We start from the raw sequence: 55,489 nt of genomic DNA on the forward strand, positions 1-55,489 counted from the left end.
CAGCGGCAGCGCGGGCTGGCTTCAGGAAGTCGCGCGGGTCGAACTTCGATGGGTTCTCGAACATGTACTTGCGCACGGCGGCGGTCATGGCCAGGCGGATATCGGTATCGATATTGATCTTGCGCACGCCGTGACGGATGCCTTCCTGGATTTCTTCCACAGGCACGCCGTAGGTTTCCTTCATATCGCCGCCGAATTCGCGGATGATGGCCAGCAGTTCCTGCGGCACGGAGGAGGAACCGTGCATCACCAGGTGGGTGTTAGGGATGCGGGCGTGGATTTCCTTGATGCGGTCGATCGCCAGGATGTCGCCGGTTGGCTTGCGGGTGAACTTGTAGGCGCCGTGCGAGGTGCCGATCGCGATCGCCAGCGCGTCGCACTGGGTCTTCTGCACGAAGTCGGCGGCTTGCGCCACGTCGGTCAGCAGCTGTTCGCGGGTCATGGTGCCTTCCGCGCCGTGGCCGTCTTCCTTGTCGCCCTTCATGGTTTCCAGGGAACCGAGCACGCCCAGTTCCGCTTCCACGGTCACGCCGATGGAGTGGGAGAACTTCACCACTTCGCGCGACACGTCGACGTTGTACTCGTAAGAAGCAACGGACTTGCCGTCCGCCATCAGGGAACCATCCATCATCACGGAGGAGAAGCCGGACTTGATCGCAGCCATGCAGACTGCCGGCGACTGGCCGTGGTCCTGGTGCATGACGACCGGGATGTGCGGGTAGGCTTCGATCGCGGCGTCGATCAGGTGGCGCAGGAACGCCTCGCCGGCGTATTTACGGGCGCCGGCGGAAGCCTGCATGATCACCGGCGCATTGACGGCGTCGGCGGCAGCCATGATGGCCTGCACTTGTTCCAGGTTGTTGACGTTGAAAGCCGGGATGCCGTAGCCGTGTTCGGCAGCGTGGTCCAGTAGTTGGCGCATCGATACGAGGGACATGGTATTACTCCAAACAATAAAGAAATCGTTAGCGTTTATCGTGCCGAGTCGGCGCGGTGAGTGAACTCACCGACTTTCACGATACGCAATGCGTTCGTGCCGCCCACCTTGCCCATCGGCGCACCCCAGGTAACCACAATCATATCGCCCTTCTGGGCAATACCCTGTTTCACGAGGAGGTCTTCCGCGGCGCGCAGCACGACATCGGTCGGCGCATCCTGCATCAGCTGGTAGGTGCACACATTGCGGTACAACGCCAGCTTGCGCTGGGTGGTGGTGCTCGGCGTGAGCGCAATAATCGGGGTGTCGATGTTGTGGCGGCTCATCCACAGTGCGGTCGAGCCGGACTCGGTCAGGGCCACAATCGCCTTCACGCGCAGGTGGTGCGCGGTGAACAGGGCGCCATAGGCGATCGACTGGTCGATGCGGGTGAAGCGGGCGTTCAGGAAATCCGCATCGAGCTTGTTGTATTCGGACTGCTCGGCCTCGGTGCAGATGGCCGCCATCATTTCCACCGTTTCCACCGGGTATTTGCCGGACGCGGTCTCGGCCGAGGTCATCACGGCATCGGTGCCGTCCAGCACGGCATTGGCCACGTCGGACACTTCGGCCCGGGTCGGCACCGCGTTGAAGATCATCGACTCCATCATCTGGGTCGCGGTGATCGCAATCTTGTTCGATTCGCGCGCCAGGCGGATCATGCGTTTTTGCAGCGCCGGCACGGCGGCATTGCCGACCTCGACAGCCAGATCGCCGCGCGCCACCATGATGCCGTCGGAGGCGTTCAGGATCTCCTGCAGGGCGGGAATGGCTTCCGCGCGCTCGATCTTGGCGATCATCAGCGGCTTGAAGCCGAAAGGCTCGCCGGCGATATTGGCCAGCTGGCGCGCCATTTCCATATCGGTGGCGTTTTTCGGGAAGGAAATCGCCAGGTAATCGGCCTGGAACGACATCGCCGTCTTGATGTCTTCCATATCCTTGGCCGTCAGGGCCGGCGCGGTCAGGCCGCCGCCCTGGCGGTTGATGCCCTTGTTATTCGACAACTCGCCGCCGATCTTCACGGTGGTGTAGATCTCGCTGCCGGCGATCTTGTCCACGGTCAGCACGATCAGGCCATCGTTGAGCAGCAGCACATCGCCGGCCCTCACATCGGTCGGCAGGCTCTTGTAATCGAGGCCCACGCGCTCCTGGTTGCCCAGCTCGCCGTTCTCGCCCCACTTGGCATCGAGGATGAACTTGTCGCCCTTGGCCAGCTCGATCTTGTTGTTCTCGAACTTGCCGATACGGATCTTCGGCCCCTGCATGTCGGCCATGATCGCCACTTCCTTGCCGCATTCCGCCGCCGCCTTCCGCACCAGGGCAGCGCGGTCGATATGATCCTGCGCCTTGCCATGGGAGAAATTCAGGCGGACCACGTCCACGCCTGCCTTGATCATCTGGATCAGAATATTCAGGTCGGTCGACGCCGGGCCGATAGTTGCAACGATCTTGGTGCCACGTGCCATGAAGGTTCCTTCGGGTGAGCTTAAGAAAGTTCAAAAGGCGCCTTGCGGGCGCCTTTTACCGTGTTACTGCGCGCGTTGCGCCAGGATTTCCACTGCCGGCAGGGTCTTCCCTTCGAGGAATTCCAGGAAGGCGCCGCCGCCGGTGGAGATATAGCCGATCTTGTCGGTGATCTGGTACTTGGCGATGGCCGCCAGGGTGTCGCCGCCGCCGGCGATCGAGAAGCCCTTGGAGTTGGCGATGGCCAGGGCCAGGGTCTTGGTGCCTTCGCCGAACTGGTCGAACTCGAACACGCCGACCGGGCCGTTCCAGACGATGGTGCCGGCTTCGGCGATCTGGGCCGCCAGCTTGGCGGAAGTCTTGGGACCGATGTCCAGGATCATATCGTCGTCGGCCACGTCGGCCACCGCCTTCACGGTGGCGGCGGCAGTTGGCGCAAACTCCTTGGCGCACACCACATCTTCCGGAATCGGCACGGTGGCGCCGCGGGCGGCCATGAGGTCGATGATGGCCTTGGCTTCGGCAACGAGGTCGGCCTCCGCCAGCGACTTGCCGATCTTCAGGCCGGCAGCCAGCATGAAGGTATTGGCGATACCGCCGCCGACGATCAGGTTATCGACCTTGTCGGCCAGCGATTTCAGGATCGACAGCTTGGTCGACACTTTGGAACCGGCCACGATGGCCAGCAGCGGACGGGCCGGCGCGCCCAGGGCCTTGCCCAGCGCATCGAGTTCAGCGGCCAGCAGCGGCCCGGCGCAAGCGACCGGCGCAAACTTGGCGATACCATGGGTGGTCGCCTCGGCGCGGTGGGCGGTGCCAAAGGCATCGTTCACGTACACATCGCACAGCTTGGCCATCTTCTGGGCCAGCTCATCGGAATTCTTTTTCTCGCCCTTATTGACGCGGCAGTTTTCCAGCAGCACCACCTGGCCGGCCGCCACATCCACGCCGTCCACCCAGTCCTGCTGCAGCGCGACCGGCTGGCCCAGCAGCTCGGCCATGCGCGTGGCGATCGGCGCCAGGCTGTCTTCCGCCTTGAACTCGCCCTCGGTCGGACGGCCCAGGTGGGACGTCACCATGACTTTGGCGCCCGCCTGCAGAGCCATCCTGATCGCCGGAATCGAAGCGCGAATGCGAGTATCTTCGGTGATATTGCCCGCATCGTCTTGCGGCACGTTCAGATCTGCACGGATAAATACGCGCTTACCTTGCAGCGCATTGCGCGCTACCAGGTCTTCCAGGCGGTTGAATTTCAGCATGGTTACTCAGGGGTCACTGTTGGAAAGAGCGCTATTTTACCTTAAGCCGGTGGCGCTTAGCCGCTTGTTAAGCCCGGGCGAAGCCGATATTTAATTATCGGATTGACCATATTTCTCGCGGATCGCGCGGGAAGTCCCATCCTGCTCCATCGACGCCAAGGCATCGGCCAAGCGAGCCACCAGCTGCGGATCGCAGGAAAGCGAGCAAGCCAGGTAATTGTAGGTCGGCCCGAGCGGCGGACTGACGAACGTCTTGACCTTGGGCTCCGCCGCCAGCAACAGCTCGCTCCCCTCGGCAATCGGCCCATACCAGGCATCGATGCGATGCTGCCACAGCATCTTGGGCGGGGTTTGCGCCTGGTTCAACTCACGGATCTGCCCGTCGCTGAAGCCCTCCTGGCGCAGGATATGCAGCCCGGCGGTGCCGCGCGACACCCCGATGGCGCGGAAGCTGGCGCGCGCCTCGCCAAAATTGCGGACAAATTTATCCAAGGAAAAGAAAGCGCGATTGACCTTGATCAGCGGCGCGATCCAGGTATACAACGGTTCGCGCGCCGGCACGCGGGCCAAGGGGATGATCAGCAGGTTGCGCGAGGCGGGATGGGCCACGGTCGCCAGCGCGCGATTGCTGGGCACGACCTCCAGCTTGACCTCATACCCCGCGCGTTTCAGCCCCTCCAGCGCGATATCACCGGCCACGCCCTTGCGATCCGGCTCATTGACGGTCAGCGGCGGCACCTCCATCAAATACAGGACCACGCTCTCCGCCCGGCAGCCAACGGCAGCTCCCCCCAGCAGCAGCGCCAGCAGCACCTTGCCCATCATCGCCTCCCGGATTTCCTTTCATTGTAGTGCGGAAATTCGGGGTCAGGTCTGTCATTCGGACACCGACACCACACCTTTGACCTAAATCAAACGGTCAGCGCGCAATTGTGCTGGGGCCCGCCCCAGGACTGCGCGCACGCAGCGCGCCATATGGCTGGGATGCGCGAAGCCCGCTTCCAGCGCGATTTCTGTATTGCTGAGCTGCCCCGCCAGCAGCAATTGGCGGGCGCGCTCGACGCGGCGGCCAAGCACGAAGCGGTGCACCGGCATGCCCACCGCATGGCGGAACAGCGCCTTGAAGTGGGAAACGCTGAAACCCGCCACCGCCGCCAGCTCGGCCAGCGTGAGATCCCGGTCGAGATTGGCCTCGACGTAATCCTGCACCGCACGCAGCCGCCAGACCGGCAAGGCACGCACCGGCCCAGCCACGGGCAAGCGGTCAGGCCACGTTTGCAGCGCCAGCAAACGGGCCGCCAAGGCGCTGGCCAGGCTGTCGGCAAAGAGACGTCCGCTGGGGTGGCCATCCTGCTCCTCCGCCTGCATCATCCAGCCAATGCGCTCGACCTGCGGATCGCGGATGTGGATGGCGGGCACCAGGCCGGCCTCCAGCCGCATATGCCCGGCCGCCTCCTGCATGAGGGCGGGATTCAGGCGCAGCAGCAAAGAGGTGGCGGGAGCTTGCAAGGTCCAACGCGTACTGGAACCTGCAGGCACCACGCAGAATTGTCCATGCAGCCGCGTCCCCTGCCGCTCATGGCGGCCGGCCCGGTAACTGACCGGCACGGGGCTCCCCAGATGCAGGCACAACACGTGCCGCCCGTCCACCGGGGAATCAAAGCGTCCAACGGGCACGGGCGAAGTCAGGACATCCAGCAGCGGCGCCTCGTCCCGCGCTGGGTAACACGAAGGTCTGGTTGTCATTGGCGGTCTCTTGCACGCAAGCCGCTTCCGCTTGGGCTCGCAGGAAATGGGAGAGTGCGCCAATTCCCACGCCAGCGCAATCGAAAAATCAGCCGATTCTGCTCGGCGCCGGCCGATCATGCGCGCGGCATATTGCCGGCGCCACTAGCATGGCCCCACCACATCGCCACCGCATGGAGACTGCCTTGAAACGCCGAAAATTCCTCACCCTATCGGGCGCCGCGCTTGCCGCGGGCGCTGCACCTTGCCTTTCCATCGCCGCGCCCGCAGCGCCTTCCAGCGAAGTCGCCAGATTCCGTACAGCGCGGCGCTATGCGGAGCTGCCGCAGGGACGAATCGCCTATGCGGAACGCGGCGCCGGCCCGTCGGCGGCGCTGTTCCTGCACGGTGCCCCGCTCAACAGCCTCCAATGGCGCGGTGCGCTTGAACGGCTGGCGCCCTATCGCCGCTGTATTGCGCCGGACTTCATGGGACTGGGCTACTCGGAAGTCCCGGTCGGGCAAGCGCTGGCGGCAAGCGATCAAACCGCAATGCTGGCCGCCCTGCTCGACCGACTTGGCGTGGGTGCGGTGGACATCATCGCCAGCGACAGCGGCGGCGCCGTCGCCCAGCTATTCCTGCTGCGCTATCCCCAGCGCGTACGCAGCATGATGCTGAGCAACTGCGACATCGAGCCGCACAGCCCGCCCGCCGAAATCGCCCCCGTGCTGGAAATGGCGCGCAAGGGCACGCTGGCCGACAACACGGCCAAGTGGCTGGCCGACACAGCCATGGCGCGCGCCACATTCGGCGCCGCGGTCTTCCACAATCCGGCGCAGCTGACCGATGAGATCATCGAATACTATGCGGCGCCCCTGGTCGGTTCACCGCTGCGGCGCGCGCAGTACCATGCTTTCCACAATGCGCTGTCGCCGAACCCGCTGGCCGGTATTGAGGCCCGGCTGCGGCAATCGACGGTACCGGTGCGTATGGTCTGGGGCGCCAGCGACACCATTTTCACGCTGGCCGATGCGCGCTACCTGGATCGGTTGTTCCCAGGTTCGCAAGGCATTCGCGCCATCCCGGAAGGCAAGCTGTTCTTCCAGGAGGAATTCCCCGACGTCATTGCGGAAGAAGCCCGCAAACTCTGGCGGGTTTAGTGCCGGATTTCGAGGTTGTGGCCGTCGGGGTCTTCGAAGTAGCACGCCAGCGCCAGCCCGCGCGCGCCGTACTGGGGCTGGGGCTGGCTGCCGGCGCGGTCCATATGGTTGCCGCCGAAGGGGATGCGGCGTGCGCGCAGCTGCGCCATCACGCGCTCGAAATGTTCAGGGTCGACGCGAAAGGCTAAATGCAGGTGGGTGTTAGGCGGCTCGGCCAGCAGGTCCAGGGTGAAGCCTTCGTTCACACGCACCACCTCGAATGGCCCCGCCCTGCCCTCGTGCTTAAAGCCAAGCACGTCTTCATAGAAACGAATCGAGTGCGCCGGATCGCTCACCCGCAAGATCATGTGGTCAATTTCCGCCATAAACCCTCCTGAGATTTCACTCATTATCATTGAGATAGATCAAAGGTGTGGGCGAGCTGTCCAAATGACAGACCTGACCCCGAATTTTATTGGATGAGTAAGCGCAGGGCGGTGAGGCAGGCCATGCCGAACAGGATGGTTTCGAGCATGCTGCGGCGGGCGAGGTAGTAGGCGATCGCGGCTATGCCGGCGATCAGCTTGTAGTTGTGGATGCTGAATTCGACCGTGCCTTGCGGGTCAAGCAGCAAGTCGGGGCCGATGATGGCGGCCAGTGCGCACGCCGGGGCGTAGCGCAGCATTTCCTGGATGCGGGTCGGGATCGAGACGTGCTCGCCGATGACCCAGAACGAGGAGCGGGTGACCGCAGTGGCCACGCCCAGGGCGAGGATGGTGATCCAGATTTCAAGGTCAGACATTGGCGGCCTTTCGTCGTTCGATTTGCCCTTCCACCAGCATGGCGGTGAACATGCCGATAATGACGGCGGCCAGCAGGCCGAGTTTGTACGGCAGCGCGTGCGCCAATACGGCGGTGACGCCGGCCACCAGGGCGCCGGCCAGCGCGGGACGGGTGGCGACCATCGGTACGGTGATGCAGACGATGGCCAGCGTGCCGGCAAAGCCCAGGCCCCATTCGGCCGGGACGGCGCTGCCAAGGAAGATGCCGGCGATGGAGCCGGCTTGCCAGGCCAACCAGTTCGGGTAGACCAGGCCGCGCAGGTAGGAGACTTTGCCCACTTCCGGTGTTTCGCTGGGGAAGCGCTGCAGGAACAGGGCTGTGGTGAGGTCGCCGGAGCCGTAGCCAAGCAGGAAGCGGCGTACCAGCGGCAGCTTGGCGAAGTGCGGCGCCATCAGGGCGGAGAAGATCACGAAGCGCAGGTTGACCACGACGGCGGTCAGGAAGATCACCCAGACCGGGGCGGCGGCCGCGATCAGGGGCAGCGAGGCCAGTTGGGCCGAGCCGGCGAAGACGACCAGGGTCATGCCCAGCGCCTGCATCACGGTGAGCCCCGATTTGACCATGGCCACGCCCACGACCAGGCCCCAGGCGCCAATGCCGAACAGGGGCGGGATGCTGTCCTTCAGGCCGGCGCGCCAGGAGGGTTCGTGATGGGCTGCCACATCGGGCTGGCTATCGGGATACGTCATGTTGTGTGCTTGCCACGGCTGTGCAGGCTGCCGCTTGGGAAAGGCGACATTCTACCGGCGAATGCTTTTCGTTGCCGGGATGGATTAAAATCTTGATTTTTGATCTCGCGGAGTGTTATAAAATGAGCAACACCACCCAGCCAGTCGAACTCGATGGCAAAGACCTGCCGGCCTACTGCCCGAATCCGGCCATGCCGCTGTGGTCTTCCCACCCGCGCGTGTTCCTGGACTTTAAGCATGGCGAAGCGAAGTGCCCGTACTGCGGCACCCAGTACCAGCTGAAGCCTGGCGCCGACGCCGGCCACCACTAATCACATTCCCCGGAGCCCGGATGGCAGCGCGTAAACACCAGAATGGCAGTGCGGCGGAAGTCGAAGCGGCCTTTTACGATGCCTTGAACCGGGCCGACCTGGAAACGCTGATGGCCTTGTGGGCCGACGACGAGGAAATCGTCTGCGTCCATCCCGGCGGGCCGCGCCTGATCGGGCACAGCGCCATCCGCGAATCCTGGAGTGCATTGCTGGAACATGGCGGGTTGCAAATCCGCCCGTCGCAGCTGCACGAAACACACAACCTGATGAGTTCGGTGCATACTGTCATTGAAGGCATCACTGCCGCCAGCGGCGACGCGGCGCACCTGATTGCGACCAATGTGTACGTTAAAACACCGAAGGGTTGGCGCATTGTGTTGCATCATGTGTCTGTAGCGCCGGGACCCGTTCCCGTCGATCCGCGCGCTCAAATACTGCATTAGACAACAGGATCGGCCCGCTGGGACGATCCCAGCCGCGCCATGAACTACATCGCCCCTTTCTGGCTGCCCAGCGGCCACTTACAGACCATTTATCCAGCGACCTGCATCGCCAGGCCCGCGGTCCGTTTCCGCCGTGAACGCTGGCATTCGCCGGATGCGGACTTCATCGATGTCGATTTTGTCGACGGCCAGCCGGGCCAGCCATTCGTGGTCTTGTTCCACGGCCTGGAAGGGTCTTCCGACAGCCATTATGCGCGCGCCCTGATGGCGGAAATCACGCGCCGCGGCTGGTCGGGCGCGGTGCCGCATTTCCGCGGCTGCTCGGGCGAGCCGAACCTGGCGCCGCGCTTCTACCATTCCGGCGATTCCGGTGAACTGGACTGGATCATCCGCCGCCTGCGTCCCTATGCCAGCGGCAAGTTCTACGCCTGCGGCGTGTCACTGGGCGGCAATGCGCTGCTGCGCTGGTTGGGCGAGTCGCAGCACCAGGCCGCGTTTGTCGACGCGGCTTGCGCGGTGTCGGCGCCGCTCGACCTGGCGCAGGGCGGCAACGCCCTGTCGCGCGGCCTGAGCCGCTTGTACACGCGCATGTTCCTGCAGACGCTGAAGCCGAAGTGCGTGGCCAAGCTGCGCCAGTTTCCCGGCCTGTTCGACCTGGATGCGCTGATGGCGGCGCAGGACTTGCACGCCTTCGATAATGTGGTGACGGCGCCCCTGCATGGCTACCGCGATGCCGACGATTACTGGGACCGCGCCAGCGCCAAGCATGTGCTGACCGATATCACGGTGCCGACCCTGGTGCTGAATGCCCAGAACGATCCTTTCATGCCGGGCCGGTTCCTGCCGCGCCAGGCGTCGCGCCAGGTGCTACTCGATTATCCGGCGGAAGGCGGCCATGTCGGCTTTGCCACCGGTCGCCTGCCCGGCAGCCTGGACTGGTTGCCGCTGCGCATGCTGAACTTCCTGACCGCCACCGAAATGGCGGAGGCTTGAGCGATGGATGACATCGTCAAACAGGCAATGGCCAAATGGCCCAACGTGCCCCACTGCTACGGCTGGCTGGCGCTCGATGCGCGCGGCAATTGGCGCATGCGCGACGAACGCGCCCAGCATTTCAATCAGGCCGGCGACAAGCTGACCAATCCTGCCCTGGTCGGCTTCATCACGCGCAATTACCAGAGCGATGAGGAGGGCCGCTGGTTTTTCCAGAACGGGCCGCAGCGCGTCTACTTGAACCTGGAAACCACGCCTTTCATCGCGCGCACCGATCCGCTCCATGGCTTCGTGTTGCACACGGGGGCGCCGCTGGGTGAAGTCGATGCGGCTTGGCTGACCGAGGCCGGCGAACTACTGCTGCGCAGCGGCGAGGTGCTGGCCCAGCTCGACGACCGCGATTTCGCGCAGTTGCTGCCGCAGCTGGAGTTGAATGGCTCGCCGGTGGGCGATAATGCCCTGCTGGCATGGCTGGATGCCGCAGCAAGCGATCCGGCCGGCCTGTCGCCGCTGACGTTACGCATCGGCGAACGCGCCGTTCCGCTGGCGGCGATGGCGCGCGACAGCGTACCGGCAGCCTTCCGCTTTCAGCGCTCACCCCAACCCTGAGTCGGAGCAACCCGGGCCTGGCCCCGGCGGCGCCGGTTCTCACTCCTTCTTCTTCTCGCCCATCTGCTCGCGGCGCTTGGCCTGCAGTTCGCGCTCGCGGGCGTCGATCACCGATTGGTCGTAGTAGGTTGCATCGGGCGCCTTGCGCGCCAGCGCCAGCTGGTCCAGCGCCGCCAGCGTGCCGCCCAGCAGCACGTAGGATTCGGCCAGCGAGATATGCTGCAGGGCGATCTTGCCCTGCTTGGCGTAAGCCTGCGCCATGTAGTCGTGCAGCTCCGGTTCGCGGCGGTACATCTGCAGCTGGTCGCGCAGGAAGCGCGACGCTTCCTCGTACTTGCCGCCCTTGATCAGGGCGTCGGCGTACTGCCACACCAGGCCGCGCGACAAGGGGAAACGCCCTTGCGCCTGCCTGGCCTCCTCGATGGCGGCGGCGATCACTTCCGGCTTGTTCTCCTGCGCCAGCTTGATTTCCAGCGACATGTAAGCCAGCGCGGAATCGGTGGTGCCGCGCGGCAGGGGCGTACTGAAGGCGCCGGCGACCGGCGGCTTGTCGATCGTTGCGCGCGCCTTGTCCAGCCACTCCTGCGCGGCGGCGAATTCGGAGCGCTTCAGCGACACCATGGCCAGGCCGTATTGGCCGGCGGCGACGTTCTGGCGGCCGGGCTGCTGGATCTGGTTCCTGAATACCGCTTCCGTGTCGGACAGGCCTTTGCTGCTCTCGTCCTGCAGCACGCGGGCGCGGGCGCGCACCAGGTGGAAGTCCATGCCATCCACGCGCTGGTGGTAAATCTGCTCGCGGATGCGGGCCTGGATATCGGCGATACGCTCCGTCGTGAGCGGGTGGGACATCAGCCATGGCGGCGCCAGATCGCTGTACAGACGCGTGCTGTTCTGCATGCGCTGGAAGAACGCCACCATGCCGCTCGAATCGTAACCCGCCGCGTTCATGATCTGGAAGCCGATGCGGTCCGCCTCGCGTTCCGCATCGCGGCCAAAATTCAGCTGGCGCTGTATCGCGAGGCCCTGGCCGCCCATGAATACGCCCATTGCCGCGTCGGGATTGGATTTGGCGGCCAGCGCCGCCAGCAGCATCGCCGCCAGTGGAATCAGGGAATCGGTCTTTTGCGCGCCGATCTGGCGCGCAATATGGCGCTGCGCGACGTGGCCGATCTCGTGCGACAGCACGGACGCGAGCTCCGATTCGGTCTGCGCCGCCAACAGCAGCGCCGAATGCACGCCGATATAGCCTCCCGGCAAAGCGAACGCATTCAGGTTCTTGTCGCGGATCGCGAAGAAGTAATAGTCAAGGTTCGCGTCGCCGCGCGCGCCCGGACGGGCATCGACCAGCTTGGTGCCGAAACTATTCAGGTAGTCGATGATGGGAGGATCATCCAGGTAATCGCGCTCGAAGCGCAAGCTCTGCATGATTTCTTCACCCAGACGCTTTTCCATCACCGGCGACAAATCCTCGCGCGAGGCATCGCCCAGCATCGGCAGGTCGGGCTGCTGCTGCGCCTGTCCTACCGGCGAAGCAGCAGCCAGCAGGCCGGAAACCAGTGCCGCCATCAATGGGCGGCGAAAATGTAGTGCATTCACAGTGCTATCATACCCGTTCAACAAGAGACTACGCGATGACCGAACACCTTACTCATTTTGATGCCGCCGGACAGGCCCATATGGTCGATGTCGGCGCCAAAGCCGACACCCACCGCATTGCCGTTGCCAGCGGCAGCATTCGCATGAAGGCGGAAACGCTGGCGCTCATTCTATCGGGAAGCGCCAAGAAGGGCGACGTGCTCGGCATCGCACGCATCGCCGCCATCATGGCATCCAAGCGCACGGCCGACCTGGTGCCGCTGTGCCACCCGCTGGCCCTGACCCGTGTCGCCGTGGACTTTACCACCGATGAAGCCGACAACGCTATTCATTGCCGCGCCCAAGTGGAAACTTACGGCAAGACCGGGGTGGAAATGGAAGCGCTGACTGCCGTGCAGGTTGGCCTCTTGACCGTGTACGACATGTGCAAGGCGGTCGATCGCGGCATGGTGATGACCGATATCCGCGTCACCGAAAAAGCGGGCGGCAAGTCGGGCGACTGGAAAGCCTGATGCGCAGGCGCGCTGCCATCGCCGCATGCCTCGCCCTGCTTGCAGCGTGCGACAGCGGCGGTGGCGGCCGCGCCATGTCGAAAGTTGCGAACACCGAGTGGCACCGCAAGGACCTCGATGCCCACCTGTCGCGCTGGCTGGCCGTGGCGCCCACGCCTTCCGGCATGCTGCGAGGGCAGTTCGACCGCAACTGGCAGCCGGCGGACAGTTCCGCCGTCGAACTGACCCTGCACAGCCGCCTGGTCTACACCATGCTGGTCGGCTATGAGGCGACCCACGATCCACGCTATCTGGAGGCGGCAAAGCGCGGCGCCGATTTCCTGCTCGGCCCCTTCCACGATACGTTGAACGGCGGCTTTTACCAGGTGGTCGACGCGACCGGCAAAGTCGTCAGCCCTGCCAAGAATACCTACGGCCACGCGTTCGCGCTACTGGCGCTGGCACATGCGGCGCGCGTGACGGGCGAGGCGACGTACCGGGACGCGGCCCTGGCGGCCTGGCAGGACATCCGTCTCAAACTGCGCGAGCCGGGCGGCGGCCTGCGCGGCGCAGCGGCGCGCGATTTTGCGCCGGCGATGGAGAAAAGGCATAGCCAGAATCCCCTCATGCATATGTTTGAAGCCTTGCTGGCGCTGATCGATGCCACCGGCGACCAGCAGGTGGTGGCCGACGCGCGCGCCCTGGGCGACTTCGTGCTGAACCAGTTGATGGTTGGCCTGCCGGACGGCGGCACCTACATTCCCGAGTGGTATGACGCGCAGTGGAAACCGCTGCGGGATGACGACGGCTTTACCGACCTGGGACACCAGTTCGAATGGAGCCATTTGCTGCGCAGTGCGGAGCTACGCGGCCTGCCACCCACCTATGCCGCCGTGGCAGACCGCTTGCTCAAATTTGCGGTCGCGCATGGCTACGACGAGCAGGACGGCGGCATCTTCAACCGCATGTCGCCGGGCGGCCAGGTCGACCACGGCAAGTTCTGGTGGCAGCAGGCCGAAGGCATGAAGGCTTTCCTGGCGGTGGCGGAGCGGCCGGATATGGCGCGGCGCTACCAGGAAACCCTGGAGCTGGTCGACAGGGAGATCATCGACCGCGACAACGGCGGCTGGCGCTTCGGCGCGAAGCAGACGTGCAGCGGGGGCGGCTGCAGCAAGCAGCAACCCGACCCCTACCACATGGTCGGCCTGGACTGGACGGTCGTATCGGCAAAACCTTAGCTGCTACGCAAGCTTATCGTACAATGAATAATTGCTCACAATAGACAATCACGACGATGGCGGGCGAAAACAAATTGCAGGAATATGCGTTTGAACAGATGAACCTGCAGGTCGGTGGGCGCATCCAGCTGATCACCCATCGCACCCTACGGCCCTTGCAGCACTTCTCCACCGTGATCGGCTGGGTGAAGGACGAGTATATGATCGTCAAGATCCCCATGGAGACCAGCGGGCCGATCTCACTCACCGAGGGCGACAAGCTCACCGTGCGCGTCTTCTCGGGGGTAAACGTCTGCTCCTTCTCAACCGTCGTGCAACGCGTCTTCCTGCGGCCGCTGATGTATGCCCATGTGAGCTTCCCCAACGATATCCAGGGCACCAGCTTGCGCGCGGCCATGCGGGTCAAAGTCGAAATTCCGGCCAAGTTGGTGCGCGACGATGGCAGCCACGCTTCGGTCTTCCTGGTCAATCTGAGCGTTTCGGGCGCACTGATCGAATCGGCCCAGCCCTTGAGCCGCGAGGGCGAGACGGTGCAACTGGACTTCACTTTGCTGGCGCCGCCGGACGACCGGCAAGTGCGCATCAATACGCCGGTGCTGGTACGCAATGCGACCGTGGCGCAGTCGCAGAAGATCGAAGGCAAAGAAGTGTTCAGCTACGGCGTGCAGTTCACCAACCTGGATCCGGCGCACTTCACCTTGCTGCAGAACCTGACGTACGAGGCCATGCTGGCCGACCGGCAAAAAATCGTCTGAGCAAATAAAAACCGGGCCGCAGCCCGGTTTCTTTTTCAACTGCCAGAGCTATCAGGTACCGACGCTGTTCTTCTGCAGCGCGGACTTGACGGCGGTGTTGGTGACGGCCGAAGCGTCGATCTTCCAGGTCATGGCGGTGCCGTTCGCAGGCAGGGTCGGGGTGATGACCACGTTCTTGCCGGACACGCCGGTTGCTACGTCGGCAGCATAAGTCATCGTAATGATACCGGCACCGGTCACGGTCACAGCCGACACTTCCTTAGTCGGGGTGAAGGTGGTTGGGATGCCGCTGGTGGCGTTGGCGGTATTGCAGTTGGAGACGTCGCCGCCGGCTTCCTGAGCGCAAACAGCCACGGCAGTCTTGATGGAGTCAACGGCGGTCAGACCGGCAACAGCCTTGGTCTTGGCTGTGTAGTCGGAGTAAGCAGGGATTGCCACTGCTGCCAGAATACCGATGATCGCGACAACAATCATCAGTTCGATCAGGGTAAAGCCGGATTGGGCTTGCTTCTTCATCATTTTCAGGCTGTTCATGGTCGCTTCCTCTCAATTGGGTTCGGCACAAGCGTGCGTACCAGAGGTATTGCAATCACCATGCCAGCAGTTCTGGGCGCTATTTCGGGCAGTTTTACACCGATGAGTTGACAGTCTTTGTCGGCATCCGTGAAATTTTTGTCAGCCAGGCGGCATCAATGACAAATTCCGTCAAAAACTAACGAAAAGTAACAATGGTGTCGATACCCAGATTTTCGGCATGTAGTGGTAAACGAAAAAACCGGGCCGAAGCCCGGTTCTTTTCAAGCAGGGGACCCTAAGAATTAGGTACCTACGCTATTTTTCTGCAGTGCGGACTTGACGGCAGTGTTGGTGACGGCGGAAGCGTCGATCTTCCAGGTCATGGCGGTGCCGTTGGTTGGCAGGGTTGGGGTGATAACCACGTTCTTGCCGGACACGCCGGTTGCTACGTCAGCAGCGTAGGTCAGGGTGATGATGCCGGCGCCGGTCACGGTCACAGCCGACACTTCCTTAGTCGGAGTGAAGGTGGTTGGGATGCCGCTGGTGGCGTTGGCGGTATTGCAGTTGGAGACGTCGCCGCCAGCTTCCTGGGCGCAAACAGCCACGGCAGTCTTGATGGAGTCAACGGCGGTCAGACCGGCAACAGCCTTGGTCTTAGCAGTGTAGTCGGAGTAAGCAGGGATTGCCACTGCGGCCAGAATACCGATGATCGCAACAACGATCATCAGTTCGATCAGGGTGAAGCCGGCTTGTGCTTGCTTCTTCATCATTTTCAAGCTTTTCATAGTCTCTTCCTCTTTAAATGTTTCGGCACAAACGTGCGTACCAAGCGTACAGCAATTCCTATGCCAGCTGCTTCCCTCCTGAATTGCAGAGCGCTACGCCATTGAGTTGACAGACTTTGTCGGCATCTGCGAATTTTTGTCAGCTGCCCCCTTTTCTAATGACAAATCCCGTCAGGAAACCCGCAAAAAGTGGCGATATGCCAACGGCGATCGTGTCACTGGGCATTGGTAAACGAAAAAACCGGGCCGACGCCCGGTTTTTTTCAAGCATGAGACCTAAGAATTAGGTACCTACGCTATTTTTCTGCAGTGCGGACTTGACAGCAGTGTTGGAGACGGCGGAAGCGTCGATCTTCCAGGTCATGGCGGTGCCGTTGGTTGGCAGGGTTGGGGTGATAACGACTTTCTTGCCAGACACGCCAGTTGCTACGTCAGCAGCGTAGGTCAGGGTGATGATGCCGGCGCCGGTCACGGTCACGGCCGACACTTCTTTGGTCGCGGTGAAGGTGGTTGGGATGCCGCTGGTGCTGTTGGCGGTGTTGCAGTTGGAAACGTCGCCGCCAGCTTCCTGGGCGCAAACAGCCACGGCAGTCTTGATGGAGTCAACAGCGGTCAGACCGGCAACAGCCTTGGTCTTGGCGGTGTAGTCCGAATAGGCAGGGATGGCGACTGCGGCCAGGATACCGATGATCGCAACAACGATCATCAGTTCGATCAGGGTGAAACCGGCTTGGGCTTGCTTCTTCATCATTTTCAGGCTTTTCATACTCGTCTTCTCTTAAGTGAATTCTGCACGAACGTGCGTGACTCCCTTATTGCAATCCGCATGCCAGCTGCTTTTGCCCTGTTTTCGCGAGTTTTGCGCCGATGTATTGACAGTCTTTGTCAATATCCGTGATTTTTTTGTCAGTTGCCCGCGCCGCTGACAAATTCCGTCAGTAAATTTGCAACATATTTATCAACATCGAAAATGCCCATGCCTGGGCGACAAGAAAACCGAGCCGCAGCCCGGTTTTCGGTTCAGCAATCAACCGATCAGGTGCCGACGCTATTCTTCTGCAGTGCAGACACGACCGCGGTATTCGTGACGGCCGAGGCGTCGATCTTCCAGGTCATGGCGGTGCCGTTGGTTGGCAGGGTTGGGGTGATGACCACGTTTTTGCCAGAGACACCGGTTGCTACGTCGGCAGCATAAGTCATCGTGATGATACCGGCACCGGTCACGGTCACAGCCGACACTTCCTTAGTCGGGGTGAAGGTGGTTGGGATGCCGCTGGTGGCGTTGGCGGTATTGCAGTTGGAAACGTCACCGCCAGCTTCCTGGGCGCAAACAGCGACGGCAGTCTTGATGGAGTCAACCGCGGTCAGGCCGGCAACAGCCTTGGTCTTGGCGGTGTAGTCGGAATAAGCGGGAATGGCGACTGCGGCCAGGATACCGATAATCGCGACAACGATCATCAGTTCAATCAGGGTGAAGCCGGCATGGGCATGTTTTTTAATCGTTTTCAGGCTTTTCATGGGTCTCTTCCTCAAGTTAAATACGGCACAGATGCGCCTACTTTCCATAGAGCAATTCATATGCCAGCCATCTTTTGCCCTACTTTTAGTCAAAAACTCCCCATTTCCTGCCACTTCTCGTCAATGTTGCCCAAAAAATTGTCAGCACCGGGATATTTGGTGACAATTTTCGTCATAAAAATCACACAATGTAACAATACACGGGCGTTCGCGAACCATGGTCTATTAGATTTGCGATGCCTCAAGCGGGCGTAAGAGGCTCATTTGGCAGGCATCAGGAAACAAAAAACCGGGCCGCGCCCGGTTTTTTTGTTCAACCATGAGTCCGATCAGGTGCCGATGCTGTTTTTCTGCAGCGCGGACTGGACGGCGGTGTTGGTGACGGCCGACGCGTCGATCTTCCAGGTCATGGCGGTGCCGTTGGTCGGCAGGGTCGGGGTCATAACTACGTTTTTGCCGGAGACGCCGGTAGCGACGTCAGCAGCGTAGGTCAGGGTGATGATGCCAGCGCCGGTCACGGTCACGGCGGACACTTCTTTGGTTGGGGTGAAGGTAGTTGGAATGCCGCTGGTGGCATTGGCGGTGTTGCAGTTGGATACATCGCCGCCAGCCTCCTGGGCGCAAACTCCGACGGCGGTCTTGATGGAATCAACGGCGGTCAGCCCGGCAACGGCCTTGGTCTTGGCGGTGTAATCCGAATAAGCAGGAATGGCAACTGCGGCCAGGATACCGATGATTGCGACAACGATCATCAGCTCAATCAGGGTGAAGCCGGCTTGAGCTTGCTTCTTCATCATTTTCAGGCTGTTCATGGTCTCGTCCTCTCAAGTGAATTACGCAGCAAGCCTGCGCACTTGATCTGGTGCAATCCCCATGCCAGCCTATTTCGCCCCAGATACGGGCAGATCGGCGCAGATTTGCTGACACTCCTTGTCAGAGCTTGAAAAAACTTGTCAGCAGCGGCCCGCCCCTGACAAATTCTGTCGAGAATGCACAAAAAAAACCGGGCCGAAGCCCGGTTTTTTCAAGCATGGGACCTAAGAATTAGGTACCTACGCTATTTTTCTGCAGAGCGGACTTGACGGCAGTGTTGGAGACGGCGGAAGCGTCGATCTTCCAGGTCATTGCGGTGCCGTTGGTTGGCAGGGTTGGGGTGATCACCACGTTCTTGCCAGACACACCGGTTGCTACGTCAGCAGCGTAGGTCAGGGTGATGATGCCGGCGCCGGTCACGGTCACGGTCGACACTTCTTTGGTCGGGGTGAAGGTGGTTGGGATGCCGCTGTTGGCGTTGGCGGTGTTGCAGTTGGAAACGTCGCCGCCAGCTTCTTGGGCGCAAACAGCCACGGCAGTCTTGATGGAGTCAACAGCGGTCAGACCGGCAACAGCCTTGGTCTTAGCGGTGTAGTCGGAGTAAGCAGGGATTGCCACTGCTGCCAGAATACCGATGATCGCAACAACGATCATCAGTTCGATCAGGGTGAAGCCGGCTTGTGCTTGTGCTTTGATAGATTTCATCGATTTCATTTCAATAGATTCCGAAACAGGGTTTTTAAAGTAACGCTATATCCATAGAGCAATCAGCATGCCAGCTTAATAGTTGAGCAAAAAGCGGAAATTTGCCTGAAAAATAAGCAAAATTACACAAGAAGATGACAATTTCTGTACGGAAAAGGACAAATTTTGTCAGCACCGTAGGCCGGCGCTGACAAAGAATGTCAGGCCGTGGCGCGGAACGCCATGACGATACCGCTCAAGTCGAGGATATCGCCGGCTTTCAGGGGCTGGGGCTGGCGCGGCAAGGGTTCGCCATTCAAGAGTGGAGCTTTGTCGCCTTCCACGTGGGCGGCGGAATAGCCATCGATGGCGCGGGCAATCACCACCACTTGAACGCCGGGGCGGCCAAGACTGGTGACGGCCTTGGTCAGGCTCAGGGTTTTGCCGGCATTCGTACCATTCAATACTTCGATATGGCAAAGCGGCAGCTCAGCCATGACCGTGGCCGGCGACGGTGGCACCGGCATGGCCGGGATGGTGGCTGCGGCGGCGGCCAACGGGCGGATGCCATCGGAAACGAATTCAAGGTGGTACTTCGCCATCTTGATCACGTCCTTGTTCTGCAGGAAGTGCTTGCCGATGCGGTGGCCGTTGACAAAAGTACCATTCGTGCTCTGGAGGTCTTCAAGAAAGGAGTCGTCCAGGATGGTGGTGACGATGGCGTGCTCGCCGCTCACGGCAGCGTGATTCAGAACAATGTCGTTATGCTTGTGGCGGCCAACCGTCATGCGCTCCTTGGTGAGCTGCACGGTTTGCTCAATTACACCTTCCCGCATTACGAGTAGTTTTGCCAAATCGATATCCTCCTGGGTAAACGCAAACGGGGAGCCGAAGCTCCCCGTTATCATACAGCTACTATTACAGCATTGCCTTCAACAGACGAGCCATTTCGGATGGATTCTTGGTAACTTTAATACCGCAAGCTTCCATGATTTCCAGTTTGGCTTGTGCGGTGTCGGCGCCGCCGGAGATCAGCGCGCCGGCGTGGCCCATACGCTTGCCTGGAGGAGCAGTGACACCGGCGATGAAGCCGACTACCGGCTTCTTCATATTGTCCTTGATCCAACGGGCTGCATTGGCTTCGTCCGGACCACCGATTTCGCCGATCATGATCACCGCGTCGGTGTCAGGATCGTCGTTGAACATGCGCATCACGTCGATGTGCTTCAGGCCGTTGATCGGGTCGCCGCCGATACCGACAGCGGAAGACTGGCCCAGGCCCAGTGCGGTCAGCTGGCCGACTGCTTCATAGGTCAGGGTGCCGGAGCGGGAAACCACGCCGATACGACCCTTCTTGTGGATGTGGCCAGGCATGATGCCGATCTTGATTTCGTCCGGGGTGATCAGACCTGGGCAGTTAGGGCCCAGCAGCAGGGTTTTGGAGCCGGCCTTGGCCATGCGGTCCTTGACTTCCATCATGTCGCGCACTGGGATGCCTTCGGTGATGCAGATGGCCAGATCCAGTTCAGCTTCCACGGCTTCCCAGATCGCGGCGGCGGCACCTGCGGGTGGCACGTAGATCACGGAAACGGTCGCGCCGGTTTCCGATGCGGCTTCCTTGACGGTTGCGTAGATCGGGATGCCTTCGAAATCTTCGCCGGCTTTCTTCGGGTTCACGCCAGCCACGAAGGCTTCGCGGCCGTTCGCGTAGTCGCGGCACATGCGGGTGTGGAACTGGCCGGTCTTGCCGGTGATGCCCTGGGTGATGACTTTGGTGTCTTTATTGATCAGGATAGACATAGTGATTCCTTAATTATTTACCTGCAGCGGCGGCAACGACGGCCTTGGCTGCATCTTCCATGGTGTCGGCGGCGATGATCGGCAGGCCGGAGTCCGCCAGCATCTTCTTGCCCAGGTCTTCGTTGGTGCCCTTCATGCGGACCACCAGCGGTACTTGCAGGGACACGGCCTTGGAAGCGGTGATCACGCCTTCGGCGATCACGTCGCAGCGCATGATGCCGCCGAAGATGTTCACCAGGATCGCTTTCAGGTCCGGGTTCTTCAGCATGATCTTGAACGCTTCGGTCACTTTCTCGGCCGTTGCGCCACCGCCCACGTCCAGGAAGTTGGCAGGCTCGCCGCCGAACAGCTTGATGGTGTCCATGGTGGCCATGGCCAGGCCGGCGCCGTTCACCAGGCAGCCGATGTTGCCGTCCAGGGAGATGTAGGCCAGGTCGAATTTCGATGCTTCGACTTCAGCTGGATCTTCTTCGTCCAGGTCGCGGTATGCCACGATTTCCGGGCGACGGAACAGGGCGTTGGCGTCGAAGTTGAACTTGGCGTCCAGGGCGATGATCTTGCCGGAGCCGGTCACGATCAGCGGGTTGATTTCGGCCAGGGAAGCGTCGGTTTCCCAGTAGGCTTTGTACAGGCCTTGCAGGTTGGCCACCGCGTCGGCGATCGAACCTTCCGGCACGCCGATCTTGCGGGCCACGTCGGCGGCGTCAGCGTCGGTCAGGCCGGTGGCTGGATCGATCACGACGTTGTGAATCAGTTCAGGGTGCTTTTCAGCGACTTCTTCGATGTCCATGCCGCCTTCGGAGGAAGCCATCAGGACAACGCGCTGGGTCACGCGGTCGGTCACCAGGGAAACGTAGAGTTCCTTCTTGATGTCGGCGCCTTCTTCGATCATCAGGCGGCGCACTTTCTGGCCTTCAGGGCCGGTCTGGTGGGTCACCAGCTGCATGCCCATGATCTGGTCGGCGTATTCCTTCACCTGTTCCAGCGACTTGGCAACTTTCACGCCGCCGCCTTTACCACGGCCACCAGCATGGATCTGTGCCTTCACGACCCAGACTGGGCCGCCCAGGGTTTCAGCAGCTTTGACTGCGTCTTCCACGGACATGCACGGAATGCCGCGCGGTACGGTCACTCCGAATTTTCGGAGGATTTCTTTGCCTTGATACTCATGGATTTTCATGCTGGCTTTCCCTTCTTTCGAATCATTTGAATAGTAGTATTTTGTACAGCACCTAAGCTGCTTCCGTCTTGCTGACGACCCAGCGCGGGTAGAACTCGGCAACTGCCCCGCCATCGGTCCTGAGGGCGTGGCACTTATCAAGTTGGAACGGTTTTTCTGTCGCGGTGCTGGAGCGCTCGTTGACCGGCCAGACATCGTTGGCAAAGGCTTGCACGGCTGCCGTCGGCAGCACCTGGGCCAATTCTGTCAGGTGGGTACAGCCTTGCACACCGGCCAGCCTGTCCTTGAGCGCCTGGCGGAACCCCTGCAGCAGGTTCAGGCCGATCAAGGCTTTGTAGGCCGGGCCGATCGTGTCGCAATGGCCAGGATAAGGAACGGCGTCCGAACACGCTTCGGCATCGACGATGGTCAGCTGCTTATCGACGGTCACGCGCAGCCACAGGTCGTGCAGGGCTTGATTTGCCTTGCGCGGGCCGGATGCCAGCATGGTGTCGAAGGATTTGATGTCCGTGATATGGGCGTCAAGATCCCACAGGCCATCCTCGCGCGCGAACGCCTGGATGTCTATGGCGCGCGTATGCCGCAGCGCGCGTCGGGAGACTGGATTTGACAGGGACATAAGACCGATGCCACTCAAAAGTGGCCAAAATTATAAGCAGCTAATCAGTACGCCGCAGCTTCTACGGACAACCACCGCACCCGCGGTGCTGCATAAAACTGCAAAAGTGTAGCACACTGCGCATGGCCTGAGAAATTGACGCTCAGCGAAGCGTTTCGTAGTCGGCCTTTTCCATCAGGTCGACCTGGACTTCGCGCCGGCCTTCGCGGAACTGCGGCGAGGCGACACTGCGCTGCGGCTCGCGGCCCTCCCAGGCCACGCCGCCCACGTCCAGCATGGTTGCAAACATGCTGCTGTGGCTGATCTTGCGCTGGCGGTAGGCCGGGTTCATCCAGATGATCAGCGGCACGTGGATGTCGGCAATGGTCGGTGGCCGGAGACTGTTCATTGCACAGTTCAGCGATGACGCTGGCGAGGAAGCGGTCAGCTTCCACCACCGTATTGTCTAAGAATTGATGGTTGCCGCCTTGTCGCTCGCACGCGGCGTCTCAATGCCGAGGTCAAGCATGGTCGGCGTGAAGACGCGGGGCGCCGCCTCATAACGATCTTCATACGGAATATGGCTGCCATGCATATGCAACACGGCAAATTGGCGCGGCCCGCCCCGATGCACACAGGAGCTGAACATGGGCAGCAAGCTGGCATCGGTGCGCATATGGAAGTCCTGCGCATCCACGCCATACTCCAGCACGTCCGCGCTGCGGCCTATTCAATCAGCGGCGGCAGCACAACAAACGGCGCGGCCAGTCATCAACGAGAAGGCGGCAACCGCAAAAGCGGCGCCGGAGCCCCTAAAGCTGGTCGGTACAGAGCGCGGTTAGGCTAGGCAGCCGGAGCCACAGGGTCAGGATTAATGCTTTAATACGGGCGCCGCGCATTTAACGCATTTTCCCAAAACGAACCATTACAGCGTGAGCGTGACGAACGCTTAAAAGTCCTCGTCCGGCATGCTGCCTTTCATGGCGGCGCGGATGGCCTTCTGGGAGAAACCGCGCGACATCAGGAAACGCAGTTGTTTCTGGCGGCCTTCGGGGTCGTCGGCCACGGCGCCGAATTTGCGGCGCCAAACCTCGCAGCACCGCTCGACTTCGTCTTCCTTCAAGCCCTCTTTGACTTCTGCCAGCATCTCGCCGCCGATGCCGTGGTGCTGCAATTCGGCCACGATGCGGCTGTTGCCGTAACGGGCGGCCCGGCGGTGCACCAGGTTTTCGGAGAAGCGCTCTTCCGAGAGCCACTTGTTCTGTTCGAGGAAATTCAGGAGGGCGTCGATGTCGTCGCCCTCTTCCGCGTGGCGTTGCAGCTTGCGGGCCAGTTCGAGGCGGCTGTGCTCGCGCTGGCTTAACAAGCGCAGGGCGCGGGCTTTGAGGGTGGGTTTGGGGAGGGGCATGGCATTTCTAAAACCGCCAGACCGGTGTCAGACCCGCAGGGTCAGACACCTGAGACGCAGCGGCCACGGGCCAGGGTTCAGTCGACCGCTTTGAGTTTCGGCGCCGGTGCTTCGACGCCGTCGTCGGCCACAGCCGGCAGCTCGCGCACGCCCAGTGCCGCACGCACCTTGTTCTCGATTTCGCGCGCCAGAGCTGGGCGCTCTTTCAGGAAGGTGCGGGCGTTGTCCTTGCCCTGGCCGATACGCTCGCCGCCATAGCTGTACCAGGAGCCCGACTTCTCGACGATCTTGGCTTCCACGCCCAGGTCGATGATCTCGCCTTCGCGCGAAGTGCCTTCTCCATACAGGATGTCGAAGTGGGCTTCCTTGAATGGCGGCGCAATCTTGTTCTTGACGACCTTGACCTTGGTTTCGTTGCCGATCACTTCGTCGCCCGACTTGATCGAGCCGGTGCGGCGGATGTCCAGGCGCACGGAGGCGTAAAATTTCAGCGCATTGCCGCCGGTGGTGGTTTCCGGCGAGCCGAACATCACGCCGATCTTCATACGGATCTGGTTAATGAAGATCACCAGGGTGTTGGTGCGGTTGATGGTGCCGGTCAGCTTGCGCAGCGCCTGGGACATCAGGCGCGCCTGCAGGCCTGGCAGGGAATCGCCCATATCGCCTTCGATTTCCGCTTTCGGGGTCAGCGCGGCGACCGAGTCGACCACGATCAGGTCGACGGAACCGGAGCGCACCAGCGCGTCGCAGATTTCCAGGGCCTGTTCGCCGGTGTCCGGCTGGGAGATCAGCAGCTCGTGCAGGTTGACGCCCAATTTCTGCGCGTAGGTGACGTCCAGCGCGTGTTCCGCGTCGATGAAGGCGCAGGTGCCGCCCAGCTTCTGCATTTCAGCGATCGCTTGCAGGGTCAGGGTGGTTTTACCGGACGACTCAGGACCGTAGATTTCCACCACGCGGCCGCGTGGCAGGCCGCCGACGCCCAGCGCGATATCCAGGCCCAGGGAGCCGGTGGAGACAGTCTGCACTTCCTCGATCGGGGCCGATGCGTCCATGCGCATCACGGAGCCTTTGCCAAACTGCTTTTCAATCTGGGCCAGTGCGGCCGCCAGGGCCTTGGCTTTTTCCGATGCAGGTACTACGCCTTTTTTGTCGTCCATGATGTTCTTTCGCGCTAGATAAATTGGGTCACTACGTTGCGTACAGGTGATACTGTATAAAAAACCAGTGCTTTTGACAAGCCCCTTTTTGCAAACTTTGCGAAATATCAAATAGCTAGAGTACAGTAACCGTATGCGTATCCTTTTAGCCGAAGATGACAGCGTCCTCGCGGACGGCCTGACGCGCTCCCTGCGCCAGTCCGGCTATGCGATCGATTGCGTAAACAACGGGCAGGAGGCCGACACCGCCCTGTCGACCCAGGAATTCGACCTGCTGATCCTGGATCTGGGCCTGCCCAAGCTGTCCGGCCTGGAAGTGCTGCGCCGCCTGCGCGCCCGCAACTCCCTGCTGCCGGTGCTGATCCTGACGGCCGCCGATTCGGTGGAACAGCGGGTCAACGGCCTCGACCTGGGCGCCGACGATTACATGGCCAAGCCTTTCGCCCTGTCGGAACTGGAAGCGCGGGTGCGCGCCCTGACCCGGCGCGGCCAGGGCGGCGGCGCCACCGTGGTCAGGCACGGCCCCCTCAGCTACGACCAGGTCGGCCGCAGCGCCTATATCAATGAGCAGATGCTGGACCTGTCGGCGCGCGAACTGGGCCTGCTGGAAATCCTGCTGGCCCGCACCGGCCGCCTGGTATCGAAGGAACAGCTGGTCGACCACCTGTGCGAATGGGGCGAGGAGGTCAGCAACAACGCCATCGAGGTGTATGTGCACCGCCTGCGCAAGAAGATTGAAGTGGGCGGCATCCGCATCGCCACCGTGCGCGGCCTGGGCTACTGCCTGGAAAAATTCAACCCGCCCCAGGCTCCGGCTTCCAAGTGAACGGCGAGCCCCAAGCCGCCGCATGGGAGCATGCTCCGGCCGCCGAAGAAAACGAGATCCAGCACTCGCTGTTCGGCGAGATCCTGGACTGGATGCTGGCCCCCCTGCTGCTGCTCTGGCCCATGAGCATCGCCATCACCTACCTGGTCGCCAAATCCATCGCCAACCAGCCCTTCGACCACGCGCTGGAAGACACTGTCACAGTGCTGGCGCAGCAGGTGCGCGAAGTGGACGGCGCCATCGCCAGCCTGCCCGGCGCGGCGCGCGACATCCTGCGCGCCGACGACGTCGACAATATCTTCTACCAGGTCGCCAGCCCGTCCGGCGCCCATGTGGACGGCGACCGCGACCTGCCGGCGCCGCCGAAGCAGGACCCGGAGCAGCAGGATATCCGCGCCGGCACGGTCCTGTTCCGCAGCGCCACCTTGCACGGCACGCCGATCCGCATCGCCTGGACCTTTGTCAACCTGGAGGAAGACAAGGCGCTGCCGCAGCGCCTGGCCCTGGTGCAGGTGGGCGAGACGCTGGAAAAGCGCGCCAAGCTGGCCAATGAAATCATCAAGGGCGTGATCCTGCCGCAATTCATCATCCTGCCCATCGTGCTGGCCCTGGTGTGGTTCGCCCTGTCGCGCGGCCTGCTGCCGCTGCGCGAGCTGCAGGAGCGCATCCGCGCCCGCCCGTCCGACGACCTGAGCCCGATCCCGCCGCGCCAGGTGCCGGAGGAAATCACGCCGCTGGTCAAATCGCTCAATGACATGCTGGAACGCCTCAAGCTGTCGATCGATATGCAAAAGCGCTTCATCGCCGATGCGGCGCACCAGATGAAAACTCCGCTGGCGGGCATGCGCACCCAGTCGGAGCTGGCGCTGCGCCAGACCGACCAGGCCGAGGTGCACCGCTCGCTGGAGCAGCTGGCCAAGTCCTCGGAAGCTGCCACGCGCCTGGTCAACCAGCTGCTGGCCCTGGCGCGCGCGGAAAACCAGCCGCAGGCCGGCGCCGCCATGCAGGCCCTCGAACTGGGCGAGCTGGCGCGCGGCACGGTGCACGACTGGGTGCAGGCATCGTTCAGCGCCGGCATCGACCTGGGCTACGAGCCGGCCGCGCTGGATGTGCCGATCGCCGGCAACGCGGTGATGCTGCGTGAAATGCTGTCCAACCTGATCGACAACGCGCTGCGCTACACGCCGCGTGGCAGCGCCGTCACGGTCAGAGTGCGCAGCACCCAGGAGCAGGCCTTGCTCGAGGTGGAGGACAACGGCCCGGGCATCCCGGCGGCCGAGCGCGGCCACGTGTTCGAGCGCTTCTACCGCATCCTGGGCAGCAACGCCGAGGGTTCGGGCCTGGGCCTGGCCATCGTGCGCGAAGTGGCGCAGCAGCACGGCGCGGAAACTGACCTGTTCGCCAACCCGCGCGCCACCGATCCGAAACATCCGGGCTGCCTGTTCCGCGTCAGCTTCCCGCTGCGCGCGCCCGAGCAACCCGCTGGCGATGAGGTACCGCATTTTGGATAAGCTCGAGCGCCATTGGCGCCGCGTGCGCCGCATGACCGGCTGGCTACTGGCGGCCTGGCTGCTGTCGACTTTCTGCATCGTCTTCTTCGCCCGCGAGCTGAACGGGCTGACCATCTTCGGCTGGCCGCTCTCCTTCTATCTGGCGGCGCAGGGCGCTTCGCTGACCTACCTGGCCATCATCGGCTTCTACGCCTGGCGCATGCGTGCGCTGGAGCGGCGCTACCACGCCGAGGGGGAAGCGTGAGGTCGCCCTTCTTCCGCAAGCTGCAGCACTATTACACGATTTTCACCGGCTGCTTCGCCCTATTCCTGCTGGCGCTGGCGATGCTGGAAAAGGAAGGCATGCCGCGCCTGTGGATCGGCTACCTGTTCATGTTCGCCACGGTCGTCCTGTATGCGGCGATCGGCGTGATCAGCCGCACCTCGAACGTGGCGGAATACTATGTCGCGGGGCGGCGCGTGCCTTCGCTGTTCAATGGCATGGCGACGGCGGCCGACTGGATTTCCGCCGCCAGCTTCATTTCGCTGGCGGGCGGCCTGTACCTGCACGGCTTCGACGGTCTGGCCTACATCATGGGCTGGACCGGCGGCTACTGCCTGGTGGCGCTGCTGATCGGGCCCTACCTGCGCAGGTTCGGCCAGTACACCATCCCCGACTTTCTCGCCGCGCGCTATGGCGGCGGCGTCGACGGGCGCGCGGTACGGCTGATGGCCGTCAGCGCCACCATCATCGTTTCCTTCACCTATGTGGTGGCGCAGATCTACGCGGTCGGGCTGATCGCCTCGCGCTTCACGGGCGTCGATTTCTCGGTCGGCATCTTCCTCGGCCTGGCCTCGATCCTGGTGTGCTCCTTCCTGGGCGGCATGCGGGCGATCACCTGGACCCAGGTGGCGCAGTACATCATCATCCTGGTGGCCTTCCTGATGCCGGCCATGTGGCTGGCGGTCAAACACGGCGGCAATCCGGTGCCGCAGGTGGCCTACGGCAAGCTGCTGCCCAAGCTCAGCGCGCGCGAAGCGCAGCTGGCGCAGGACCCGCAAGAGGCCGAGGTGCGCAATATCTTTCTGCAGCGCGCCGGGGACTTCGGCGTGCGCCTGCGCGGCCTGCCCGCCTCCTGGGATGCGGGACGGCAGGAAGCGCAGCACAAGCTGGACATGGTCAAGCAAGGTAGCGGCTCGCTGCTGGAGATCCGCGCCGCCGAACGGGCGCTGGCCGATTATCCGAAGACGCTGGAAGACGCGGCAAGCTTGTGGGCCGCGCAGCGCGACGCCAACCTGGCGCGCGGGCGCGCGCTGGTCAAGCATGCCGAGCCCTTCCCCGGCGAGAGCCGCGCGCAGTCGGACCAGAAGCGCAATAACTTCATGGCGCTGGTGTTCTGCCTGATGATGGGCACGGCGGCCCTGCCGCACATCCTGATGCGCTCCTACACCACGCCCTCGGTGCAGGAAACGCGGGTATCGGTGTTCTGGACGCTGTTCTTCATCCTGCTGGTCTACCTGACCATTCCCGCCCTGGCGGTGCTGGTCAAATACGATATCTACAGCGCGCTGGTCGGCAGCGACTTCGCGCACCTGCCGACCTGGGTGTCCTACTGGGCCAATGTGGACAAAGCCAATCCGCTGCTGTCGATCAGCGACATCAACGGCGACGGCATCGTGCAGCTGTCCGAAATCATGATCGACGGCGACGTGCTGGTGCTGGCCACGCCGGAGATTGCCGGCCTGCCGTATGTGGTCTCGGGCCTGGTGGCGGCGGGCGGCCTGGCCGCGGCCTTATCCACCGCCGACGGCCTGCTGCTGGCGATTTCCAACGCCCTCTCGCACGATGTGTATTACAAGATCGTCGACCCGCAGGCCTCGACCCAGAAGCGGGTGACGATTTCCAAGCTGCTGCTGCTGGCGGTAGCCTTCATCGCGGCCTACGCCGCCTCGACCAAACCGGGCGACATCCTGTCGCTGGTGGGCGCAGCCTTCTCGCTGGCGGCATCGACGCTGTTTCCGGCACTGGTGGCGGGAGTGTTCTGGCAGCGCGCCAACCACCAGGGCGCCATGGCCGGCATGGTGGCCGGCTTCTTCACCTGCCTGTATTACATGCTGCATGCTAACCCCGTGCTGGGCGGAACCCTCGGCGGGCAATGGTTCGGCATCGCCGCCAATTCCGCCGGCGTGTTCGGCGTGCCGGCCGGCCTGGCCGCGCTGGTGGCCGCCAGCCTGCTGACGCCCGCGCCGGATGCCCGGACGTTGTCGCTGGTACGCCACATCCGCACGCCGGAATAGCGCTTGTTACTTTTGGTGATTCTATTAAGGTTGCTGGTAAAGTAACATGCTGCCCATGAAAATTCTCACCTTGACCCTCGCGATCTCGCTGGGGCTGGCCGCTGCGCCGGCCGCCTTGGCCGTCGCAGCCCCGCCGCCAGCGGAAGCCTTCTTCGAAAACCCTGTGTTCAGCGGCGCCGTCATCGCCCCCGACGGCAAGCACCTGGCCGCCAAGATCGGCGCCAAGGGCAAGCGCAATATGCTGGCCGTGGTCGACCTGACCACGCAGAAAACCCAGGTGGTGGCGCATTTCAGCGACACCGATATCCGCAACGTGCAATGGGTGAACGAACAACGGCTGATGTTCGATACCCAGGATACCCAGACGGCGCAGGGCGACATCCGGTTCGCGCCGGGGCTATATGCCGTGGACCGTGACGGCGGCCGCTTCAAACAGCTCGCCTCGCGCCGCGGCCAGGGTGTGAAACAAAGTTCCGTGCAGCGCGACATGCTGCCGCTGAACACGGCCATGCTGCGCCAGGCCGGCGCCCAGGATTCGGACTGGGTATATGTCGAAGACTTATCAGTCGACAACTGGGGGATTGCCGGGGACTCCCGGCTGCTACGTCTGAACACCGTCACCGGCAAGACACAGTCGATTGAACGCCCGGGCGACGTCCAGTCCTGGCTGCTGGACCAGGAGGGACGGCCACGCCTGGCCTACAGCCTGGCCAAGGGCGAAGTCAGCATCAAAGTGCGCGACGATGAGAACACGCCCTGGCGCAGGCTGACCACCTTCAAGGCTCTGGGGCTCGCCCCCGACGCCATCTCGCCGCTGGCATTTGGCACCGGCAACACGCTCTACGTCAAAGCGCTGCGCGGGGCCGACAACACGTCGGTCTTCCGCCTCGACCTGGCAAGCGGCAAGATGGATGAAAAGCCCCTGATCACGCTGGATGGCTACGACTTCAGGGGCCGGCTGGTGATCCAGGGCGGCAAGCTGGTGGGCGTGCATTATCTGCAAGACGGCGAAGGATCGCAATGGTTCGATCCAGCCCTGCAGGCGCTGCAGGCGGACATCGACAAGCTGCTGCCACAGACCGTGAACATGCTCGATCTGCCGGCCGGCCTGCAAGCGCAGAATGTGCTGGTGCGGGCCTATTCGGACGTACGTCCATCCAGCTACTACGTCTATGATCGTGCGGCAAAGAGCTTGAACAAGGTGGGCGACACCTATCCCGCCATCGACTCCAGCCAGATGGGCCACCAGGAGCAGGTGCGCATCAAGGCGCGCGACGGCATGGAAGTGCCTGCCATGTTGACCCTGCCCGCGCAGAAGGATGCGAAAAAACTGCCGATGGTGGTGTTGGTGCACGGTGGCCCGTACCTGCGCGGCACGAGCTGGGGCTGGAAGCCCGATGTGCAGTTCCTCGCTTCGCGCGGCTACGCGGTGCTGGAACCGGAATTCCGCGGCAGTACCGGTTATGGCGAGAAGCTCTTCGTCTCGGGCTGGAAGCAGTGGGGCCTGAAAATGCAGGACGATATCGCCGATGCCACCAAGTGGGCCGTGGCACAGGGCTACGCCGATCCGCAGCGCATCTGCATCGCCGGCGCCAGCTATGGCGGCTATGCAACGCTAATGGGCCTGGTCAATGATCCGGGGCTGTACCGCTGCGGCGTCGAATGGGCCGGGGTCACCGACCTCAAGCTGCTTGTCACAGGCCACACGATGTACCGCGACGACGCCAGCGAAGAATCGCGCAAGTACGGCATCCCTGAACTGATCGGCGATCCGGAAAAGGATGCGGAACGCTTCCAAGCCACCTCGCCGATCCAGCAGGCGCACCGCATTACGCAGCCGCTGCTGATGGCCCATGGCGGTGCCGACCTGCGCGTGCCGCTGGTGCACGGCCTGCAACTGCGCGATGCGGTCCAGCGCAACAACAAGCAGGTGGAATGGATCGAGTACGAAAAAGAAGGCCACGGCTGGTACCTGCCGGCCAACCGCATCGACTTCTGGACCCGGGTCGAAGCTTTCCTGAATCGAAATATAGGCGCGCAAGCACAATGATTCGCTATTTCCTCTTAAGCCTGGCCGCCGTGAGTGGCCTGGCTTGTGCCGCGCCACCCGCGGTGCAAAGCTTTTTCGAAGATTCGCAATTCAAGGACGCCAAGCTCTCGCCCAGCGGCCGCTATGTGGCGCTGCGCGTTGGCGACAGCAAGCAGCGCGACCAATTGATGGTCTTCGCCACCGACACCCTGGAACCGGTGGGCGGCGCCCGCATGTCCCAGCTGGACGTCGGCGATATCCGCTGGGTCAACGACCAGCGCCTGGTGTTCAATGTGGTGGACCGGCGGGAAACGCCCGGCAACATCAACTACGCCCCCGGACTGTATGCCGTCAATCGCGACGGCAAGGGCATGCGCCAGCTGGTCAACCACGAGGCGACGGAAAAGGATACGACCGGCACCCAGATCCACACGCGCATCGAACCCTGGAACACCTTCCTGCTGGACGATGCCGGGGCACAGGACTCCGACTACATCTATCTGCAGCGCCCGGTCCGCGACAAGCTGTCGACCTTCGTCATCGATCACACGGAGCTGGTCAAGCTGAATACATCGACCGGACTATCCAGCATGGTCGCGCGCCCAGTGGCGCCGCAGGCCTGGCTGCTCGATAGCAAGGGCGAGCCGGCCATCATGATTTCCGAAAAGGACGGCCGGAACACGGTGCACTACCGCGCCGCGGCCGGCAGCGAATGGCGCGCCCTGGCCTCCTTCGACACCTTCGGCAAGGGCGGCGGTTTTGAGCCGGTCGGCTTCTCGGACGACCAACACCTGCTGGTGCGGACCAGCATCAAGAACGATAAGGTGGCGCTGCATGTCCTCGACCTCGCCACCGGCAAGATCGATCCGCAGCCGCTGATCGCCCTGTCCGGCTTCGATTTCAGCGGCAAGCTGGTGTACATCAACAAGCATCTGGCTGGCGTGCACTACCTGGCCGACGCGCGCGCCAGCGTGTGGTTCGACGAAGGCATGAAGGCGGCGCAAGCCGACGTCGACAAGCAGATGGGCGGCCTGATCAATATCATTACGCCGCCGGCGCTGCCGGATACGCCATGGATGCTGGTGGCCAGCTATTCCGACCGCCAGCCGCAATTCTATTCGCTCTACAACAGCAAGAGCCATGAGCTTAAAGGCATCGGCAGCAACCATCCCGGCATCCGGGCGGCGGAAATGGGGCAGCAGGACCTCGTCAAGCTCAAGGCGCGCGACGGCATGGAAATACCGGCCTGGCTGACGCTGCCACCCAAGGGCGGCAAGAAGCTGCCGCTGGTGGTGCTGGTGCATGGCGGGCCCTATGTGCGCGGCACCGAATGGGGCTGGGAGGCCGACAGCCAGTTCCTCGCCTCGCGTGGCTACGCCGTGGTCCAGCCGGAATTCCGCGGCACCACCGGCTATGGCATGCATCACTTCACCGCAGGCTGGAAACAGTGGGGCTTGAAAATGCAGGACGATATCGCCGACAGCGTGAAATGGGCGGTGGCGCAAGGCTATGCCGATCCAAACCGCGTGTGCATCATGGGCGGCAGCTATGGCGGCTACGCCACCCTGATGGGACTGGTCAAGGACGGCGACCTCTACCGCTGCGGCATCGCCTATGCAGCGGTCAGCGACATCCCGCTCCTGCTTGACGACGGTAACTGGATGCTGTCCGACATGGGCGACAGTTACAAGAAGTATGGCGCGCCGAAGCTGGTCGGCGACGTGCAGCGGGACGCCGCGCAGCTGGAAGCCACCTCGCCGCTGAAGCAGGCCGCGCGCATCAAGCGCCCGCTGCTGCTGGCCCACGGCAGCGACGACCGCCGCGTGCCGCGCGTGCATTTCACCAAGATGCGCAGCGCCCTGGAAGCCAATAAGGCCGATGCGGAATTCGTCGAATACACCGGCGAAGGCCATGGCTGGAGCACGGTTGAAAACCGCGTCGACTTCTGGACCCGGGTCGAGAAATTCCTCGACAAGCATATCGGCGCGGGGGCCAAAACGGAGTAAGCTGGCGGCTCGTCCATCACTTCGCCGAAGGAGGAGCACCATGTCGTCTGGCAAGATCCTGGTTGCACAAGGGGGCGGGCCAACCGCCGTGATCAACCAGTCGCTGGCAGGCGTGGTGCTGGAGGCGCGCCGCTTCCGCAATGTGACGCGCATCTACGGCGCGCTGCACGGCGTGCGCGGCATCATCAACGAGGAATTCGTCGACCTGACGCAGGAGACCAGCCACAACCTGGAGCTGGTCGCCGCCACCCCCTCCTCCGCCCTCGGTTCCACGCGCGACAAGCCGGACCTGAAATACTGCGAAGAGATCTTCAAGGTGCTCAAGGTGCACGAAATCGAGCATTTCTTTTACATCGGCGGCAACGATTCCTCCGACACGGTGCGCATCGTGGCCGAACAGGCCAAAGCAGCGGGCTACCCGCTGCGCGCCATCCATATCCCCAAGACCATCGACAACGACCTGGTCGGCAACGACCATACGCCGGGCTTCCCGTCGGCGGCGCGCTTCGTGGCGCAAGCCTTCGCCGGCGCCAACCTGGATAACGCCTCCCTGCCGGGTGTGTACGTGGGCGTGGTGATGGGCCGGCACGCCGGCTTCCTGACCGCCGCCGCCGCCTTGGGCAAGAAATTCCCGGACGACGGGCCGCACCTGATCTACCTGCCGGAACGCGTGTTTTCGATCGATCAATTCCTGGCCGATGTGAAGGAAACCTATGCGCGCTATGGGCGCTGCGTGGTGGCGGTGTCGGAAGGGATCCACGACGCATCGGGCGAGCCGATCGCCACCTTGCTGGCCAAGGAGGTGGAGCGCGATGCGCACGGCAATGTGCAGCTGTCCGGCACCGGCGCGCTGGCCGACCTGTTATGCGATGAAATCAAGGAAAAACTGGGCATCAAACGCGTGCGCGGCGACACCTTTGGCTACTTGCAGCGCTCCTTCATCGGCTGCGTCTCGGACGTGGACCAGCGCGAAGCACGCGAAGTCGGCGAGAAGGCGGTGCAGTTTGCCATGTGGGGCGAGCGCAACGGCTCCGTGGCGATCAAGCGCACCGGCTTCTATTCGGTCGACTACGAACTGCTGCCGCTGGAAGCGGTGGCCGGCAAGACCCGCGTCATGGACGATGCCTTCATCGACGAGAAGGGCACCGGGGTGACGGATGCCTTCCGCATGTACCTGCGGCCCCTGCTCGGCTCGGGTATGCCGGACGCCTATCGCCTGCGCCCGGCGCCGGTGGCAAAGATCCTGAAAGCCTGAATCCGGCCCAGCTTAGAGGCTGTTTCAAAATGGGCGTGGCTAGGCGCAGCGACGAAGGCAGTGCGCCTGCACGGCAAGGAGCTGCAACAACGCCATGGCCATTTTGAAACGGCCTCTTAGCGGGCTTCAGCGCCCAGTTGCAGCAAGGCCTTGGCCAGTTCCTCGTTCTGGGCCTTGCGGGCAGTCTGGTACGGCGTCGCGACGCCGGCATTGCCGTTGGCATCGGCGCCATGCTGGACCGCGAACGTGGTAAATTCGACCGTCTGCTGGACGCAGTCTTGCCATACCGCCTCCAGGCGCTCTGCAGCGATGCTCTTTCGCATGGCATCCACGTCGCAACGCGCGGCCACGCTGGCCAGCATGCCGCGCTGCCGCCAGATACCGCCGTTCGGGTTCGCTCCCAGCAGGATCGCGCGCTGGGCTGCCGCGAATTCGCCGGCATTGACCAGGCTGTTCAACAGAGGGGCTTCATGCGGCTTATGCTGATCCAGCTTGGCGCCGTTCTTGACCAGCATTGACAGCAACTCGTTGACGGCCTCGCAGCGCGCGCAGTTGCCGAAATCGACGGCATCCGCTTTGGCACCGCGCTCGATCGCGAAACCGGCTAGCGCCAGCTTGCGGTCCTGGTAATTCTGTGGCGCTTCCACGCCGTAGCTTTGGGTGGAGACTGCCTTTTGCAGCGCCACCGTGCCCGCTTCGCCGGACATGTCCATGCCTTCCACCAGGTGCTTGACCATATCGAGGCGGGCCGCCCGCTTCTCCGGTTTCACTTCGCGCATGTACTCGTCGGCGCAGTAGGACAGATAGCCCAACTTGTCCTTCTCGGACAGGTCCCCACGCTTTTTCAGCCAATGCTTGAAGTCGTCCAGGTCGCCATCCCGTATCGCATCCCACAGATGCTCGTCGGCCGAACGGGGCGTCAGGACGTGGGCAATGCCGGCCACCAGGGCGATCGGGACACAGATCAGGATGGCGGGGCCCTTGCATAAGTCACCATCGTTGGAAGCGTGGGCGGGCACCGGCAAGGCCAGGGCAAGGCCAAGGGCGGCGATAAGGGGGCGGTATTTGGACAAACGCATGCGACCTGTGATGAAGAAACGGACAATCACCGGGATTATACGTTCGGGCCCCGGCCTGCCTACAAAACGCCGGGCAGTTGTGCGGCCAGAAAATCGGACAGTGCCCGTACCTTGCGCTGCAGATGGCGCTTGTCCGGGTAGACGATATAGACCAGGCGCGGCTGCAGCTGCCAGGCCGGCAGCACGCGCTCAAGCGCGCCCTGCTCCAGCATGGGCCGGGCGATGAAGGAGGGCAGCGAACCGATACCCTGCCCGGCCGCCAGCATCTGGCCCAGCATCAGGCTATTGTCCAACCACATACGCACCGGCGGCTCGATCTCGCATGCGCCGCCCGCGCCTTCCAGGCGCCACAGGCCGGGATGCTCGGCCAGCCGGAACGCCAGGGCCCGATGCGCCAGCAGATCGGCCGGCGCTTGCGGGGCGCCAAGCCGGCGCAGGTAGGTGGGCGAGGCGCACAGCCACTGTTCCACCTTGCCGGCCGCGCGCACCACCAACGTGGAATCGGGCAACGTGGTGCGCACGCGCAGCGACAGGTCAAAACCTTCGGCCACCACGTCCAGCAAGCGGTCGGCCATGGTGAGCTCGACATCGATGTCGGGGTGCTGGTCCATGAAGCGGGCCAGCAAGGGCGCCAGTACCGACAGGCTGAGCGACATTGGCGCATTGACGCGCACACGCCCTTTCATGGCGGCCTGTTCGCCACGGGTGCTGCGCTCCAGTTCTTCCAGTTCGTCGAGCAGGCGGCAGCATTCCTGGTAATAGGCGCGGCCCGTGTCGGTCAGGCTCATGCTGCGCGTGGTACGCAGCAGCAGCGCGGCATGCAGGCCCTGCTCCAGCCAGCGCACCTGCTTGCCAATGCCTGCAGGGGACAGGCCCAGCTCCTCCGCCGCTTTGCTGAAACTGCCGCGCTCGACCACACGGCGGAAAGCCTGCATGGCCGCCAGTTTATCCATTCGATCCCCTCAGTAAAAAGTCTTTATCCAAAATGCCGGATTATCTTAGCAGCAGAATCAAATATGCTGGTTTCACTGTCAATCTTTCAAAGGAATCAACATGAAACTCGCACTCAGCCTCGCCGCCCTGCTGCTGTCCGCCAATGTCCTGGCAGCCGAACCCGGCACCAGCCCATGGGGGCCGCAAGATGAAATCGGCCGCCTGAATCTGGTCACCCCGGCCTCCAGCGTCGCCATCCTGGCCCGCATCGGCGGCGGCCGCGCTTACGACCTGTCGGTCGATTACTTCGTCGGCATGCCCAGCTGGCAGGCGGCCGGCGATCCGCCCTACCTGATGTGGATGACCCACACGCCGCACGGCAATGTGCTGTCCGACCCGATGGAGACAGGCAAGGCCATGAACCAGCACGTCAGCTATTCCGGCAGCGCGATCTCGATGTACGCGCATATGGGCACGCATATCGACGCGCTCAACCACTTTGGCCTGAACGGCAAGATCTGGAACGGCTTCAAGGCCAGCGAGCACCTGGGCGACCGCGGCTGGAACAAGGCCGGTGCGGAAAAGCTGCCGCCGATCGTGGCGCGCGGGGTGCTGATCGACGTGGCAGCATCCAAGGGCGTCGCCATGCTGCCGGATAACTACCGCGTCACCGGCAAGGACTTGGCGGAAGCCCTGGCGCGCCAGAAAGTGGCGCTGCAAAAAGGCGATGTGGTGCTGATCCGCACCGGCCGCATGCAGCACTTTGAAAAGGCCCAGTCCTTCATGCAGAATCCTCCCGGCATGGGGCTGGATGCGGCGCGCTTCCTGGTGGAGCAGAACGGCGCGATGGTGGTGGGCGCGGACAATTTGAGCTTCGAGACCTTCCCATCCGAGGCCAAGGACAACTACATCCCGGTCCATACCTACCTGCTGGCCGAACACGGGGTGCCGATCATGGAGCTGGTCAACCTGGAAGAGCTGGCGCGCGACAAGGTGTATGAATTCGCCTTTATCGGCGCTTCGCTCAAACTGCGCGGCGCCGATGCGGCGCCAATGCGGCCGATCGCGCTGCCGCTGCGCTAAGACGTCCCTTCAGGGAACCGCGCCGGCGGGGGCGTGGGACTTGCAGCGCTGGGCGAAGCCGGGATCGGCGCCCAGTGTCCGCAAGGTCTCCGCAAGCGCCTTGTTACCGGATTTCAGCGCCAGCGAATACGGCGTGTCGCACAGCGTTTCGACGGATGACTGGCCGTTGGGGTCGGCGCCATGCCCGACAGCGAACTTGGCGAACGATGTCGTCTCCTTCACGCACTGCTGCCATACCTGCTCGGCTTTCTGAGGCTCCAGGTTTTCATGAATTTCCTTCCGGTTGCACTGCTCTGCGAGCAAATGCAGGGGGCCCTGCCAGTCCGAGATTTCTCCGTTGGGATTAACGCCAAGACCGATCAGCCTTCGTGCGGCATCGTAGTGCTGGCGCTCGACCATCCGGTTCAGCAGATAGGCGGCATTGGCGGGATCGCCGCCGTTCTTGAACAGCAGTGGCAACAGCTCCTCGTCGATTTCGCAATACTGGCAGGCACCCAGGTCAAGATCGCGTCCGTTCGCACCACTTGCGATGGCGGCCTTCACCAGCGCCAGGCGGCGCTGCGCGTATTTTTCCTTTGCTTCGTAGGTGTAATAATCGCTCCCAATCACCTTGTGCAGATAGGTCGCGCCCTGCTCGCCGCGCAGGTCGATTTTCCCGAGAATGTACTTCACGATATCCAGACGGTCGGCCTGCTTGGCCGGATTGATGTCCTTCAAATAGGCTTCGGTGGCGGTCTCCAGGTAGGCGACTTTTTCCGGGTCCGGCTTACCGCGCATTCTTTTCTTCAGCAGCGGCTTTGCCTTGGCGGCATTGCCGTCTTTCAGCGCATCCGCCAGGCGGTTTTCGCTTGATCCCTGCTGGATCGCCTTCTTCGCCAGAACCGCCGCGACAACGGGAGCGCAAATCACCATGGCGGCGCCATCGCACCGGGGCCCGGTCGGCACCGACTCCGCCGATGCCTGAATGGAGAAGGCCGCAGCGAGTGCGGCAACGAGAATGCGGCTTCTGGAATTTTTCATTCGGCGGATTATACGTTTTCACCTTTCCCGGCAGCGTTCTGCTGGTGCACGTCCTTGTAGGCCAGCATGTCGAACAGGCGTTCTTCCTTGTCTGGATCGAAGCCGCAGGTCGCTTCGAATTTCTCGGGATTTTCGTAAGTGCCGAAGAGCATGTCCCACCAGGTGATGTCGCCGTAGTTGTTCTTGTGGCGGCCGTACTGGTGATGGATGCGGTGCATCTCCGGACGCTGGAAGAACCAGCCGATCCAGCGCGGCGTGGTCACACTGGTGTGGTAGAAGAATTCGCCCAGCGCGGTGCATAGCGTATAGACCGCGCCCGCTTCCGGCGACAGGCCAAGGAAGGCATACACCAGCAGGCTGCCGATGATGGAGTTGACCACCATTTCGCCGGGGTGCTTGTAGAAGGAGGTGATGACTTCGAGACGCTGCGGGCTGTGGTGGATCTGGTGGAACAGGCGCCACAGCAGGTCCGATTCATGGCGTGCGCGGTGCCACCAGTAGAACACGAAGGTGGCGATGAAATAGGCCAGCAGGCCGCCTGCCACGGGGCTTGTGTGGTCGGACAAGTGCAGCAGCGAAGCCTGGGAAGTCCAGCGCTCCCAGGTGAAGCCGGCCAGCACGACCACACCAAGCTGCACTGCGTTGATCGCAAGTACGCGCACAGGCCAGGTGCGGACATGGGGCAGCTTCCAGCCGGGAAGCACGCGTTCCAGCACAAAACAGGCGGCAAAAACGGCAAAAATGGTGGTCAGCATGATGGGAGTCCTGGTCGGTGGGCACGACATGATCGCGCGGTGCCAGGCGGCGCGCCCAGAAAAAACTTCCAGGGTATTGAAACTCGATACCCGCCGCATATAGGGCAGGTTCTTTCCTGTTGGCGGCCTAGCATGGCGCCTCCAACAATACGGAGGTGAACGTGAATATGAAAAAAATGATCGGTGCGCTGGCGCTGGCGGTCGGTAGTGCGGCGGGGGCAAGCGCTGCCACCCCGGCGGAAATCGAACGCGCCCGGCACGGCTTCGACTTCCTCCACGGCGACTGGACGGTGCTGAACCGGCGCCAGTCCGACTATAGCAATCCCGACAGCCCATGGGAGACTTTCAGCGCCAGCAACCTGGTGCACGCGCTGCCGGCGGGGATCGGCAATTATGACGAGTACCGCCCGCTGGGCGACTGGCGTCCGGGCTTTGTCGCCATGACCCTGCGCGTGTTCGATCCGGTGAGCGGGCGCTGGAGCATCTACTGGCTGACCAATCGCGATGGCGGACTCGATCCCGCCACCGGCACGCTGCTGCCGCCGGTTGTGGGCCGCTTCGATGCCGATGGCGTGGGCCGCTTCGAAGGCGAGGAAGTCTATAAGGGCCGCACCGCCCGCGTACGCTTCACCTGGAGCCGCAGCAGCGAGCGCCAGGCGCGCTGGGAGCAAGCCTATTCATGGGATGACGGCACCAGCTGGCAGACCAACTGGATCATGGAGTTCTCGCGCAAATAAAAAAAACGGAGCCGCTCGGGCTCCGTTCTTCGAACAAAGGGGTGCGTCCCCCGTTTGCTTAGACGACGATGGTCTGGTGCTCGCCATCCGCACGGGCGCGGATCTTGCCGATGCGGGACACGGTCTCGCCAGCCGCGGTCAGCTGGGCCATCGCTGCGTCGGCGTTTTCAGCGGATACGATCACGGTCATGCCGATGCCGCAGTTGAACACGCGGTGCATTTCCGCGTCGGCCACGCCGCCGTGCTGCTGCAGCCACTTGAACAGTGGAGGCATGGTCCAGGAGGAGCCATCGAGTTCGGCGGTCAGGTTGTCGGCCAGGACGCGCGGGATGTTTTCCACCAGACCGCCGCCGGTGATGTGCACCAGGCCTTTGACTTCCATCGACTCCATCAGCGCCAGCAGCGGCTTGACGTAGATGCGGGTTGGTTCCATCAGCACGTCGGCCAGCTTGCGGCCGTGGAAGTCCGCTTCCAGGTCAGGCTTGGCCACTTCGATAATCTTGCGCACCAGGGAGTAGCCGTTGGAGTGGGCGCCCGAAGAGGCCAGGCCCAGCACCACGTCGCCCGGCTTGATCTTGGAGCCGTCGATCAGCTTGGACTTTTCCACTGCGCCGACGGCGAAGCCGGCCAGGTCGTATTCGCCGTCCGGGTACATGGAAGGCATTTCCGCGGTTTCGCCGCCGATCAGCGCGCAGCCGGAGTATTCGCAGCCTTTGGCGATGCCCTTGATCACGTCGGTGGCGGTCGCAACGTTCAGCTTGCCGCAGGCGAAGTAGTCGAGGAAGAACAGCGGCTCGGCGCCCTGCACCAGGATGTCGTTCACGCTCATGGCCACCAGGTCGATGCCCACGGTGTCGTGGCGGTTCAGCTCGAACGCCAGTTTGAGCTTGGTGCCGACGCCGTCGGTGCCGGAAACCAGCACAGGCTCCTTGTATTTCTTGCTGATCTCGAACAGCGCGCCGAAGCCGCCGATACCGCCCATTACGCCTTCGCGCATGGTGCGCTTGGCGAATGGCTTGATCGCTTCAACTAGGGCGTCGCCGGCGTCGATATCGACACCTGCGTCACGGTAGGACAGGGAAACATTCGAAGGTTGGCTCATGGTGTTTTACGCAACAGAGGCGAAAGATGGGGAAAGCGGTGGCCGGTTAGGGCAAGTCAGCTATTTTAGCATTTTTGCCCCCCGAACCGCCGCATTTCAGCCCCGGGAGCGGCAAATTGCCCCGAAACGCGGGTCGGCACCGAGCTTGCGCAGGCGTTCCGCCAGTTCAGTATTCTTTTTCTCGAGCGCCGCGTCATACGGGGTAATGCAGTCGTTTTCCGCACTGGCCTTGCCATGCAGGTCGGCCCCCTGCCCGAGGGCGAATTCGACCCGCGCAGTGACCTGGGCCACGCATTTCTGCCATTCCCCCTCGAATTTATCCGGCGAAGCCAGTTTCAGCATCGTGTCCCTGTCGCATTCGCCCACCAGGCGCACCAGCATGCTGCGCTTGCCCCAGGTGCTGCCGTTGGGGTCGGCGCCCAGGGCGATGAGGCGTTTGGCCGCGTCGAACTGGTCCTTGCGGAGGAAGCGGTTCAGCAAGGCCGAATAGTTGGTCGACTGGACGTTCGGGTTGGCGCCGTGCTCGACCATCAGGGCCATGAAACCGTTATCGGTCTCGCAATAGTCGCAGGTCGACAGGTTGACGCCTTCGGCGTTGGCGCCGCGGGCGACCAGCAGGCGGGCCAGCGCCAGGCGGCGCGGCCAGCTTTCCTGCGGGTCGTTGCGCGTGAAATAGGCCTGGTTGACGGTCTGCTGCAGGAGCATGGTGCCCAGTTCGCCCGAGAGATCGGCCTTGTCCGCCAGGTACTCCAGGACGGCGAGACGCTTGGCGTCCTTGGCCGGATCGGGCCGGGTCAGGTAGGTGTCGGCCGCGATGCCGAGCATGTTTTCCGGCGCGTAGCTGGCATCCTTGCTGGCGTCGAAGCGCTTGATGCGGGCCAGGTCGCCATCGTCCGTCGCGTCGACCACCTTGGTCGACGGCTTCTTGAAATTGATGGTCTCGGCGACGTTGCCCACGGCCTCGGCGGCGCTGGCGATCGCCTCGGCGGCACTGGCGGCCATCGCGCGCGGCGTGCAAATCAAGCGCTGGAAGCCTTCGCATTTTTCGCCGTCATCCGCCGCGTTTGCGGGCGCGTGGACGAAAACAGCCAGGGACAGGAGGGCGGCGGCGGTACGGGTAAGAATTGACTGCATTGAATCACTTTATAGTTTGTTTGGGGAAATATTAAACGATGAGTAAGCCTTCCACATGGTATTTTTGACGGTTGAGGCGTTAGAATAGCCATCTAATCTATCTTCCCAACAACACCCTGCAGATGCCTTTCCCCCTCTCGGCAGAACAAAAACAAACGCTTTTCTGGGTGTCCGTCTGGGCAGGATTCTTCTTCCTTCTCTGGGTCTTGGGGCCAGTGCTGACGCCTTTCATGGCAGCGGCCATCCTTGCCTACGCCCTGAATCCCGCGGTCGACAAGCTGTGCCGCCTGCGCCTGTTCCGGCGCTGGAAACTGTCGCGGGCGCTGGCCGTCTCCATCGTGAGCGTGCTGTTCGGCGCGCTCGTGGCGGCGCTGCTGCTGATCGTGGTGCCGGTGCTACAGAAGGAAATCCCCTTGCTGCAGGCGGCGATCCCCGCCTTCCTGGCTAAGCTGAACGACACCCTGGGGCCGCGCCTGCAGCAGCTGGGCGTGGATTTCACGCTCGATGGCGCCACCATCAAGGCGCTCGCGGCGGAAAAGCTGGCCGAAAGCGGCAACCAGATCTGGGCCGCCGTGCTCAATTCCGTGCGCACCGGCGGCAGCGCCGTGCTGGGCTGGCTGGCCACCGTGGTGCTGATTCCCGTGGTGCTGTTCTACCTGCTGCTCGACTGGCACAAGCTGCTGGCCCATGTCGCCGGCGCCGTGCCGCGCCGCTATATCGGCGCCACCCTGGAAATGGCGCGCGAATCGGACCAGCTGCTGGCCCAGTACCTGCGCGGCCAACTGCTGGTGATGCTGGTGCTGGCGGTGTACTATTCCGCCGCCCTGGCCCTGGCGGGCTTCGACGTGGCGCTGCCGGTCGGCATCCTGACCGGGGTGCTGGTGTTTATTCCCTACCTTGGCTTCGGCCTGGGCCTGCTGCTGGCGCTGATGGCGGCCGTGCTGCAATTTAGCGACTGGAGCGGGCTGGCGGCGGTGGCCGTGATCTACGGCGTCGGCCAGGTGATCGAAGGCTTCTTCCTGACGCCGCGCCTGGTGGGCGAGCGTATCGGCCTCGATCCGCTGGCCGTGATCTTCGCCTTGCTGGCATTTGGACAACTGTTCGGCTTCGTCGGCGTATTGCTCGCATTGCCCGCTTCGGCCCTGTTAATGGTGGGATTTAGGCACCTGCGCCGCCACTACCTGCGCAGCAGCTTTTATAATGCGTAGTGTGAAGATCGATTACGTTAGCAAAAAATCCACAAGTCCGGGGCAAGTCCAATGAAACAGCTGGTGCTTGACTTGGGCGCGGAGCCGGTGTGCACCCTCGAATCATTCGAGGTGGGCCGCAATGCCGAGGTGGCGGCGCTGATGCGCCAGTTCGCCGAACGCAGCTCGCGCGAGCATTTCGCTTACCTGTGGGGGGAAATTGGCGCAGGCAAGTCGCACCTGCTGAAGGCGCTCGCCTCGAGCGAACGCGCCCGCTATATTTCGCCGTTTTCGATCGAAACCGAGTTCGTGTATTCGCCGGAGGTGGACCTGTACCTGCTGGACGACTGCGAAAAGCTGTCGCCGGTGGCCCAGATCGATGCCTTTGCCCTGTTCAACGAGATCCGCGCCAACAACGCTTTCATGGTGAGCGCGGGCGCGGTGGCGCCGGCCGTGCTGCCGGTGCGCGAGGACCTGCGCACGCGCATGGGCTGGGGCCTGGTGTACCAGATCCACGGCTTGACCGACGAGGAAAAGCTGGCCACGCTGACGCAAATGGCGGAAGCGCGCGGCTTGATCCTCTCGCCCGGTGTGCTACCTTACCTGCTGTCGCACTTCCAGCGCGACATGGTATCGCTGTCCTCGATGCTCGACTCGCTCGACCAGTATTCGCTGGAAACCAAACGCCCGATCACCCTGCCCCTGCTGCGCGAATGGCTGCAGGAGGAAGCGAAAGAATGATGAAACTCGCCCTGTTCGACCTTGACCACACCCTGCTGCCGATCGATTCCGATTTCGAGTGGGGGCAGTTCCTGTGCCGCGCGGGCGCCGTCGATGCCGCGCAATTCAAGCGCCGCAACGAGGAATTCTTCGCCCAGTACCAGGCGGGCACCCTGGACCCGGTGGAATACCTGGAATTTTCCCTCGGCACCCTGGCGTCCTTCGAGCCGGGACGCCTGGCCGAACTGCAGCAGCAGTACATGACCGAAGTGGTGATGCCGAATATCTTGCCTTCCGCCCGCGCGCTGCTGCAAAAGCACCTCGACGCCGGCGACCTGGTGGCGATCGTCACGGCGACCAACCACTTCGTTGTGGCGCCGATCGCCAAGGCCTTCGGCGTGGAGCACCTGATTGCCGCGATGCCGGAGCGCGATGCCGCCGGCCGCATTACCGGCAAGCTGCTCGGCACGCCGACCCAGGGCGAGGGCAAGATCGTGCACACCAAGGCATGGCTGGAGAAAATGGGGCATACGCTGGACAGCTTCGACAGCGTTCATTTCTACAGCGATTCCCATAACGACCTGCCGCTGCTGTCGATCGTCAGCCATCCCATTGCGACCAACCCGAACGCCAGACTGTCCGAACACGCGACCGCGCAAGGCTGGCCACTAATTCACCTGTTCAATGATTAAGAAATTCATCCGCAAGATCCTGGGCGTCAAGAGCGCGAGACCCAGCAACGAACCCATCATCCTGGGCCCCAAGGACCATGGCATCGACCCGCGCATGGTGTCGAACAATGCCGTCCGCGTCACCAGCACACTGCAGGAAGCGGGCTTTGAAGCCTTCGTGGTCGGCGGCGCCGTGCGCGACCTGCTGCTGGGCGTCAAGCCCAAGGACTTCGACATCGCGACCAATGCCACGCCGGAGCAGGTCAAGCGCCTGTTCCGCCGCGCGTTCATCATCGGCCGGCGCTTCCAGATCGTGCACGTGATGTTCGGCCAGGACCTGCTGGAGGTGACCACCTTCCGCGGCACCACCACCGACAACGCGCCAAAGGACGAGCACGGCCGCGTGCTGCGCGACAACACCTTCGGCTCGCAGGCGGAAGACGCGGAGCGCCGCGACTTCACCATCAACGCCATGTACTACAACCCTGCCACGCAGGAAGTGCTGGACTACCACGGCGGCACCAGCGATATCAAATCGAAGACGCTGCGCATCATCGGCCAGCCGGAAGCGCGCTACCGCGAAGACCCGGTGCGCATGCTGCGCGTGGTGCGTTTCGCGGCCAAGCTGAAATTCTCCATCGAGCGCTCAACCGCGGAACCGATCGGCGTGATGGCGCCCCTGATCGACAACGTGCCTGCGGCGCGCGTGTTCGACGAAATGCTCAAGCTGCTCACCTCCGGCCAGGCCCTGGCCTGCCTGCAGCAGTTGCGCAAGGAGGGCCTGCACCACGGCCTGCTGCCAATGCTGGACGTGGTGCTGGAGCAGCCGATGGGCACCAAGTTCGTGACGCTGGCGCTGGACTCCACCGACAAGCGCGTCATGGCCGGCAAGACCGTGTCGCCAGGCTTCCTGTTCGCCTCCCTGCTGTGGCACCAGGTGCTGGAGAAGTGGCAGGCCTACGAGGCGGCGGGCGAACTCCCGATTCCCGGGCTGCACCTGGCCGCCGACGAAGTGCTGGACTCGCAGACCGAGAAGCTGGCCATCCAGCGCAAGATCGGTTCCGACATGCGCGACATCTGGGCCATGCAGCCGCGTTTTGAACGCCGCAACGGCAAGAACCCCTACAAGCTGCTGGAGCACCCGCGCTTCCGCGCCGGCTACGACTTCCTGCTGCTGCGCTGCGCTTCCGGCGAGATCGACCGCGAACTGGGCGACTGGTGGACGGCCTTCTACGAGGGCGACGAGAGCATGCGCGCCGAACTGGTGACGGTTGCATCGTCCGGCGGCAAAAAGAAGAAACCTGCGCCACGCCGCGGCGCCCGCGCGGCGGCACAGGAGGACGTTCCTGCCGACGCGCAAACGGAAGCCGACGAAGGCGACGAGTCCGACGACGACGAATTCTTGAACCCGCCATCCGAAGGCGAAGCGCCGGCCCGCAAGCGCCGCCGCCGTCCGCGCCGTGCCCGCCGCAATGGTGGTGGCGGCAACGCGCCCGCCGGCGAAGCTTGATGCCGGTCACCGCCTATATCGGCATTGGCGCCAACCTGGGCGATGCCCGCGCCAATGTGCTGGATGCCGTCGAGCGCCTGCGCAAGCTGCCGGGCGCCACGCTGGAGGCGGTGTCTTCGCTGTACCGCACGGCGCCGATCGATTCTTCGGGCGATGATTACATCAATGCCGTGGCCCGTTTGAGCACCGGTCTGCCGGCGCAGGCCTTGCTTGAGGCGCTGTTCGATATCGAGCAAGCGCACGGGCGTGAACGGCCTTATTTCAATGCGCCGCGTACGCTGGATCTGGATTTGCTGCTGTATGGCGATGAGCGGATTGCTACGCCCACGCTGACAGTGCCGCATCCGCGCATGCATCAGCGTGCGTTTGTGCTGATGCCCTTGCTGGAGCTGGCGCCGCAGCTTGCGCTGCCTGGGCTGGGCAGCGCTGCCCGATTCGCGCCGGCGGTTGCTGATCAAGGTATTATCCGCCTTTAAAACCGGTAAACCGGGGTCTGACCCAAGGGTCGGACCCCGTCTGCCCGGCCGCCATAGGTTCTGGTAAGGCGTTGATCTTTTTCGAAGATCAACAGCCTCGAACCAACACCGGAGCAGTCGGGTGGACCGATTAATGAAAAGGACCCCAACAATGCAAATCCCCATCATCGTCCAAACCACCGGCCTCCTGATCCTGTCCAACGTCTTCATGACCGTTGCATGGTACGGACACCTGAAGAACTTCTCTAACAAGTCCTGGCTGGTGGCAGCCCTGATCAGCTGGGGGATCGCCCTGTTTGAGTACCTGATCCAGGTCCCGGCCAACCGCATCGGCTTCAGCCAGTACAACCTGGCGCAGCTGAAGATCCTGCAGGAAGTGATCACCCTGGGCGTCTTCGTCCCCTTCGCCATGTACTACATGAACCAGCCCTTCAAGACGGACTTCATCTGGGCCGGCCTTTGCCTGGTGGGCGCTGTGTACTTCATTTTCCGCAGTTAGAATAGCGTTTTTCGAATTTAAGGACATATCATGTCTGGCAACCTGCAAAACCCTTACCCGGCACCGGCCAAAAGCGTCCCCACCAAGGCCGTCACCATCCCTTCGATCAACTCCCTGAAGGCGGCCGGCGAGAAAATCACCATGCTGACCTGCTATGACGCCAGCTTCGCCTCCCTGATGGACGGCTGCGGCGTGGAAATCCTGCTGATCGGCGATTCGCTGGGCATGGTGTGCAACGGCCACCAGTCCACCCTGCCGGTAACCGTGCAGGAAATCGCCTACCACACCGCCGCCGTGGCGCGCGGCGCGAAGAATGCCCTGATCCTGGCCGACATGCCTTTCGGCTCCTACCCTACGCCGGAACAGGCGTTTGCCAACGCGGTGCAGTTGATCCAGGCTGGCGCGCATATGGTGAAAATCGAAGGCGGCGCCTGGGTTGCCGACACCGTGCGCTTCCTGGTCGAACGTTCGATCCCGGTATGCGCGCACCTGGGACTGACCCCGCAGTCGGTGCACACCTTGGGCGGTTACAAAGTGCAGGGCAAAACCCTGGAAAGCGCCGAGCTGCTGAAGCAGGATGCCCTGAAGCTGCAAGCCGCCGGTGCGGCGATGGTGGTGCTGGAGGCAATCCCTACCGCCCTGGGCAAGGAAGTGACCGACATGCTGTCGATGCCGACCATCGGTATCGGCGCCGGCCCGGATTGCTCCGGCCAAGTGCTGGTCATGCACGATATGCTGGGCGTGTTCCCAGGCCGCAAGGCGCGCTTCGTGAAGAACTTCATGGAAGGACAGGTCTCGATCCAGGCCGCCGTCTCGGCCTATGTCGGCGCCGTGAAAGACGGCTCCTTCCCTGCGGTGGAGCACTGCTTCTAAGTCATGAATACACCGCTGAACGACGACGAATACGACAGGCTCGATGACCTGCTGGCCGAAATGGGCCCGCAGAGCATGGATGTGGCCAAGCTGGAAGGCTTTCTGACCGCCCTGGTCATCGGTCCGGCCGAAATGGCGCAGGAAACGTGGCTGCGCGAGGTCTGGGGCGGGGCGTCCGACAGCGGTGAGGCTGCCGCGCTGGTGCTGCGCCATCACGACTACATGCGTGTCTGGATGCAGAAGGATCCTGACAGTTTTGAGCCGATCTATGATTGCGGCGGCAGCTGGACTGCCGAGGCGTGGTGCGCGGGCTTCCTGGCCGGCGTTGCGATCGCCGCCGATGCCTGGGCGCCGTTACGCGCCCGGCAGCCCGCCCTGCTCGTGCCATTCCAGCAGCCGGTCAACGCCGCCAAGGTGAGCCAGTCCGTCATCAAGATCAACGCATTCTTCCACGCGCCGCAGGCCAAGGTGGCCAAGGCGGGCCGCAACGACCCTTGCCCTTGCGGCAGCGGTTTGAAATTCAAGAAGTGCTGCGGCGCTTAGATCTGGATCCAGGTCGTCTTCAGCTCGGTGTATTTGTCGAAGGCGTGCAGCGACTTGTCCCGTCCATTGCCTGACTGCTTGTAGCCGCCAAACGGCACTGTGATATCGTCGCCGTCGTACTGGTTGACGTGCACAGTGCCCGCCTTCAGCGCCCGCGAAGTGCGGATCGCCTTCGAAATATCCGACGTCCACACCGCCGCGTGCAGGCCGTACGGCGTATCGTTCGCCTGCCTCACCGCCTCGTCCAGGTCCTTGAACGACAGCACCGACAGCACCGGCCCGAAAATCTCTTCCCGCGCGATCTTCATGGTGTTCTGCACGCCGTCAAAGAGAGTCGGCTCGACATAGAAACCACCGGTCTCCTTGCGCACCGCATTGCCGCCTGCCAGCAGTTTGGCGCCTTCGTCGCGGCCCGCGTCGATATAACCCATCACCGTCTTCATCTGGATCGAGTCGACAATCGCGCCCATCACGGTCTTTTCGTCGAGCGGATCGCCCGGCGCGTAGGAGGGCACAAGGGCCAGCGCTTTTTCCAGGAACTTGTCCTTGATCGACTCTTCCACAAACAGGCGCGAAGGCGCATTGCAGCTCTCGCCCTGGTTGAAGTAGATCGAACCGACCGCCGCCGCAACGGCCGCGTCCAGGTCCGGGCAATCGGCGCACACGATATTGGCGGACTTGCCGCCCAGTTCAGTCCAGGCCCGCTTCAGGTTCGACTGGCCCGCCATCTGGATAATCTGCTTGCCGGTGCGCGTGGAGCCGGTGAAGCCGATGCAATCCACATCCATGTGCATGGCCAGCGCCGCGCCGGCCTCGTTGCCGTAGCCCGGCAAAACGTTGAACACGCCTGGAGGAATCCCCGCCTCCACCGCCAGCTCCGCCATGCGCAGGGCCGTCAAAGGCGACTTCTCGGAAGGCTTGAGCACCACGCTATTGCCGGCAGCCAGTGCCGGCGCGACCTTCCATGCGGCCATGAGCAAGGGATAGTTCCACGGCACGATGGCCGCCACCACACCGACCGGCTCGCGCGTGATCAGGGCCAGCGAGTTGCCGGGGGTCGGGGCGATCTCACCATACACCTTGTCGATCGCTTCACCGTACCAGCGGATACAGTTCGCCGCCAGCGATACGTCGACCACCTGGCTGTACTTGATCGGCTTGCCCATATCGAGCGTTTCCAGCAGTGCCAGTTCGTCCTTGTTCTGCATCATCAGGTCGGCGAACCGGCACAGCGCGCGCTTGCGCTGCGCCGGCGCCTGGCCGGACCAGCGCGCACTGTCGAACGCCCGCCGGGCGACGGCAACCGCCTGGTCGACATCGTCGGCATCGCAGCGCGCTGTCTGCGACAGGTAGCGGCCATCGATGGGCGACAGGTTGTCGAACTTGCGTTCGCCGCGCGCCCAGGTGCGTTCGCCGTTGATGAAGGCACGTCCGTCAATCGTCAGCAGCTTCGCCCGTTCATGCCAGTTAATCGTCTCTTTCGCCATTGCTTACATCCATCCTCTCTGCTGCAAATCTTTATAGGTATCGTCAAGACAGCGCCGGATAAGGGCCACCATCTCGTCTATCTGTTCGCGTGTCATGACCAGCGGCGGCGCGATAATCATGCGGTCGCCGACGGCGCGCATAATCATACCGTTATTAAACATGTAACTGCGGCACACCATGCCAACTTCCAGCTCCGGATCGAAATATTCGTGGCCATGGACGGTGGGACCCTTGCGGCGCACCAGGTTCAGACCCGCGACAAAGCCGCAGCTGTTGGCATAGCCGACCAGCGGATGATCGGCCAGCGTGGCAAAGCGCTGGGCCAGATAGGGCCCCGTATCGTCCGCCACCCGCTGCACCAGCTTTTCATCCTCGACGATGCGGATGGTCTCGAGCGCCGCGGCGCAGGCGACCGGATGGCCGGAGTACGTGAAGCCGTGCGCAAACTCCCCGCCCTTCCCGATCAGGACGTCCGCTACGCGCTCGCCCACCAAGACGCCGCCCAGCGGGATGTAGCCTGACGTGACGCCCTTGGCGAAAGTGATCAGGTCCGGCCTGAAGCCGAAGTGTTCGCAGGCGAACATGCGTCCGGTGCGGCCGAAACCCGTAATGACTTCATCGGCGATCAGCAGGATGCCGTATTTGTCGCAGATGCGCTGGATCTCCGGCCAGTAAGTGGCGGGAGGGATCACAACGCCGCCCGCCCCCTGGATAGGCTCGCCGATGAACGCCGCCACCTTTTCGGCGCCGACGTCGAGGATCTTCTGCTCCAGCCACGAGGCAGCCTCGATGCCGAATTCGTCCTCCGTCATGCCGCGCCCCGATTCGAGGTAGTTCGGCTGGCGGATATGTACGATTCCCGGAATCGGCAAGCCGCCCTGGGCATGCATGCCCTCCATGCCGCCCAGCGAAGCGCCGGCCATGGTGCTGCCATGGTAAGCGTTGAAGCGGCTGATGATGGTGTGACGCTGCGGTTGCCCCATCAAGTCCCAATAGCGGCGCACCATGCGCACATTCGTGTCGTTCGCCTCCGATCCGGAGCCCGTGAAGAAAACGTGCCTGAAGCCGGGCGGAGCTATTTCCGCCAGCTTGGTCGCCAGCTTCACCGCCGGTACATTGGTGGTGTTGAAGAAGCTGTTATAGAACGGCAGCGTCTCCATCTGCTCGAAGACGGCCTTGGAGATGCTGTGCCGGCCGTAGCCGACGTTCACGCACCACAGGCCGGACATGCCGTCCAATATCTTCTTGCCTTCCGAATCCCACAGATAGATGCCTTCGCCGCGCACCATCACGCGCACGCCGCGCTCGCCCAATGCCTTGTGGTCGGTAAAGGGATGCATATAGTGCGCATGGTCGTGCGCCTGGATAGTCTTGGTATCGTCCATGAGCGCCCCTCACACGTGCAGCAGCAGGTGCTCGCGCTCCCACGGACTGATGACGGTCATGAACTCCTGGTGCTCCAGGTCCTTGATGGCGGCATACACGTCGATGAAGCGTTCGCCGAGCACAAAACGCAGCTTGTCTTCAGCGCGCAAAATGCCCAGCGCTTCCGGCAAGCCTTGCGGCAGTTCGTACTTCATGTCGTAGGCGCTGCCCATGGTCGGCGCGGTAGGCTCCAGCTGCTCGGTCATACCGAGGTAGCCGCAAGCGAGCGTAACCGCCAGCGCAAGGTAGGGGTTGGCGTCGGCGCCAATGATGCGGTTTTCCACGCGCCGGTCCTGCACGCCAGCATCGGGAACGCGGAAGCCGACGGTGCGATTATCCATGCCCCACTGGATATTGATCGGCGCGGCGGTATGGCGCACCAGGCGGCGGTAGGAGTTCACATACGGCGCCACGATCGCCAACGCACTCGGCATGTAGCGCTGAAGTCCGCCGATATACGACTTGAACAGCTGCGACGGCGAGCCATCCTGGTTGCTGAAAATATTCCAGCCGCTGCGCGCATCGACCACGCTCTGGTGAATATGCATCGCCGATCCCGGTTCGCCCGCCATCGGCTTGGCCATGAAGGTGGCATACATATGGTGCTTCAGCGCCGCTTCGCGCAAGGTGCGCTTGAAGAAGAACACCTTGTCGGCCAGTCCGAGCGGCTCGCCGTGCAGGAAGTTGATCTCCATCTGTCCTGCGCCGATTTCGTGGATCAGGGTATCGACATCGAGTCCCATCAGGTCGCAATAGTCGTAGATATCCTCGAACAGCGGATCGAATTCATTCACGGCGTCGATGCTGTACACCTGGCGGCTCGTTTCAGCGCGGCCGCTGCGGCCGATGGGCGCCTTCAGCGGCAGGTCAGGATCGGAATTCTTGTCGGTCAGGTAGAACTCCAGTTCCGGCGCCACGACGGGCTTCCAGCCCTTGTCGTCAAACAGTTTCAGTACGCGGCGCAGCACGGAGCGCGGCGCGAAATCGACCAGGCGTCCGTCGCTGAAATAGCAATCGTGGATCACTTGCGCAGTCGGGTCGGCGGCCCACGGCACCATGGTGATCGTGGTGGGGTCGGCCTTCAGGACCATATCGCGGTCGGTGCTGGAAATGGCGCGGTCATAGGCATCATCCTCGGTCGGATAATTGCCGGTGACGGTCATGCCGAGCACCGCCTCAGGAATGCGCATGCCGCGCTCCTGGGTAAATTTACCGCGCGGGAGTATCTTCCCGCGTGCGACGCCGGTCAAATCGGGGACCAGGCATTCGATTTCGGTGACTCGTTTTTCATTGAGCCACTCGTCCATATCGGTATAGCTGAAATTTTCGCGGATTGCCATAGCTTCCTCTCAGGTAGTTTAGAAAACAGCACTACTGAAGGAAAGCTACCTAAGGGATACGGTCCCTATGCACGCGGCATGCGAGGCCGAATGCGCTGAACATACGCATGGAGTCGTGATTCTCCTCGACACGCCATTCGGGATGCCATTGCACCGCCAACGCAAATGCGGAAGACCCCGTCACCGAGTAGGCTTCGACCAGGCCGTCATCAGAACGCCCCTCCACTTGCAGGCCGGGCGCCAGCCGGTCTATTCCCTGGCCATGTAGCGAGTTAACTTGTAATTCGCTAGCACCATCGAGGATATGGGCCAGCAAACCGCCGGCTTCCAGCTTGATGCGGTGTGCGGCCGCATATTGCTGTTCCAGCGCCTGGGTCTTGTCTTCGCGGTGGTCGAAATAGCCTGGCACCGCATGCACGGCCTGGTGCAGCGTGCCGCCCAGTGCCACGTTCACTTCCTGGAAGCCGCGGCAGATCGCCAGTATCGGAATGCCGCGCTGCAGGGCGGCGCGTATCAAGGGTAAAGTCGTCGCATCACGCGCCGGATCCAGCGGCAGCGAGGAATCAAGCGTGTCCTGCCCATACAGGCACGCCTGCACATTGGAGGCGGCGCCGGTCAGCATCAGGCCATTGGCCATGCCAAGCAGGCTTTCAATATCCGTGTTGTCGCCCAGCGGGGGGACTAACAACGGCTGGCAGCGCGCTCCCACAGCCACCGCATCAACGTATTTGTTTTGTGCGGCGTAGCTGGGATGGGAGCCATTTTTATGACTGCAAGCGGGGACCAGTACGATGGGGCGGCGCATTTTAGTTCTTCGGTAACTATCAGTGTGCAGCTTGATCTTATTCCCAATTTGCGAACGTGGCAACCGTCGCGCGTGATAGCCGGTATACTGGGTTCTTTAGTTTGGAGGTGAATCATGCTGACCCTGAAAGATCCCAGCCTTCTGCGCCAACAGTGTTTTGTAGCTGGCCGATGGTGCGATGCGGAGGGTGGCGAAACGATCACTGTCAGCAATCCAGCTACCGGCGAAACGCTCGGCACCGTGCCAAAAATGGGCGCCGCCGAAACTCGGCGCGCCATTGAAGCGGCCAATGCCGCATGGCCTGAATGGCGCAAAACACCCGCCAAGACCCGCGCCGCCATTCTGCGCAAATGGAATGACCTGATACTTGCCAATGCCGACGACCTGGCCGCGCTGATGACGGCGGAACAAGGCAAACCGCTGGCCGAATCCAAAGGCGAAATCGCCTACGCCGCGTCCTTCATCGAATGGTTTGGCGAAGAAGCGAAACGTATCGCCGGCGAAACGCTGGCATCTCCCTGGCCCGACAAGCGCGTGGTCGTCACGCGCGAACCGATCGGTGTCTGCGCCGCCATCACGCCGTGGAACTTCCCTGCCGCGATGATCACGCGCAAAGCCGGTCCGGCGCTGGCCGCAGGCTGCCCGATGGTGGTCAAACCGGCGGAACTCACGCCCTTCTCGGCACTGGCCCTGGCAGTGCTGGCTGAACGCGCCGGCGTGCCCGCCGGCGTGTTCAGCGTGATCACCGGCGCATCGCGCGAGATCGGCGGCGAGATGACATCCAATCCGATCGTGCGCAAACTGAGTTTCACCGGCTCCACCGCCGTCGGCCGCTTGCTGATGGAACAGTGCGCGCCGACGATCAAAAAATTGTCGCTGGAACTCGGAGGCAATGCGCCATTCATCGTGTTCGACGACGCGGACCTGGACGCGGCAGTGGAAGGCGCAATCGCCTCCAAATACCGCAATGCCGGCCAGACCTGCGTGTGCGCGAACCGCATCTATGTCCAGGATGGCGTGTACGACGCCTTCGCTTCAAAGCTGGTGGAAGCCGTGCGCAGACTCAAGGTCGGCAATGGCGCCGACGACGGTGTGACGCAAGGCCCGCTGATCGAGGAGAAGGCCGTCGCCAAAGTGGAAGAGCATATTGCCGATGCTGTCGGTAAGGGCGCTCGCCTGCTACTGGGCGGCAAACGCCATGATCTGGGGCATAGC

59 protein-coding genes (2 of these 59 cut by a window edge) are annotated in these 55,489 nt (G+C 62.6%); 26 read left to right on the forward strand and 33 right to left on the reverse strand.

From position 1 onward, the window contains the following. The 5 genes from fba to H597_RS30430 form a co-directional block, all read right to left on the reverse strand. Positions 1-937, reverse strand: partial view of a class II fructose-bisphosphate aldolase gene (gene fba / locus H597_RS0110195; RefSeq protein WP_028102049.1) — the 5' portion only. The gene continues 128 nt to the left of window position 1, outside the view; only the first 937 of its 1,065 coding nucleotides appear in the window; its start codon is at positions 935-937; its stop codon lies off the left edge, out of view. Between the two features lie 35 nt (positions 938-972). Continuing rightward, complete coding sequence (gene pyk / locus H597_RS0110200; RefSeq protein WP_028102050.1) at positions 973-2,442, reverse strand: pyruvate kinase; 1,470 nt, start codon at positions 2,440-2,442, stop codon at positions 973-975. A gap of 63 nt (positions 2,443-2,505) precedes the next feature. Beyond that, a complete protein-coding gene (locus tag H597_RS0110205; RefSeq protein ID WP_035373739.1) occupies positions 2,506-3,699 on the reverse strand; it encodes a phosphoglycerate kinase in 1,194 nt (397 codons plus the stop codon). Positions 3,700-3,789: 90 nt separating this feature from the next. After that, positions 3,790-4,524 (reverse strand): substrate-binding periplasmic protein, encoded by a 735-nt coding sequence (locus tag H597_RS0110215; protein WP_051293675.1) that lies wholly within the window; start codon positions 4,522-4,524, stop codon positions 3,790-3,792. Positions 4,525-4,605: 81 nt separating this feature from the next. Next, a complete protein-coding gene (locus tag H597_RS30430; RefSeq protein ID WP_035373742.1) occupies positions 4,606-5,445 on the reverse strand; it encodes a helix-turn-helix domain-containing protein in 840 nt (279 codons plus the stop codon). Positions 5,446-5,630: 185 nt separating this feature from the next. Between H597_RS30430 and H597_RS0110225 the strand changes: the two genes are divergently transcribed. Beyond that, positions 5,631-6,584, forward strand: a complete 954-nt coding sequence (locus tag H597_RS0110225) for an alpha/beta fold hydrolase (protein ID WP_028102053.1) — start codon at positions 5,631-5,633, stop codon at positions 6,582-6,584. On the opposite strand, the gene H597_RS0110230 is transcribed toward H597_RS0110225, so the two are convergent. The 3 genes from H597_RS0110230 to H597_RS0110240 form a co-directional block, all read right to left on the reverse strand. Further along, positions 6,581-6,949 (reverse strand): VOC family protein, encoded by a 369-nt coding sequence (locus H597_RS0110230; RefSeq protein ID WP_028102054.1) that lies wholly within the window; start codon positions 6,947-6,949, stop codon positions 6,581-6,583. The genes H597_RS0110225 and H597_RS0110230 overlap by 4 nt on opposite strands. A gap of 86 nt (positions 6,950-7,035) precedes the next feature. After that, a complete protein-coding gene (locus H597_RS0110235; RefSeq protein ID WP_028102055.1) occupies positions 7,036-7,365 on the reverse strand; it encodes an AzlD domain-containing protein in 330 nt (109 codons plus the stop codon). Then, positions 7,358-8,095, reverse strand: a complete 738-nt coding sequence (locus H597_RS0110240) for an AzlC family ABC transporter permease (protein WP_028102056.1) — start codon at positions 8,093-8,095, stop codon at positions 7,358-7,360. The genes H597_RS0110235 and H597_RS0110240 overlap by 8 nt, the downstream gene beginning before the upstream one ends. 122 nt (positions 8,096-8,217) lie before the next feature. Between H597_RS0110240 and H597_RS0110245 the strand changes: the two genes are divergently transcribed. The 4 genes from H597_RS0110245 to H597_RS0110260 are packed head-to-tail and all read left to right on the forward strand — an operon-like array spanning position 8,218 to position 10,451. Continuing rightward, entirely contained in the window at positions 8,218-8,406 is a 189-nt protein-coding gene (locus tag H597_RS0110245; protein WP_028102057.1) for a zinc-finger domain-containing protein, read from the forward strand. A gap of 20 nt (positions 8,407-8,426) precedes the next feature. Then, positions 8,427-8,849, forward strand: a complete 423-nt coding sequence (locus H597_RS0110250) for a YybH family protein (protein ID WP_028102058.1) — start codon at positions 8,427-8,429, stop codon at positions 8,847-8,849. Positions 8,850-8,888: 39 nt separating this feature from the next. Further along, complete coding sequence (locus H597_RS0110255; protein ID WP_028102059.1) at positions 8,889-9,842, forward strand: YheT family hydrolase; 954 nt, start codon at positions 8,889-8,891, stop codon at positions 9,840-9,842. Positions 9,843-9,845: 3 nt separating this feature from the next. Then, complete coding sequence (locus tag H597_RS0110260; protein ID WP_028102060.1) at positions 9,846-10,451, forward strand: DUF2946 family protein; 606 nt, start codon at positions 9,846-9,848, stop codon at positions 10,449-10,451. Positions 10,452-10,490: 39 nt separating this feature from the next. On the opposite strand, the gene H597_RS0110265 is transcribed toward H597_RS0110260, so the two are convergent. Then, a complete protein-coding gene (locus tag H597_RS0110265; protein WP_307579360.1) occupies positions 10,491-12,047 on the reverse strand; it encodes a M48 family metalloprotease in 1,557 nt (518 codons plus the stop codon). A 35-nt stretch (positions 12,048-12,082) separates the two neighbouring features. On the opposite strand from H597_RS0110265, the gene moaC reads away from it, so the two are divergent. From moaC to H597_RS0110280, 3 genes are all read left to right on the forward strand, one after another. Beyond that, positions 12,083-12,559 (forward strand): cyclic pyranopterin monophosphate synthase MoaC, encoded by a 477-nt coding sequence (moaC, locus tag H597_RS0110270; protein WP_028102062.1) that lies wholly within the window; start codon positions 12,083-12,085, stop codon positions 12,557-12,559. Next, positions 12,559-13,776: an AGE family epimerase/isomerase gene (locus H597_RS0110275; protein WP_028102063.1), complete on the forward strand. Its 1,218-nt coding sequence runs from the start codon at positions 12,559-12,561 to the stop codon at positions 13,774-13,776. The genes moaC and H597_RS0110275 overlap by 1 nt, the downstream gene beginning before the upstream one ends. Positions 13,777-13,874: 98 nt before the next feature. Beyond that, a complete protein-coding gene (locus tag H597_RS0110280) occupies positions 13,875-14,531 on the forward strand; it encodes a flagellar brake protein (protein WP_229632139.1) in 657 nt (218 codons plus the stop codon). A 51-nt stretch (positions 14,532-14,582) separates the two neighbouring features. Here the strand turns inward: H597_RS0110280 and H597_RS0110285 are convergent, their stop codons facing one another. The 14 genes from H597_RS0110285 to recA form a co-directional block, all read right to left on the reverse strand. After that, a complete protein-coding gene (locus H597_RS0110285; protein ID WP_028102065.1) occupies positions 14,583-15,065 on the reverse strand; it encodes a pilin in 483 nt (160 codons plus the stop codon). Positions 15,066-15,349: 284 nt separating this feature from the next. Further along, the gene (locus H597_RS0110290; RefSeq protein WP_028102066.1) at positions 15,350-15,832 is read right to left on the reverse strand and encodes a pilin; all 483 of its coding nucleotides are present in this window, start codon (positions 15,830-15,832) and stop codon (positions 15,350-15,352) included. A 283-nt stretch (positions 15,833-16,115) separates the two neighbouring features. Continuing rightward, complete coding sequence (locus H597_RS0110295) at positions 16,116-16,598, reverse strand: pilin (protein WP_028102067.1); 483 nt, start codon at positions 16,596-16,598, stop codon at positions 16,116-16,118. Between the two features lie 269 nt (positions 16,599-16,867). Next, entirely contained in the window at positions 16,868-17,350 is a 483-nt protein-coding gene (locus H597_RS0110300) for a pilin (RefSeq protein WP_028102068.1), read from the reverse strand. A gap of 329 nt (positions 17,351-17,679) precedes the next feature. Continuing rightward, entirely contained in the window at positions 17,680-18,162 is a 483-nt protein-coding gene (locus H597_RS0110305; RefSeq protein WP_028102069.1) for a pilin, read from the reverse strand. Between the two features lie 232 nt (positions 18,163-18,394). After that, a complete protein-coding gene (locus tag H597_RS36100) occupies positions 18,395-18,877 on the reverse strand; it encodes a pilin (protein WP_028102070.1) in 483 nt (160 codons plus the stop codon). A 191-nt stretch (positions 18,878-19,068) separates the two neighbouring features. Continuing rightward, on the reverse strand, positions 19,069-19,701 hold the full coding sequence (locus H597_RS0110315) for an FHA domain-containing protein (RefSeq protein ID WP_028102071.1): 633 nt from the start codon (positions 19,699-19,701) through the stop codon (positions 19,069-19,071). Positions 19,702-19,765: 64 nt separating this feature from the next. Next, positions 19,766-20,647, reverse strand: coding sequence for a succinate--CoA ligase subunit alpha (gene sucD / locus H597_RS0110320; RefSeq protein ID WP_028102072.1), 882 nt, complete (start codon positions 20,645-20,647; stop codon positions 19,766-19,768). 13 nt (positions 20,648-20,660) lie between these two features. Beyond that, positions 20,661-21,827, reverse strand: coding sequence for an ADP-forming succinate--CoA ligase subunit beta (sucC, locus tag H597_RS0110325; protein WP_028102073.1), 1,167 nt, complete (start codon positions 21,825-21,827; stop codon positions 20,661-20,663). A 52-nt stretch (positions 21,828-21,879) separates the two neighbouring features. Next, positions 21,880-22,446 carry a DUF2889 domain-containing protein gene (locus H597_RS30435; RefSeq protein WP_035373751.1) on the reverse strand — a complete coding sequence of 189 codons (567 nt, stop codon included), beginning with the start codon at positions 22,444-22,446 and terminating at the stop codon, positions 21,880-21,882. A 142-nt stretch (positions 22,447-22,588) separates the two neighbouring features. Then, positions 22,589-22,834, reverse strand: coding sequence for a hypothetical protein (locus tag H597_RS0110335; RefSeq protein ID WP_028102074.1), 246 nt, complete (start codon positions 22,832-22,834; stop codon positions 22,589-22,591). 57 nt (positions 22,835-22,891) lie between these two features. Continuing rightward, entirely contained in the window at positions 22,892-23,122 is a 231-nt protein-coding gene (locus H597_RS0110340; RefSeq protein WP_154668041.1) for an alkaline phosphatase family protein, read from the reverse strand. 252 nt (positions 23,123-23,374) lie between these two features. Further along, positions 23,375-23,833, reverse strand: a complete 459-nt coding sequence (gene recX / locus H597_RS0110345) for a recombination regulator RecX (protein ID WP_028102076.1) — start codon at positions 23,831-23,833, stop codon at positions 23,375-23,377. A gap of 77 nt (positions 23,834-23,910) precedes the next feature. Further along, a complete protein-coding gene (recA, locus tag H597_RS0110350; RefSeq protein WP_028102077.1) occupies positions 23,911-24,990 on the reverse strand; it encodes a recombinase RecA in 1,080 nt (359 codons plus the stop codon). 133 nt (positions 24,991-25,123) lie between these two features. On the opposite strand from recA, the gene H597_RS0110355 reads away from it, so the two are divergent. The 7 genes from H597_RS0110355 to H597_RS0110385 are packed head-to-tail and all read left to right on the forward strand — an operon-like array spanning position 25,124 to position 34,894. Further along, the gene (locus tag H597_RS0110355; RefSeq protein WP_028102078.1) at positions 25,124-25,816 is read left to right on the forward strand and encodes a response regulator; all 693 of its coding nucleotides are present in this window, start codon (positions 25,124-25,126) and stop codon (positions 25,814-25,816) included. Beyond that, a complete protein-coding gene (locus tag H597_RS0110360) occupies positions 25,813-27,327 on the forward strand; it encodes a sensor histidine kinase (RefSeq protein WP_035373752.1) in 1,515 nt (504 codons plus the stop codon). Before H597_RS0110355 ends, H597_RS0110360 begins: the two co-directional genes overlap by 4 nt. Next, entirely contained in the window at positions 27,320-27,571 is a 252-nt protein-coding gene (locus H597_RS0110365; RefSeq protein WP_371850725.1) for a DUF4212 domain-containing protein, read from the forward strand. The genes H597_RS0110360 and H597_RS0110365 overlap by 8 nt, the downstream gene beginning before the upstream one ends. Continuing rightward, entirely contained in the window at positions 27,568-29,604 is a 2,037-nt protein-coding gene (locus tag H597_RS0110370; RefSeq protein WP_028102080.1) for a sodium:solute symporter family protein, read from the forward strand. Before H597_RS0110365 ends, H597_RS0110370 begins: the two co-directional genes overlap by 4 nt. A 55-nt stretch (positions 29,605-29,659) precedes the next feature. Further along, positions 29,660-31,654 (forward strand): alpha/beta hydrolase family protein, encoded by a 1,995-nt coding sequence (locus H597_RS0110375; RefSeq protein WP_035373847.1) that lies wholly within the window; start codon positions 29,660-29,662, stop codon positions 31,652-31,654. Continuing rightward, positions 31,651-33,639 carry an alpha/beta hydrolase family protein gene (locus H597_RS0110380; protein WP_035373755.1) on the forward strand — a complete coding sequence of 663 codons (1,989 nt, stop codon included), beginning with the start codon at positions 31,651-31,653 and terminating at the stop codon, positions 33,637-33,639. The genes H597_RS0110375 and H597_RS0110380 overlap by 4 nt, the downstream gene beginning before the upstream one ends. A 40-nt stretch (positions 33,640-33,679) precedes the next feature. Next, entirely contained in the window at positions 33,680-34,894 is a 1,215-nt protein-coding gene (locus H597_RS0110385) for a 6-phosphofructokinase (protein WP_028102082.1), read from the forward strand. 116 nt (positions 34,895-35,010) lie between these two features. Here the strand turns inward: H597_RS0110385 and H597_RS0110390 are convergent, their stop codons facing one another. Then, entirely contained in the window at positions 35,011-35,973 is a 963-nt protein-coding gene (locus H597_RS0110390) for a hypothetical protein (RefSeq protein ID WP_035373757.1), read from the reverse strand. 59 nt (positions 35,974-36,032) lie between these two features. Next, a complete protein-coding gene (locus H597_RS0110395; protein WP_028102084.1) occupies positions 36,033-36,926 on the reverse strand; it encodes a LysR family transcriptional regulator in 894 nt (297 codons plus the stop codon). A gap of 100 nt (positions 36,927-37,026) precedes the next feature. Here H597_RS0110395 and H597_RS0110400 point away from each other — a divergent pair, with 100 nt between their 5' ends. Beyond that, on the forward strand, positions 37,027-37,989 hold the full coding sequence (locus tag H597_RS0110400) for a cyclase family protein (RefSeq protein WP_051293676.1): 963 nt from the start codon (positions 37,027-37,029) through the stop codon (positions 37,987-37,989). Between the two features lie 9 nt (positions 37,990-37,998). Here the strand turns inward: H597_RS0110400 and H597_RS0110405 are convergent, their stop codons facing one another. Continuing rightward, a complete protein-coding gene (locus H597_RS0110405; protein ID WP_154668042.1) occupies positions 37,999-39,009 on the reverse strand; it encodes an ankyrin repeat domain-containing protein in 1,011 nt (336 codons plus the stop codon). A gap of 8 nt (positions 39,010-39,017) precedes the next feature. Beyond that, positions 39,018-39,764 (reverse strand): sterol desaturase family protein, encoded by a 747-nt coding sequence (locus tag H597_RS0110410; protein ID WP_028102087.1) that lies wholly within the window; start codon positions 39,762-39,764, stop codon positions 39,018-39,020. A gap of 167 nt (positions 39,765-39,931) precedes the next feature. Between H597_RS0110410 and H597_RS0110415 the strand changes: the two genes are divergently transcribed. After that, positions 39,932-40,501 carry a hypothetical protein gene (locus H597_RS0110415; RefSeq protein ID WP_229632143.1) on the forward strand — a complete coding sequence of 190 codons (570 nt, stop codon included), beginning with the start codon at positions 39,932-39,934 and terminating at the stop codon, positions 40,499-40,501. A gap of 58 nt (positions 40,502-40,559) precedes the next feature. Here H597_RS0110415 and purM read toward each other — a convergent pair whose 3' ends face one another. Continuing rightward, on the reverse strand, positions 40,560-41,603 hold the full coding sequence (purM, locus tag H597_RS0110420) for a phosphoribosylformylglycinamidine cyclo-ligase (protein WP_028102089.1): 1,044 nt from the start codon (positions 41,601-41,603) through the stop codon (positions 40,560-40,562). A 96-nt stretch (positions 41,604-41,699) separates the two neighbouring features. Further along, the gene (locus H597_RS0110425) at positions 41,700-42,737 is read right to left on the reverse strand and encodes an ankyrin repeat domain-containing protein (protein WP_028102090.1); all 1,038 of its coding nucleotides are present in this window, start codon (positions 42,735-42,737) and stop codon (positions 41,700-41,702) included. Positions 42,738-42,859: 122 nt separating this feature from the next. Here H597_RS0110425 and H597_RS0110430 point away from each other — a divergent pair, with 122 nt between their 5' ends. From H597_RS0110430 to H597_RS0110465, 8 genes are all read left to right on the forward strand, one after another. Further along, positions 42,860-43,945 carry an AI-2E family transporter gene (locus H597_RS0110430; protein WP_028102091.1) on the forward strand — a complete coding sequence of 362 codons (1,086 nt, stop codon included), beginning with the start codon at positions 42,860-42,862 and terminating at the stop codon, positions 43,943-43,945. 51 nt (positions 43,946-43,996) lie between these two features. Continuing rightward, a complete protein-coding gene (gene hda / locus H597_RS0110435) occupies positions 43,997-44,665 on the forward strand; it encodes a DnaA regulatory inactivator Hda (protein ID WP_028102092.1) in 669 nt (222 codons plus the stop codon). Continuing rightward, positions 44,665-45,336: a histidinol-phosphatase gene (locus tag H597_RS0110440; RefSeq protein ID WP_035373849.1), complete on the forward strand. Its 672-nt coding sequence runs from the start codon at positions 44,665-44,667 to the stop codon at positions 45,334-45,336. The genes hda and H597_RS0110440 overlap by 1 nt, the downstream gene beginning before the upstream one ends. Then, positions 45,329-46,825 (forward strand): polynucleotide adenylyltransferase PcnB, encoded by a 1,497-nt coding sequence (pcnB, locus tag H597_RS0110445; protein ID WP_028102094.1) that lies wholly within the window; start codon positions 45,329-45,331, stop codon positions 46,823-46,825. The genes H597_RS0110440 and pcnB overlap by 8 nt, the downstream gene beginning before the upstream one ends. Continuing rightward, positions 46,825-47,301, forward strand: a complete 477-nt coding sequence (folK, locus tag H597_RS0110450; RefSeq protein ID WP_035373762.1) for a 2-amino-4-hydroxy-6-hydroxymethyldihydropteridine diphosphokinase — start codon at positions 46,825-46,827, stop codon at positions 47,299-47,301. Before pcnB ends, folK begins: the two co-directional genes overlap by 1 nt. A gap of 151 nt (positions 47,302-47,452) precedes the next feature. After that, positions 47,453-47,800: a DMT family protein gene (locus H597_RS0110455; protein ID WP_028102096.1), complete on the forward strand. Its 348-nt coding sequence runs from the start codon at positions 47,453-47,455 to the stop codon at positions 47,798-47,800. Positions 47,801-47,830: 30 nt separating this feature from the next. Then, positions 47,831-48,673, forward strand: a complete 843-nt coding sequence (gene panB, locus H597_RS0110460; RefSeq protein WP_028102097.1) for a 3-methyl-2-oxobutanoate hydroxymethyltransferase — start codon at positions 47,831-47,833, stop codon at positions 48,671-48,673. A 3-nt stretch (positions 48,674-48,676) separates the two neighbouring features. Continuing rightward, a complete protein-coding gene (locus tag H597_RS0110465; RefSeq protein ID WP_028102098.1) occupies positions 48,677-49,216 on the forward strand; it encodes a UPF0149 family protein in 540 nt (179 codons plus the stop codon). Here the strand turns inward: H597_RS0110465 and H597_RS0110470 are convergent. From H597_RS0110470 to H597_RS0110485, 4 genes are read right to left on the reverse strand one after another with little or no spacing between them, the layout of a single operon-like run. Continuing rightward, on the reverse strand, positions 49,213-50,703 hold the full coding sequence (locus H597_RS0110470; RefSeq protein ID WP_028102099.1) for an aldehyde dehydrogenase: 1,491 nt from the start codon (positions 50,701-50,703) through the stop codon (positions 49,213-49,215). The two genes, H597_RS0110465 and H597_RS0110470, sit on opposite strands and share 4 nt — an antisense overlap. Before the next feature lie 3 nt (positions 50,704-50,706). Further along, on the reverse strand, positions 50,707-52,089 hold the full coding sequence (locus H597_RS0110475) for an aspartate aminotransferase family protein (protein WP_028102100.1): 1,383 nt from the start codon (positions 52,087-52,089) through the stop codon (positions 50,707-50,709). A gap of 9 nt (positions 52,090-52,098) precedes the next feature. Beyond that, positions 52,099-53,469, reverse strand: a complete 1,371-nt coding sequence (locus tag H597_RS0110480) for a glutamine synthetase family protein (RefSeq protein ID WP_028102101.1) — start codon at positions 53,467-53,469, stop codon at positions 52,099-52,101. Positions 53,470-53,518: 49 nt separating this feature from the next. Beyond that, positions 53,519-54,274 carry a gamma-glutamyl-gamma-aminobutyrate hydrolase family protein gene (locus H597_RS0110485; RefSeq protein ID WP_028102102.1) on the reverse strand — a complete coding sequence of 252 codons (756 nt, stop codon included), beginning with the start codon at positions 54,272-54,274 and terminating at the stop codon, positions 53,519-53,521. A 114-nt stretch (positions 54,275-54,388) separates the two neighbouring features. Here H597_RS0110485 and gabD point away from each other — a divergent pair, with 114 nt between their 5' ends. Beyond that, positions 54,389-55,489, forward strand: partial view of an NADP-dependent succinate-semialdehyde dehydrogenase gene (gabD, locus tag H597_RS0110490; protein ID WP_028102103.1) — the 5' portion only. It continues 354 nt past the right edge of the window; the window shows 1,101 of its 1,455 coding nt (coding positions 1-1,101); its start codon is at positions 54,389-54,391; its stop codon lies beyond the right edge, outside the window.

This window comes from Pseudoduganella violaceinigra DSM 15887, assembly GCF_000425385.1.
Taxonomy (GTDB): Bacteria; Pseudomonadota; Gammaproteobacteria; order Burkholderiales; family Burkholderiaceae_D; genus Rugamonas; species Rugamonas violaceinigra.

What these genes read in the sequence shown, in the direction of transcription:
- H597_RS0110230 (WP_028102054.1), bottom strand. Translation starts at nt 6,949, where the DNA reads ATGGCGGAAATTGACCACATGATCTTGCGGGTGAGCGATCCGGCGCAC.
- sucC (WP_028102073.1), bottom strand. Translation starts at nt 21,827, where the DNA reads ATGAAAATCCATGAGTATCAAGGCAAAGAAATCCTCCGAAAATTCGGA.
- H597_RS0110455 (WP_028102096.1), top strand. Translation starts at nt 47,453, where the DNA reads ATGCAAATCCCCATCATCGTCCAAACCACCGGCCTCCTGATCCTGTCC.
- H597_RS0110205 (WP_035373739.1), bottom strand. Translation starts at nt 3,699, where the DNA reads ATGCTGAAATTCAACCGCCTGGAAGACCTGGTAGCGCGCAATGCGCTG.
- H597_RS0110465 (WP_028102098.1), top strand. Translation starts at nt 48,677, where the DNA reads ATGAATACACCGCTGAACGACGACGAATACGACAGGCTCGATGACCTG.
- H597_RS0110290 (WP_028102066.1), bottom strand. Translation starts at nt 15,832, where the DNA reads ATGAAAAGCTTGAAAATGATGAAGAAGCAAGCACAAGCCGGCTTCACC.
- H597_RS0110415 (WP_229632143.1), top strand. Translation starts at nt 39,932, where the DNA reads ATGAAAAAAATGATCGGTGCGCTGGCGCTGGCGGTCGGTAGTGCGGCG.
- pyk (WP_028102050.1), bottom strand. Translation starts at nt 2,442, where the DNA reads ATGGCACGTGGCACCAAGATCGTTGCAACTATCGGCCCGGCGTCGACC.
- H597_RS0110470 (WP_028102099.1), bottom strand. Translation starts at nt 50,703, where the DNA reads ATGGCGAAAGAGACGATTAACTGGCATGAACGGGCGAAGCTGCTGACG.
- H597_RS0110440 (WP_035373849.1), top strand. Translation starts at nt 44,665, where the DNA reads ATGAAACTCGCCCTGTTCGACCTTGACCACACCCTGCTGCCGATCGAT.
- H597_RS0110485 (WP_028102102.1), bottom strand. Translation starts at nt 54,274, where the DNA reads ATGCGCCGCCCCATCGTACTGGTCCCCGCTTGCAGTCATAAAAATGGC.
- H597_RS0110235 (WP_028102055.1), bottom strand. Translation starts at nt 7,365, where the DNA reads ATGTCTGACCTTGAAATCTGGATCACCATCCTCGCCCTGGGCGTGGCC.
- H597_RS36100 (WP_028102070.1), bottom strand. Translation starts at nt 18,877, where the DNA reads ATGAAATCGATGAAATCTATCAAAGCACAAGCACAAGCCGGCTTCACC.
- H597_RS0110260 (WP_028102060.1), top strand. Translation starts at nt 9,846, where the DNA reads ATGGATGACATCGTCAAACAGGCAATGGCCAAATGGCCCAACGTGCCC.
- H597_RS0110255 (WP_028102059.1), top strand. Translation starts at nt 8,889, where the DNA reads ATGAACTACATCGCCCCTTTCTGGCTGCCCAGCGGCCACTTACAGACC.
- recA (WP_028102077.1), bottom strand. Translation starts at nt 24,990, where the DNA reads ATGGACGACAAAAAAGGCGTAGTACCTGCATCGGAAAAAGCCAAGGCC.
- H597_RS0110385 (WP_028102082.1), top strand. Translation starts at nt 33,680, where the DNA reads ATGTCGTCTGGCAAGATCCTGGTTGCACAAGGGGGCGGGCCAACCGCC.
- H597_RS0110275 (WP_028102063.1), top strand. Translation starts at nt 12,559, where the DNA reads ATGCGCAGGCGCGCTGCCATCGCCGCATGCCTCGCCCTGCTTGCAGCG.
- purM (WP_028102089.1), bottom strand. Translation starts at nt 41,603, where the DNA reads ATGAGCCAACCTTCGAATGTTTCCCTGTCCTACCGTGACGCAGGTGTC.
- H597_RS0110430 (WP_028102091.1), top strand. Translation starts at nt 42,860, where the DNA reads ATGCCTTTCCCCCTCTCGGCAGAACAAAAACAAACGCTTTTCTGGGTG.
- H597_RS0110380 (WP_035373755.1), top strand. Translation starts at nt 31,651, where the DNA reads ATGATTCGCTATTTCCTCTTAAGCCTGGCCGCCGTGAGTGGCCTGGCT.
- H597_RS30435 (WP_035373751.1), bottom strand. Translation starts at nt 22,446, where the DNA reads ATGTCCCTGTCAAATCCAGTCTCCCGACGCGCGCTGCGGCATACGCGC.
- H597_RS0110305 (WP_028102069.1), bottom strand. Translation starts at nt 18,162, where the DNA reads ATGAACAGCCTGAAAATGATGAAGAAGCAAGCTCAAGCCGGCTTCACC.
- hda (WP_028102092.1), top strand. Translation starts at nt 43,997, where the DNA reads ATGAAACAGCTGGTGCTTGACTTGGGCGCGGAGCCGGTGTGCACCCTC.
- H597_RS0110390 (WP_035373757.1), bottom strand. Translation starts at nt 35,973, where the DNA reads ATGCGTTTGTCCAAATACCGCCCCCTTATCGCCGCCCTTGGCCTTGCC.
- H597_RS0110295 (WP_028102067.1), bottom strand. Translation starts at nt 16,598, where the DNA reads ATGAAAAGCCTGAAAATGATGAAGAAGCAAGCCCAAGCCGGTTTCACC.
- panB (WP_028102097.1), top strand. Translation starts at nt 47,831, where the DNA reads ATGTCTGGCAACCTGCAAAACCCTTACCCGGCACCGGCCAAAAGCGTC.
- H597_RS0110250 (WP_028102058.1), top strand. Translation starts at nt 8,427, where the DNA reads ATGGCAGCGCGTAAACACCAGAATGGCAGTGCGGCGGAAGTCGAAGCG.
- H597_RS0110355 (WP_028102078.1), top strand. Translation starts at nt 25,124, where the DNA reads ATGCGTATCCTTTTAGCCGAAGATGACAGCGTCCTCGCGGACGGCCTG.
- H597_RS0110335 (WP_028102074.1), bottom strand. Translation starts at nt 22,834, where the DNA reads ATGAACAGTCTCCGGCCACCGACCATTGCCGACATCCACGTGCCGCTG.
- H597_RS0110245 (WP_028102057.1), top strand. Translation starts at nt 8,218, where the DNA reads ATGAGCAACACCACCCAGCCAGTCGAACTCGATGGCAAAGACCTGCCG.
- H597_RS0110480 (WP_028102101.1), bottom strand. Translation starts at nt 53,469, where the DNA reads ATGGCAATCCGCGAAAATTTCAGCTATACCGATATGGACGAGTGGCTC.
- H597_RS0110285 (WP_028102065.1), bottom strand. Translation starts at nt 15,065, where the DNA reads ATGAACAGCCTGAAAATGATGAAGAAGCAAGCCCAATCCGGCTTTACC.
- H597_RS0110475 (WP_028102100.1), bottom strand. Translation starts at nt 52,089, where the DNA reads ATGGACGATACCAAGACTATCCAGGCGCACGACCATGCGCACTATATG.
- recX (WP_028102076.1), bottom strand. Translation starts at nt 23,833, where the DNA reads ATGCCCCTCCCCAAACCCACCCTCAAAGCCCGCGCCCTGCGCTTGTTA.
- H597_RS0110410 (WP_028102087.1), bottom strand. Translation starts at nt 39,764, where the DNA reads ATGCTGACCACCATTTTTGCCGTTTTTGCCGCCTGTTTTGTGCTGGAA.
- pcnB (WP_028102094.1), top strand. Translation starts at nt 45,329, where the DNA reads ATGATTAAGAAATTCATCCGCAAGATCCTGGGCGTCAAGAGCGCGAGA.
- H597_RS0110375 (WP_035373847.1), top strand. Translation starts at nt 29,660, where the DNA reads ATGAAAATTCTCACCTTGACCCTCGCGATCTCGCTGGGGCTGGCCGCT.
- H597_RS0110240 (WP_028102056.1), bottom strand. Translation starts at nt 8,095, where the DNA reads ATGACGTATCCCGATAGCCAGCCCGATGTGGCAGCCCATCACGAACCC.
- H597_RS0110280 (WP_229632139.1), top strand. Translation starts at nt 13,875, where the DNA reads ATGAACCTGCAGGTCGGTGGGCGCATCCAGCTGATCACCCATCGCACC.
- H597_RS0110425 (WP_028102090.1), bottom strand. Translation starts at nt 42,737, where the DNA reads ATGCAGTCAATTCTTACCCGTACCGCCGCCGCCCTCCTGTCCCTGGCT.
- moaC (WP_028102062.1), top strand. Translation starts at nt 12,083, where the DNA reads ATGACCGAACACCTTACTCATTTTGATGCCGCCGGACAGGCCCATATG.
- H597_RS30430 (WP_035373742.1), bottom strand. Translation starts at nt 5,445, where the DNA reads ATGACAACCAGACCTTCGTGTTACCCAGCGCGGGACGAGGCGCCGCTG.
- H597_RS0110300 (WP_028102068.1), bottom strand. Translation starts at nt 17,350, where the DNA reads ATGAAAAGCCTGAAAACGATTAAAAAACATGCCCATGCCGGCTTCACC.
- H597_RS0110405 (WP_154668042.1), bottom strand. Translation starts at nt 39,009, where the DNA reads ATGAAAAATTCCAGAAGCCGCATTCTCGTTGCCGCACTCGCTGCGGCC.
- H597_RS0110395 (WP_028102084.1), bottom strand. Translation starts at nt 36,926, where the DNA reads ATGGATAAACTGGCGGCCATGCAGGCTTTCCGCCGTGTGGTCGAGCGC.
- H597_RS0110400 (WP_051293676.1), top strand. Translation starts at nt 37,027, where the DNA reads ATGAAACTCGCACTCAGCCTCGCCGCCCTGCTGCTGTCCGCCAATGTC.
- sucD (WP_028102072.1), bottom strand. Translation starts at nt 20,647, where the DNA reads ATGTCTATCCTGATCAATAAAGACACCAAAGTCATCACCCAGGGCATC.
- H597_RS0110215 (WP_051293675.1), bottom strand. Translation starts at nt 4,524, where the DNA reads ATGATGGGCAAGGTGCTGCTGGCGCTGCTGCTGGGGGGAGCTGCCGTT.
- folK (WP_035373762.1), top strand. Translation starts at nt 46,825, where the DNA reads ATGCCGGTCACCGCCTATATCGGCATTGGCGCCAACCTGGGCGATGCC.